Genomic DNA, 57,671 nt, shown 5'->3' with positions numbered 1-57,671 from the left:
AACAATTACAACGGCTATCTGTCCTATAATGATTTCCAGAATACCCTGCTCAATTACAGGGTTTCCCATAATGCGATAAAGAACAGCCTGTCCGGTGAGATTGATTTTTCCCAGACCCAGCAGCACACCTTAACAGAATTGTTATATATTTCCTTTATGGAACCTTCTGCCGAAAGGCTAAGCCTCGAATGGAATCTCCCGCTGGCTGAGGTGCAAAGCAGGTTATCGGGACTCACAACACATGTGTATCCGGAATTTCCTTTCCTGGGCAATCTGTACAACCGGAAAGACGTTGAAGCGCTGGCTCCTTTTCAGGGACTGGCGGTTTCCGATCATGTAAGGGAGCAGTCTCCGAATGAAGTCAATTATATCAACTGATTATGGTAAACAATAAAAAAATAATAGTTGTCCTTCCGGCTTACAATGCCGCAAAAACCATTGAACGCACCTACAGCGAAATCCCTTTTGATATCGTAGACGACATCATTTTAACAGACGATTTCAGTAAGGACGACACTATTGCCGTTGCCAAAAAGTTAGGAATACAGCACATTATTGCCCATGACCGCAACAAAGGATATGGTGCCAATCAGAAATCCTGCTATAAAAAAGCATTAGCCTTGCAGGCCGATATCATCATCATGCTGCATCCCGATTACCAGTACACGCCAAAACTGATCCCTTCGATGGTAAACATGGTCGTTACCGATCTGTATGATGTGGTACTGGGATCCCGTATTTTAGGCAAAGGTGCCTTAAAAAACGGCATGCCTTTTTATAAATACATAGCCAACCGGCTGCTCACCTTTTTTCAGAATCTGCTTATGAACCAGAAATTATCGGAATATCATACCGGATACCGCTGTTATAAAGCGTCGGTTTTACAGCAGATTGATTTTGAAAAGAACTCAGACGATTTTGTGTTTGACAATGAAATACTGGCGCAGTGCTGTTTTACCAATGCTCGGATTGGTGAAATTTCCTGCCCAACACATTATTTTGAAGATGCATCGTCCATTAATTTTAAGCGAAGCGTTATTTATGGCCTCGGTGTGCTGAGGGTTTCTTTTAGCTATGCCCTGCAAAAAACCGGTTTGTTTTCATTTTCAATTTTTAACCGGTCATGAAAGCACTAACAGGAAAATACTACGGTCTGTTGCCACTGCTATTGTTGTGCGGTTTTTATATTGTTAAAGCCACCGGTTTTTCGTTGCATGATTTCGGGAATTACTATTTCGGGGGCTATTTCTTTGCTCAGGGAACGTTTACTGCCGACATGTACTTTCCTTATATTTTTAACCGGGACATTGCCGCTTTAGGATATGAATCCCTTTTTTTAAGTTATGCGCCCAATACGCCGTTCCTGACTCTTCTCTTTTATCCGTTTCATTTTTTAGATCCTTTTACCGCCAAGCTCATATTCAACCTGCTCAGTACCTTTTTATTCCTGTACAGTACCAGCCGGCTTGTCGCTTTTTATAAGATCAAACCCGTTTATGCCGCTATCATACCGGTACTTTTCTTCCTTCCGGTTAAAAACAACCTGTTATTCGGTCAGTTATATTTTTTATTATTCTTTCTGTTAGCCGAAGGATGGCTCGCTTATGAAAAAAAACAGCTGTTCCGGATGAGTTTGTTTTGGAGCATGGCCGTTTTGATTAAGGTCTTCCCGGTAATGCTAATTGCTTTCCTGCTGTTTAAAAAAGCTTATAAACCGGCTGCATACCTTATTTTTTGCTGTGCCCTCTTAACAATAGGTTCCGTACTGTTAAACGGTGTTGAGGTCTGGTTTTTCTTTTTTGAAAAAGTACTTCCAAAAGCTTCGAACGGCGAAATAGCAACTGCTTTTGTAGACAATTACCAATCGGTTTATATGTTTCTGAAACGTATCTTTATTACCGACGCCATCGAAAATCCCTACCCGGCAGTCAATAACCCGTTTCTGTTTCACTTACTGTTAATGAGTTTTAAGCTTGGCCTGGTATTCACGGGGTACTACATAACCCAAATAAAAAAGAATACGCTTTTTGTTTTTTCCTATTGGATCATCATCATGCTGCTGCTTTCTCCCTATGGCAGCACCTATACGTTTATACTGCTGCTTTTTCCGTTTTTTAGTATTGTGAATACCAACAGCAGTCCTATCGTAAAATGCGGCTTTATACTATTGCTTTGCGGCAGCTGCAACTGGCCATTACAATTTTTCACAAACAGTGTCTTTCCGGTCAGCTACTGCCGTTTATTACTATTCCTGTTGTTTTTTATACTATACCTGCTTTCCGAAAAAAGTACCGTCAACTGGAAATGGAGTCCGCTCATTTTAGTACTGGCCGCCGGGATGAGCTATTACAGCATCCATACCATGCGCCCTGCAGACGCAACGGGGCTGCTACCTGCAAAAAGCCCGGTTCTTATTTATAAATATACCATTGCCGATAACCGGCTGACTTATTATTACTGGAATGAAAATGGTGAAAACCGGATGTCCATACCGTTAGCTGCATCAAAAACGGCTGAGGCAACGATCCGGAACAACCAGATTTACCACAATGGCAAACAGCTCACTTATGGCAACGACAATAAAACCAATGCCCTACTAGTCAATAACAAAACCCTGATCTATTTATCCGATTACAACCGAGGAATTGGTTTTTATACCTTACGGGTACTAAAAACAGAGTAACCTCAAGCAGCTTTTCACCCTAAAACAAAAACGGAATTGGCCACAAAAATAAACCCTAAGCTATTACATATATCCAGCAATACCATCCGGCAGCTGATCATCTCAGCTTTTGGCATGGCGGTTCCTTTCCTGGTTATTCATTTTTCGCAAAAAGAAATATGGGGTGCTTTTGTTTCCATACTGCTGTACACGCTGTTCACCGTCCAGATCATCAATTGGGGCAACAAAGAATATTTACTCCGGCTGTTCAGCCTGCTTCCGAATAAGATCAAAAAGAACTATTCCGGAATATTATACACCCGCCTGCCTTTTGTATTCCTGTTTTCGGCAGGCAGCATGTTTTTCTTTCCGCTGCCTTACACCTTCTATATTTTTATCTGGATACTCGGGCGTTACTTTAATCATTCCACAGAAGCACTGGTGGTGTATGAAAAGAAATTCAATGCTTCCATTAGTATTGAATGCATCGGCTTCCTGATTTTTCTTCTTCCTTTTTATGTTTTGAAAAACGATTTCGGAATCTATTCACTGCTGGTCAGCTATAGCTTTTATCAGTTTGTAAGAGGCCTGCTGTACTTTTTGTTATTCAAAAAATACCTTTCCGTGAAAAACATGAAAATGGATTTTTCCTATTTTAAAACAGCGCTGCCTTTTTTCCTGCTATCCGTTCTGGGTTTCTTTACTTCCAAAATAGATGTGTATTTAGTGGACTATTTCGAAAACAAAACCGTGATTGCCAATTACCAGATCATCAACAGTCTTCTGGTTTTTGCCATGTCGCTGGCCGCTTTTATCTATGCCCCTTTCACTAAAAACATTTACCGCAATAACGAAACGGTCATTTTAAAAATCCAGCGAAAACTCCAATTATTAGGGCTGCTGCTCGTTCCCTGCGCGCTGGCCGTTATTTACCTGATCGTACACTATTATCTCAGACTCAGGCTTTCCTTCTGGTTTTATGGTATTGCTTTTTTATACATTTATCCCTCTTTTAGCTATGGCATTAAAATTGTGGAACTCTTCAAAATATACAAAGAAAAAAGCGTTATAAAAATTTTACTGGTTGGTGCCGTTGTTAATGCGGTTGTATCGACAATATTGCTATATTTAAACCACGGAATGACCGGTGCGCTTTTGGGTGCCGCAATTGCGCAGATTATCATATTACTGATTACCGACAAAACAACACTATTCCGATAAGTTGAAAAAGAATAAAGTCATATTATTCAATCCGAGAAGTGCTAACGGAAAGCACCGCATTCCCAATTCTATATTACAGGTTGGTGCCTCCATTCATGGGCTTTATGATTATGTGTTTATAGACGGAAATCTGGAAAAAGACCCGTGGAAAACCATTGAAAACTATCTTAAAACCGGCGAATTCAAATACTTCGGAGCAACGGTCATGCCCGGTCCGCAATTGCGGCAGGCGATTCCGTTTACCAAAAAAATAAAAGAAACATTTCCGGATATCATAACCGTCTGGGGCGGCTATTTTGCTTCCAATCAATACAAAGTAGCGCTAAATTCCGGTTATGTGGATTATATTATTAACGGTCCCGGCGACAGAACTTTTCCCGAGCTGATTCAGGCAATCGAGAATGAAGCGACCGACCGTGTCGTACTCATCAAAAACCTTATCTATAAAAACCCGGAGAACAATATTACCAAAACGGCCGTTGAAGCCTTACTGGATCAGGACACACTGCCGAAGTTTCCGTATGAATACCTCAATACGTTTTATCCGGTCAGAAACTATCTGGCCAAGACATTCATGGGAAACAAAACCTTGTCCTACCATTCCAGCATGGGCTGTCCGTTTTCCTGTTCGTTCTGTGCCGTTGTCCCTATCTACAATGCCCGGTGGAAAGGCATGTCGGCTTCCCGTATTTATGAAGACGTACAGTATTTCAAGGAAAAATACAACATTGACGCCATCGAATTTCACGACAATAACTTTTTTACCTCTAAAAAGAGAGTACTCGAATTTTCCGAGCTCATTTTAAATGACAACATCAGCTATTGGGGCGAAGGAAGGATCGACACGATCAACATGTATTCGGACGATGAACTCCGGCTGATGCGTAAGGCAGGCTGCAAAATGATCTTTTTAGGTGCCGAAACCGGTAACGATGAGATACTCAAACAAATGAATAAAGGCGGTACCCAATCCGGAAAGATGATTAAGGATTTTGTATTGCGGATGAAAAATGTCGACATCGTACCGGAACTTTCCTTTGTACTGGGAATGCCCGCTGCAACAGAAAAACAGGTTTACGACCAGATTGTATGGGACATCAACTTTATACGGGAAATAAAAACCATTAACCCCAAAGCCGAAATCATAATTTACCTGTACAGCCCGGTTCCTACAGAAGGTTCTGAACTGTATCAGCAGATACTCGATGCCGGATTTTCCTTTCCGGAGCACCTGGAAGACTGGATCTCGCCAAGCTGGGAAAATTTCGACCTGCGCAAAAATCCGCTGACTCCATGGTTAAAACCATATATGATCGATACCATTAAAAACTTTGAAACGGTTTTAAACGGTTATTACCCCACCGCTTCCGATTTCAGGATCAGGGGCTTAAAAAAACAATTGCTGCAAACCATCGCCGGACTGCGGTACAAAACCGGATTTTACCAATATCCTTATGAAATCAAGGCTCTTCATAAAATATGGAAATACCGCCAACCGGAAATTGAAGGATTTTATTCGGAATAATGAGAAAGCTAATTCAAAAAATAGTCAGCCCTTTTCTGAAAAAAGCGAGTGCTTTATACCTTTCCAAACCCCGGAAATACCATTATAAAAATATCACTGTAAAGGTAGTACCAACAGTGTTCCCGCCTTTTATCACGATCAGTACCAAATTGCTGCTGCAATTTATCGAACCCCTGCCTTTAGCAAACAAAACCTTTCTGGAACTCGGCTGCGGCTGCGGCATTATTTCCATTTTAGCAGCAACAAAAGGAGCGGTTGTAACGGCAACCGATATCAATACCGCCGCACTTGAAGCCTTACGGCAAAACAGCTGCCGGAATGCCGTTTCGATAAACATACTGCATTCCGATTTATTTCAAAATCTGAAAGACCACGCTTTTGACTATATCGTCATCAATCCGCCATACTACCCGAAAACACCACAGAATATAGCTGAAAATGCCTGGTATTGCGGCGAGAATTTCGACTACTTCGAACAGCTTTTCGCCCAGTTAAAACCTTATTTAACTCCGGCAAACAAAACCTATATGATCCTGTCCGAAGATTGCGAACTGGATACCATCACTAAAATAGCGGCCGGAAACAGCCTCCGGATGCAGTGCATTCACACGGAAAAAGTCTTCAAAGAAGAAAACTATATTTTTGAAATTGACCGGCAATAATTTTTGACGTAACTTTCGGGTGTAATAAGAAACCCATTCCGAAAGCCCTTTTTTATGAAAAAAGCAATCGTATTTTTCCTTTTCCTGTTTTCAGTAACCGTTGTGGCACAGGAGAAAACACGCTTCAATAAAATTGACAGCCTGCTCACCTATCTTAATGATAACAACAGGTTTATGGGCGCTTTGACCATTCAGGAAAGCGGAAAAGTCGTTTTTGAGAAAAATTACGGATATGCCGATGCAGAATCTAAGACAGTGGCAAATCCGGACACCAGATACAAAATCGGTGCTATTACAAAAATGTTTACGGCAACGATCATCTTCCAGTTAATAGACGAAAAACGACTGACCTTAGATACCAAACTATCCAAATTCTATCCGGAAATACCCAATGCCGACAAGATCACTATCGGGCAGCTGCTGAACCACAAAAGCGGACTGTTCAATTATACTAACGATCCGGATTTTAAAACCTATTCCCAGACACCGCAGACAAAAAAACAAATGCTGAAACGGATCGCTTCCCGTGAGCCGGTTTTTGAACCGGATACCAGAGCAGAATACAGCAATTCCAACTACCTTTTGTTAGGTTATATTATCGAATCGCTGACCGGGAAAAGTTATGGCGACAATGTCGCTTTCCGTATAGCAAATAAAATAGGTTTAAAAAACACCTACTATCCTAAAAAGAACGGAACCGCAAAAGATGAAGCGTTCTCCTATACTTTTACCAACAATCAGTGGACCAGAACAGCCGCCTGGGATCCAAGTACTATTGGCGCCTCAGACGCTTTAATTTCCACACCTTCCGATTTAACGCAATTCATTAATGCCCTGTTTAACGGAACCCTGATAAAACCGGCTTCCCTTGCCCAGATGACCGAAATGGAGCATGGCTATGGAAAAGGAATACTGCAATTCCCTTTTGGCGATAAAAAATTCCTGGGACATAACGGAAGCATCGAAAGTTTCAAATCCAGCCTCGGGTATCACGCCAGTGAAAAGCTTGCCTTTTCGCTTATCATAAACGGAAACAACTATAACGAAAACGATATTACGATTGGTATATTGAGCATTTACTACAAACTGCCATACCGTTTCCCGAACTTAAAAACCGTGGCCGTAGCCGAAAAGACCTTAAAATCATACGAAGGAATTTACAGTTCAAAACAAATTCCGCTCAAACTGACCATCAAATTAGAAAACGGGCAGCTATCCGGACAGGCTACCGGGCAAAATCCGTTTCCGCTGAATGCGATCAGCAATACGGAATTTATTTTTGACCCTGCCGGAATAGAAATTCTTTTTAAAGAAAAAGGCTTACTTTTGAAACAGGGCGATGCGAAATACAATTTTATGAAAGAGTAATCCCAAAAAAACACACTTTTCTGCAGCTTTTAGCCCGATTCTTTTCCAAAAAAGATTTTATTTTAAAAATGCAGCTCCCAAATCATCGCAAATTCTGCAATAACACAACTGATTATCAATCAATAAAATATTATTAGACTAGCATTTGTATTTAAAATAATTTATTGTACTTTTGCAACCCCTTTATTGGGGATGGAATGTTTAATTAAAATAAATTATTGTGAACAATTTAAGCTACAAGACAGTATCAGCTAACAAAGCAACTGCTCAAAAAGAGTGGATCGTTGTGGATGCTGAAGGTCATAACTTAGGTCGTTTTGCTTCAAAAGTAGCAATGCTTTTAAGAGGTAAATACAAGCCAAGTTATACACCGCACGTGGACTGTGGAGATAACGTAATTGTTATCAACGCAGAAAAAATCAACCTAACAGGTAACAAACTTGAGGATAAAACATATATCCGTCACACAGGTTACCCAGGTGGTCAAAGAAGTTTATCTGCTAAAGTAATGCAACAAAAAAATCCTGCATTATTAGTAGAGAAAGCTGTAAAAGGAATGTTACCTAAAAACAAATTGGGTGCAGAATTATTCCGAAATTTAAATGTATATGTAGGTTCTGAGCACAAACATGATGCACAACAACCTAAAACCGTTAACTTAAACGATCTAAAGTAATGGGAGTTATTCACAAAATCGGTAGAAGAAAAACCGCTGTTGCTCGTGTATATGTTACAGAAGGAACTGGAAACATCACAGTAAACAAAAAAGAATTTACAACTTACTTCCCAACGGCTACATTACAGTACAAAGTTATGCAACCTCTAACATTAACAGAGAATGCTTCTAACTTTGACGTAAAAGTAAATGTATACGGTGGAGGAACAACTGGTCAGGCTGAAGCTGTACGTATGGCTATTGCAAGAGCAATGTGTGAAGTTGAAGCTGAAAACAGAGCTATCTTAAAACCAGAAGGATTACTAACAAGAGATCCTCGTATGGTTGAGCGTAAGAAATTCGGTCAGAAGAAAGCTCGTAAGAGATTCCAATTCTCTAAACGTTAATATTTATTTATTATTAAAAAAACTAAGTTTTTGTTGCTCTCCTATTGAGGTAGGAATTAGTTTAGCATCTAAATGGCTGAGACCTGAGCTTCAGCATCCCAAGGGACTGATGAAATCGCTACTCTACCATTGCTAATACAACAGAACGTAAACTATTACAAAATGGCAAACAAAGTAGAAGTTAAAGAATTACTAGAAGCAGGTGTTCACTTTGGACACATGACTAGAAAATGGGACCCAAACATGGCTCCTTACATCTATATGGAGCGTAATGGTATTCACATTATCAATCTATATAAAACTGCAGCTAAAATCGAAGAAGCGAATGAAGCTTTGAAAAAAATCGCTGCATCTGGTAGAAAAGTCCTTTTCGTTGCTACCAAAAAACAAGCAAAAGATATCGTTGCAGAAAAAGCTACGGCTGCTAACATGCCTTTCATCACAGAAAGATGGCCAGGTGGTATGTTAACCAACTTCGTTACTATCCGTAAAGCTGTTAAAAAAATGGCTTCTATCGATAAAATGAAGAAAGACGGTACTTTCATGACATTATCTAAAAAAGAACGTTTACAGGTAGATCGTCTTCGTGCAAAACTTGAGAAAAACTTAGGTTCTATTGCAGACATGACTAGATTACCAGCTGCGTTGTTTGTAGTGGATATCAAAGCGGAACACATCGCTGTAAAAGAAGCACAAAAATTAAACATTCCAGTTTTTGCTATGGTAGATACCAACTCTGACCCACGTCAGGTTGACTATGTTATCCCGGCTAACGATGATGCTTCAAAATCAATCGACAAAGTTTTATCTTTAGTAAGTGGTGCTATCATTGAAGGTCTTTCTGATAGAAAGTCTGACAAAGACGAGCAACCAGCTGGAGAAGTAGCAGCTGCTCAAACAGAAGCTACAACTACTGCAACTGAAGAATAAAAATAACATTATGATAAAGTCGTTGTGCTGGTGGTTGCTTACTTTTGGAGTTACTATCAACATAACGACTTCATTTTTTAACTTAAAATAATACATTCAAATGGCAAATATTACTGCTGCAGACGTAAATAAATTAAGACAAATTACCGGTGCTGGTATGATGGATTGTAAAAAAGCATTGGTTGAAGCTGATGGGGATTTCGATTTAGCTATCGAAAACTTACGTAAAAAAGGACAGAAAGTTGCAGCGAACCGTTCAGACAGAGAATCTACTGAAGGAGCTGTTATCGCTGTTGTAAATGCTGATAAAACTGCTGGTGTTGTAATCTCTCTTAACTGTGAGACTGACTTCGTAGGTAAAAACGAAGGTTTCGTTAAATTAGCTACTGATTTAGCAAACCAGGCATTAAACTATGCTACTAAAGAAGAATTTTTAGCTTCAGATTTCAACGGAATCACTGTTGCTGACAAATTAATCGAGCAAACAGGAGTTATCGGAGAGAAAATCGAAATCGGTTCTTTCGAGCGTTTAGAAGGAGCTTTCGTTGGATCTTACATCCACGCTGGTAACAAAATCGCTACTTTAGTTTCTTTATCTGCTAATGTTGCCGGAGCTGAAGAAGCTTCAAGAAACGTTGCAATGCAGGCTGCTGCAATGGCTCCAATCGCGTTAAACGAAGAAGGAGTTGATGCTGCTATCATTGAAAAAGAAATCGAAATCGCTAAAGATTTATTACGTCAGGAAGGAAAACCGGAAGCTATGTTGGAAAACATCGCTAAAGGTAAATTAGCACGTTTCTTCAAAGACAACACTTTAATCAACCAGGATTATATCAAAGAACCAAAAATGAGCGTTACAGAATACGTTAAATCTGTTGACGGTGCATTAACGGTAACTGGTTTCAGAAGAGCTGCTTTAGCATAATTTTAATTCGGAATCCGGTTCAGAATATAAAACCGTTTCCCGAATAACAATATTACCTTCGGGTAACCCAAAAAAACCTCAATCGAAAGATTGGGGTTTTTTATTTTTATAAAATATTAGCGTACTTTTGAAATAACAACAAGAACACCAATGTTTAAAACCAAAAAGGATCTCGTATACATTATACTTGCCGGAATTTTTATAACCAATGCCGTCGTTGCCGAATTAACAGGAGGAAAACTTATTCATATAGGCCCTTTCATCATGAGCATCGGGATTATTCCATGGCCGGTTGTATTCATCACCACCGACTTAATTAACGAACATTTCGGAAAAGACGGTGTCAAAAAACTATCATTCATCACTGCCGGGCTAATCGCCTACTGTCTGATCATTCTCTTTCTCGCCATCCATATTCCGGCGGCAAAAGGCATCAGCACCGTGACCGACGAGCAGTTTCAGGCTGTTTTCGGGCAGGGCGTCATGATTATGATTGCCAGCATCATCGCCTTCCTGGTATCGCAGTTAATTGACGTATCCATATTCTGGTTTTTACGCAATAAAACAGGCAAAAAAATGATCTGGCTGCGCAGCACCGGATCAACCGTAATATCGCAGTTATTCGACAGCTTTATCGTTTCCGGTATCGCCTTTTGGCTGACCGGGAAAATCACCACTGCCGAATACATCAATATGGCAGCAACCGGTTACACCTTTAAACTGATCATTGCGATTTGCCTGACGCCGATGATATACCTTGGACATTATATTATTGAAAAATATTTAGCAGAAGACCCGATAGCCGATGGAGACTAAAGAAAGATGCGGATGGTGCAAAAACGATGCACTTTACGAAAAATATCACGACGAAGAATGGGGCGTACCCGTTTATGAAGACCAGAAACTTTTTGAATTCCTGATCCTGGAAACCTTTCAGGCAGGCCTGAGCTGGATAACCATACTCCGCAAAAGGGAAAACTTCAAAAAAGCTTTCGACAATTTCGACTACAAAACCGTAGCCGCTTATCAGGAAGACAAAATCCAGGAACTACTGCTCGACAGCGGTATCATCCGGAACAAACTCAAAGTAAGAGCCGCTGTGACCAACGCACAGGCTTTTATGAAAGTGCAGCAGGAATTTGGCAGCTTTTCCAATTATATCTGGAAATTCACCGGCGGGAAACCCATTGTAAGCCACAGGGAAACCCTGAGGGACATTCCGGCAACTACACCGCTATCAGACGAGATCAGCAAAGACCTGAAAAAACGCGGGTTCAAATTTGTGGGCTCAACGGTAGTCTATGCACACATGCAGGCAACCGGTATGGTAGACGACCACATCAGCAGCTGCTGGAAACGGGCATGACTCCACACCCGAATGTTAAATCTTCCGATTTAGAATTCGACTTTTAAAATAATACTATACATTTGTTTCACTTTAGGGGTGTCTATTGAAAAGTAGGCTGAGATTTTACCCTTTGAACCTGATGCAGTTCATACTGCCGTAGGGAAAAGTGCAATGACTTCATTTTTATGTAGCCATTCCTAAAGTATATACCCATATAACAAACTTAAAGGAATGGAAATCAAAGTTAACAATCAAATTAAAGAATTTCCGTCTGGCGAATTAACCGTCCAGGCTTTACTCGATTTGGAAATTCCCAACAAGCAAAATGGCCTAGCCTTAGCCATAAACAATACCGTTATTCCAAAAACCGACTGGAGCACACACTACATCCACGACCGGGATGACATCCTTATTATTATTGCCACACAAGGCGGATAATCCCCTATTGCTTAACGACAAACAAACAAACAAACAAACATAAAAATGGAACAAAAAGAACAGCAGATTTCGAGAACACCCTTTCCGAATTCAAAAAAAGTATACATAGACGGTACTATTCACCCCATTAAAGTAGCCATGCGGGAAATAGCCCTGCACGACACCAAACTATCCAATGGAAAAACGGAACACAATCCGCCGGTAACCGTTTACGACACCAGTGGCCCGTATACCGACCCAAACATGGAAATTGACGTGCGCAAAGGACTGGACCGCATTCGCGAACAATGGATTTTAGACCGGAACGACGTAGAAGTGTTACCTTCCATAACGTCAGACTACGGCAAGGAACGCCTTAACGATTCCAGACTGGATCACCTGCGTTTTGAATACCAGCACAAACCCAAACGCGCCATTCAGGGTGCCAATGTTACCCAGCTGCATTACGCCAAAAAAGGCATTATCACTCCGGAGATGGAATACATCGCCATCCGCGAAAACCAACAAATCGAATTGCTGAACCAGCAAACCAAAGCCATGCAGCATCAGCATGCCGGAAACAGCTTTGGCGCCAATACACCTAAAAAATACATCACCGCCGAATTCGTCCGCAGTGAAGTTGCTGCCGGAAGAGCAATCATCCCGAACAACATCAACCACCCGGAAAGCGAACCGATGATTGTAGGCCGTAATTTCCTGGTAAAGATCAATGCCAATATCGGAAACAGTGCCGTTACCTCAAGCATCGAAGAAGAAGTTGAAAAAGCCGTATGGGCATGTCGTTGGGGCGCCGATACAATTATGGACCTCTCCACCGGAAAAAACATTCATGAAACCCGGGAATGGATCATCCGGAACTCCCCGGTACCCATCGGAACCGTACCGATCTACCAGGCATTGGAAAAAGTAAAAGGCATAGCCGAAGACCTGACCTGGGAAATCTTCCGGGACACCCTGATTGAACAGGCAGAACAAGGCGTTTCCTATTTTACAATACATGCCGGAGTTTTACTGCGTTACATCCACTTAACCGCAAACCGTGTTACCGGGATTGTTTCCCGCGGTGGTTCCATCATGGCAAAATGGTGTCTTTTCCATCACAAAGAAAATTTCCTTTACACCCACTTCGAAGAAATCTGCGAAATCATGAAAGCCTATGATGTAGCTTTCTCTTTAGGCGATGGCTTACGTCCGGGTTCGATTGCCGATGCGAACGATGCCGCACAATTTGCCGAATTGGAGACACTGGGCGAACTGACCAAAATTGCCTGGAAACACGATGTGCAGGTTTTTATTGAAGGCCCGGGACACGTACCGATGCACCTCATCAAAGAAAACATGGACAAACAGCTGGAACATTGTGCCGAAGCACCATTCTATACCTTAGGCCCGTTAACTACCGATATTGCTCCCGGTTATGACCATATCACCTCGGCCATTGGTGCCGCTATGATCGGTTGGTACGGAACCGCAATGCTGTGTTATGTCACTCCGAAAGAACACCTTGGCCTGCCAAATAAAAAAGATGTAAAAGACGGTGTGATTACCTATAAAATTGCCGCACACGCTGCCGATCTGGCCAAAGGTCATCCCGGCGCACAGTACCGCGACAATGCTTTGAGCAAGGCACGGTTTGAATTCCGCTGGGAAGATCAGTTCAACCTGGCACTCGATCCGGATACCGCCCGTGAATTCCATGACGAAACGCTTCCGGCAGACGGGGCAAAAGTGGCCCATTTCTGTTCGATGTGCGGACCGAAGTTCTGCTCGATGAAAATCTCACAGGAAATCAGGGACGTAGCCGAAAAAGGAATGCAGGAAAAATCGAATGAATTTGTGGAAAGCGGTAAAGAAATCTATTTGTAAACCATGATCGTAATAACCAGTCCGATGGCTATTGCCAATGAAACAGCCATTATCCATACCCTTTTTGAAGAAGGCTTAACCTGCCTGCATATCCGGAAACCGGATTTTTCAGAAACGGCTATGGCTGCGTTTTTGGCCGGAATAGCACCAACCTATAACCATCGCCTGGTTTTACACAGTCAGCATCAGCTGGCACCCACTTATGGAATACCGGGCATACACCTGACGGAGCGGGACCGGACCAGCCTGACGGACCGTTTCCCGCAAGCTGCCCGGTACACCACCGCCACCCATGCCATAGCAACATTCAACACCCTGCCGGAACTATTCGAATATGCCTTTCTAAGCCCTGTTTATCCCAGTATATCCAAACCGGGATATACTCCGGAACACGATTTGTTGAAAAGCATAGCAAACCGGACAAATTACCAGACGAAACTAATTGCTTTAGGCGGTATTACTGCTGCAAACATCAGGCATACCCTGGAAAGCGGTTTTGACGATATCGCCCTGTTAGGAACCCTCTGGAATAGTCCCACACCACTTGAAAATTTTAAAAAATGCCAGCAAATCGCCCTTTCATATTAACCATCGCCGGACTGGATCCAACAGCCGGTGCCGGTATCTTATCGGATATTAAAACCTTTGAAAATCACCGCACACAGGGTTTTGCCGTGAATACCGCAAACACCATACAAACGGAAAATGTGTTCTATGAGCTGCAGTGGAGCGACATTGATTTTGTTCTGCAAAGCCTTCAGATCCTTTTAGAAAATTATGAATTCAAAGCCGTCAAAATCGGCATTGTTCCTTCATTGGATTATCTCAGCAAAATTGTGGCTATGATCCGTAAACACGCACCGCTAACGGTCATTATCTGGGATACGGTTTTAAAATCTTCAACCGCTTTTAGCTTTCTGACCATTGAAAACCAAACGGCTTTGTTATCCATCCTGAAACAGCTGGACGTGATTACGCCCAATTATGACGAAATGCAGAAAATGCAGCCTTTTGAAAGCAATCCGGAAGCAACTGCCAAGGCACTTTCCAAATATTGCAGCGTCGTTTTAAAAGGCGGGCATAATCCCAACGGAAAGGGAACCGATTATCTGTATATGGAAAACAGCACGTTCGAATTCCCTCCGGAAAACAGCCTTGTATATCCAAAACACGGTTCCGGCTGCGTTTTTTCGGCCGCATTGGCAGCCAATATCGCTTTAGGACTGGATATCAAAACCGCTTGCCGCAAGGCTAAAGGTTATACCGAAAAATACCTTATTTCCAACAAGACCCTAATTGGCTACCATTATGTATAACAAACTGCAATATATTTCACAGGGAGCAACTCCGGACGAACAATGGTTCAACATCCAAATGGCACTGGACAACGGCTGCCAATGGATACAGCTGCGTTATAAAAACGGCACCAACATGGAATTATCCGCTCTGGCCGCAACCGTTAAAAAACACTGTGAGCAATTTGCCGCAACATTTATTATCAACGATAATCCTGAACTGGTAAAGCAAATCGATGCCGACGGAGTACATTTGGGTTTACAGGACATGTCCGTAACCGAAGCAAGGTCTTTATTGGGCGCAGCTAAAATCATTGGCGGTACTGCCAACACCTTTGAAGATATCGCACAACGTTTTAACGAACAATGCAATTATATCGGACTGGGTCCATACCGCTTTACAACGACCAAACAGCAATTAAGCCCGGTACTGGGAGCTGCCGGTTACCAATCCCTGTTGAGCCGGATGAAAACCCATAACATCAATATACCGGTATATGCTATTGGCGGAATCACAATGACGGATATCCCGGAATTAATGGCGACCGGTGTATACGGCATTGCCGTTTCCGGTTTAATAACACTACAGGACAACAAAAAAGAACTACTAACACAACTCAACCAACAATTATATGGCAGCTTTTAAAATCGCCGACAAGACATTTCAGTCCCGCCTGTTTTTAGGAACCGGCAAATTCGGCTCATCCCAGCAAATGGAAGCAGCAATTCTGGCTTCTGCAAGCGAACTGGTTACCGTCGCACTGAAAAGAGTGGACTTAGAAACCGAAACCGATGCTATTTTAGCCCATCTGAAACATCCGCATATCAATTTATTGCCCAATACTTCCGGTGCCCGTAATGCCAAAGAAGCCGTTTTTGCCGCACAGCTGGCAAGAGAAGCACTGGAAACCAACTGGCTGAAACTGGAAATCCATCCCGATCCGAAGTATTTGCTTCCGGATCCTATTGAAACGTTAAAGGCTACCGAAGAGCTGGCAAAACTCGGTTTTATCGTGTTACCCTACATTCACGCCGATCCTGTTTTATGTAAAAAACTGGAAGAAGCCGGAACAGCCGCTGTAATGCCTTTGGGCTCGCCCATTGGCAGCAATAAGGGCTTAAAAACAGTAGACTTCCTGGAAATCATCATCGAGCAAAGCAAAGTTCCCGTTATTGTCGATGCCGGAATCGGAGCTCCATCTGATGCTTCCAAAGCCATGGAATTAGGAGCCGATGCCGTTTTGGTCAATACCGCGATCGCAGTAGCCGGAAATCCGGCACTAATGGCGGAAGCTTTTAAAGAAGCGGTCATTGCCGGCAGAAAAGCCTATGAAGCCCGGTTAGCCCCGATGGCTTCCAATGCCGTTGCATCCAGTCCGCTAACCTCTTTTCTGTACGAATAACACTCCCGATTATGAACACTACTTTCCAAACGGTTTTTGAACATTACGATTGGGATACCGTACAGGCAAAAATATATGCCACAACACCCGAACAGGTGCTCCGTTCGTTAGCCACAAACAAACGCAGCCTGGAAGACTTCCTGCACCTGATCGCTCCGGCTGCCCAGCCCTATCTGGAACAAATGGCACAACAGAGTCATACTTTGACCACAAAACGGTTTGGAAAAACGATACAGATGTATGCCCCGATGTACCTGAGCAATGAATGCCAGAACATCTGCACCTATTGCGGTTTCAGCCTGGATAATAAACTGAAAAGAAAGACACTCTCAGCATCCGAAATCGCACAGGAAGTAACCGCGCTGAAAAAAGCGGGATTCGACCATGTGCTTTTGGTAACCGGAGAAGCCAATTATACCGTTAACATCCATTATTTCCTAAAGGTTATTGAGCAGATCAAAAATGACTTTGCCAATATTTCCGTAGAAGTACAGCCGCTTTCTGAAGAAGAGTATGTACAGTTGCATCAGGCTGGTGTTTACTCGGTGCTGGTTTATCAGGAAACCTACCACCGGGACGTTTACAAACAATACCACCCGAAAGGGAAAAAGTCCAATTTCGATTTCCGGCTGGAAACACCGGATCGTGTGGGAAGTGCCGGGATTCACAAAATCGGACTGGGTGTTTTGTTAGGATTGGAAGATTGGCGTACCGACAGTTTTTTCAATGCGCTGCACCTGGATTATCTGCAAAAAACCTACTGGCAAAGTAAATTCTCGGTTTCTTTTCCGCGGCTGCGTCCGGCAGAAGGAATCATCGAACCCAATTTTATAATGGACGACAAGGATTTGACGCAACTGATCTGTGCGTACCGTCTGTGGAATGAAGATCTGGAACTTTCCGTTTCCACGCGGGAAAATGAGAAATTCCGGGACAATATCATTCCGATTGGTGTAACCAGTATGAGTGCCGGTTCCAAAACCAATCCCGGCGGTTATGTTGTCGATCCGCAATCGCTGGAACAGTTTGAAACCAGCGATGAACGTTCTGCCTTGACCATAGCACGGATAATAACCCAAAAAGGCTACGAACCGGTCTGGAAAGACTGGGACAAAAGCTACAGCCAACACTGATTTTTATGATAAGCATTCAGGATTTTTTACGATACAACCGGCAAATGCTGCTGCCGGAAATAGGCGAAAGCGGTCAGCAGCGACTAAAGGATGCCCGCGTTCTGGTCATTGGTGCCGGCGGATTGGGCTGTCCCGTTTTACAATACCTTGCCACAGCAGGAGTGGGAACCCTCGGAATCATTGATTTTGACGTGGTGGAATTACACAACCTGCACCGTCAGATTTTATACAGGGAAGCCGATGTTAACCAGCCCAAAGCCCTTATTGCCGAATTGGCCCTGAAACAGCTGAATCCGGAAATCCGTACTATTGTTTTTAATGAAAAGCTTACTCCGGATAATGCCGCCGGGATTTTTCAGCATTTTGATATCGTTGTGGACGGCTGCGATAATTTTACCACCCGCTATCTGGTGAACGACACCTGCGTAAACTTAAATAAACCGCTCATTTACGGCAGTATTTTAAAATTTGAAGGACAGGTAGCTGTTTTCAATCATAACGGCAGCAAACAGCTCCGGAACCTGTTTCCGGAACCACCAAACCCGGAAGATGTACCGAATTGCAGCCTGAACGGCGTTTTGGGTACGTTACCCGGAATAATCGGTTCGATGATGGCACACGAAACCTTAAAGCTGATTACCGGTTTACCCGTTTTAACCAATGAGCTGCTGCTGCTAAACACGCTGGAATGGCAATTGACCAAACTACAGTTTTAAGCATTAAAAAAGGGAACCGTTTCAGTTCCCTTTTTTATAATGCAATACTTTCATAAAGTCTTCCCGGTTCACTTCAAAAGCGCCCAGACTTTCCAGGTGTTCATTATAGACCTGGCAGTCGAGCAATACGTAATTGTTGTTCCGAAGGTGTTCTACCAGAGTGATAAAAGCCACTTTGGAAGCATTGGAAACTTTGGAAAACATGCTTTCCCCGCAAAAAATATGACCGAGGTCAACACCATACAGGCCGCCAACCAATTCGCCATCCTGCCATACCTCAACAGATTGTGCATGTCCCTGCCGATGCAGTTCGCAATAGGCTTCAATCATGTCATCGGTAATCCAGGTTCCGTTTTGCCCTTCTCTTTTAATGGACTGGCAATTGGTAATGACTTCCCGGAAGTTTTGGTTGAATGTGACGGTGAAGATTTTCCGGTTCAGGATGTTCCGCATGCTTTTGGAAATCACCAGATAATCGAATACCAGCACCATTCTCGGATCCGGAGCCCACCAGGTAATCGGTTCCCCGTCTTCAAACCAGGGAAATATACCGGAACGGTAGGCCAGTAAAAGGCGTTCTACAGATAAGTCGCCGCCTACGGCTAATATCCCGGAATAATCGGTTTCGGTAACCGGGGGGAAATACAATTCTTTTGTTAGAAAATACATAGTCGTTTAAAAAATAAATCCTGAAAGTTTTGAAGCTTTCAGGATTCTAAGTTTTATTAGAACGGCAAATCGTCATGTTCTTCTTCATTGAAATTTGAAGCCGGTTCAAAGGCATCGGCAGCCGGCATTGGAGGTACCTGACCTGCTGGTGCTTCTGCTTGTAATTTTTCGATTCTCCAACCCTGGATAGAGTTGAAATATTTTGTTTCTCCCTGAGGATTAACCCATTCTCTACCTCTAAGATTAATAGAAACTTTCACAGGTTCTCCCACTTGGTAACTATCCAGTAAATCACATTTATCCTGAGTAAACTCAATCATAATATGTTGCGGATATTGTTCTTCGGTAGTGACAACTAACTCTCTCTTTTTAAAACTTGCGCTAATTTGCTGCGCTCCATTAATCACTTTAATTTTCCCTGTAACTTCCATAGTAAAAATATTAATTGTTTATAGTAAGGCTTATATAAAAATTCAATTCAAAAATACAAACCGCTAATTCTTATTGTCTTGACAAAAGTACTTTCCAGGCGGTCAGCACTTCATTATTGTCCAGATATTCTTTCGCTTTCTGATGTTTTTTAGTTTCATCATCGGCACTTAAAACTGCTTTAATGGCAAAATTTTCTTTTACAAATATAGCAATATCTTCATCCGTTGGCAATGCTTCCACATTTCCAAGCTTACCAAGGTCATTCCCGTCAAAAACCGGACTTTCTTTAATAAAATCAGGAACGGCATCAACACCAATTCCAAGTGTTGTCAGTGGTTTTTCCACTTCAAACAATCCCTGATTGGCACGGGAATACCAGTTTCCTCCCATTCTGGAAACCAGATCTATTTTATATTGATCAACTGCTCCGTTTTCATCCAGGATGGCTTCATCAATATGTATTTTAACAACTTCACAGATAATCAGGTTTCCGGCACCGCCTTCGGTTCCCAGTTCGATAATATCGTTTACCTTACATTCAAACTGCACCGGGCTTTCTCCAACGCGATATGGCTTTACCACATCGGAAGGAACCATTGTCAATCCGGATTTCACAAACTCGTTAACGCCGTCGCCATATTCCGTACTGGACAAAGAAGCCTGCTGTACGATCGCATAGTTTACAATGTTGATTACCACTTCGCGCGTTTGTTCCGCATTGATCAGCGTGTGTTTCACGGTATTGTTACGCACTCTTCTCGCCGGAGAGAAAATCAGTATCGGCGGATTAGAACTGAACACATTGAAAAAACTGAAAGGGGATAAATTCGGATTACCCTGTTCATCCATCGTACTTGCAAAAGCAATCGGTCTGGGACCAACGGCACCTTGTAAATAAGCTTGTAATTTCATCGGATTTAACTCCTTTGGATCGACACTAATCATAGCTGTAAAATTTCCACAAATATACTTTTTTTTAGCCCGAATGAAAATACAATTTTACATAGCTGTCCGTATTTATTTTGAAGTTCCCGATCGGGCAGCATGCATTTCCTGCTTATATTTTTGCTCCCTTATATCTTTTCCTTATTTTTAAACACAAATTACACAAAGCATGAACTTTTCGGAAAGAAGAAATTTAATTCGCTGGATAATTATTCTGGGATCCTTCAATATTTTAGTTTTGATTCTATGGAATACGTATACTTTTTTTCAGAAGTTCAAAGACGAAGAACGTCTTAAAATGGAGCTCTGGGCAACGGCAACCAAGACACTGAACAATGCCGATGAAAATACGGAAGTGGAACTTCCTTTCCAGATCCTGAGCAACAACACCACGATTCCGATTATACAGACGACCGACAAGGACAGCATTATCAACATGGTTAATGTGGATAAGGAGATTGTTGCCGATGCCGCCAAATCGAAAGTTTTCCTGAACAAGTTAAAATCCGAAAACCTCCCGATCATCATCGAGCTGGGCGGTTACAATCAATATCTCTATTATGGCAATTCATCGCTGCTGACCAAATTGAAATTTTACCCGGTGGCTTTAGTCCTTATCGGGCTTTTCTTTAGCGGTATGATCTTTAATTTTTACCGGGCCAGTAAAATGGCTACCCAAAACAGGCTTTGGGCCGGTATGGCCAAAGAGACCGCACACCAGATCGGCACGCCGCTTTCTTCTTTAATAGGCTGGCTGGAAATTATGAAAGCCGATAATGTGGATGAAACGACCATAGCCGAAATTGAAAAGGATATCAACCGGCTACAGACAATAACGGATCGTTTTTCCAAAATCGGTTCCGAACCGGTGCTTGGTGATTATGATCTGGTAAAAGAAACCGAACAGTCGTTCGAATATTTACAATCCCGTACTTCCAAACAGGTTGAATTTTCGTTCCTGGCTCCGGAATATCCCATCCATATCATGCTGAATCCTGTACTGCACAGCTGGACCATTGAAAACCTGGTAAAGAATGCTATTGATGCCATGAAAGGAAAAGGCAAACTGGCTATCGTTATTGAGGACACGGAGCGTTTTGTAAAAATCAAGGTTACCGATACCGGAAGCGGGATTCCGAAAAAACAGTTTAACAGTGTTTTCGAACCCGGTTTTACAACTAAAAAACGCGGTTGGGGATTAGGGCTTTCGCTGACAAAACGTATCGTGGAAGAGTACCATAACGGAAGGATTAAAGTAGCTCATTCCGAAATAGGAAAAGGAACGACCATGCAGGTCACGTTTAAAAAGGAGAAAGCTACTGCTTAATGATGCCTTCTTTCAGCTGGACTTTTTTTAGCAGGCTGGCTTTTTCGCCATCCCAGGAATAGGTTTCTTTCCACACCTTTTCCCGCATCATATAGTCCTCATTGTTTTCACTGTCTATTGCTTCGGCCTCTTCAATAATTTTGTAGATATAATCCGGTTTTCCTCCTGGTTCTTTCGGAAAAATAAAGTTCTCGCTGTGGTAGTAAACACCGGCATCGCCAACCTTCATTTTTTCCGGCAGCAGCAATAGTTTTTTTCCGGTCCACCCGAAATAGAAAAAGTAGGTCGGTATACCGCAGGCTTCCCCGCTAAAACTGATCCGGTATAGTTCCTGAATATTTTTAAGTCCCTGGTTCCCCAGAAGACTTTGCTGGTAATAATAGCTTTCGCTAATCGGTTTTTTAATTTCTTTACTATCCAGCACCAGATTGTTTTCATCCAGGACCTTAACGGCAATAACGTGTTCCTGGGAAACATAATCTTCTTCTTTTTTAGCATTGATCCGTTCCAGAACGGTCAGGAATTTCAGTCCGTTTGTTTCTTTATAGTCTAATGCTAAAAATCCGAGCCAGAGATAGCCCTTCCGGATATCGCGATTGGGTAACTGGTATTGAATTTCAACCCAATTCATATCGATACCTTTTAGTTTCTGTGTTTTTTCGGTTTTGGATAAAACCGTTATTTTTTTTCCCAATTGCAGGGAATCAATCAGTTTTCCCGCTGTGGAAGGCATATCCCTCACATAGCAGTTTTTGACACCTATAATTCCTTCTACATTGATCTGATTGGTTTCGGAATATCCTGCGTTTTTGCCGGACAGCCACAAATAGCTATCCTGTCCCTGGGCAAAAACCGAAACAGACAGCCAAAAGAAAAACAGCAGGAAGGTATATTTTTTCATGTTTACATATTGCCGGCAATAGCCTGGGCAAGTTCTTCAAACTGTAATGGTGTAAGGCTTGTTTTACGTTGAAAACGCATATCATCCATGTCCTGTAAAGGAATTAAGTGAACGTGTACATGCGGCACTTCCAGCCCCACTACAGCTACTCCGATCCGTTTGCAGGCCACTGTTTTTTCTAAAGCTTTGGCAACTTTTCTGGAAAAACGCATCAATTCCAGATAGTGCTCTTCTTCCATATCAAAAATCTTGTTGATTTCTTTTTTAGGCACACAAAGGGTATGTCCTTTTGCATTGGGATTCACATCTAAAAAAGCGATAAAATTTTCGTCTTCCGCTACTTTATAACTCGGAATTTCCCCGTTTATGATTTTTGTAAAAACTGAACTCATTGCCAAATAGGATTTAATTAATTAGTCTCTGGAAATTTCTAATACTTCAAATTTCAAAATACCGTTCGGTACCTGAATTTCTGCAATTTCACCTACGGATTTCCCTAACAATCCTTTACCAATTGGTGAGGTAACGGAGATTTTTCCGGTTTTTAAATCGGCTTCACTTTCTGCCACCAACGTATATTTCAATTCCATTCCGTTGGTTTGATTTTTTATTTTAACAGTAGACAGTACCAATACTTTTGATACATCCAATTGCGATTCATCAATTAAACGGGCATTGGCAACTACGTCTTCCATTTTAGAAATTTTAAGTTCCAAAAGTCCCTGAGCTTCTTTAGCCGCATCATATTCTGCATTTTCAGATAAGTCACCTTTGTCCCTTGCTTCTGCAATTGCCTGCGATGCACGAGGACGTTCGATGCTTTTTAACTGATCCAACTCATCTCTTAATTTTTTCAATCCTTCAGCCGTATAATAAGATACTTTACTCATAATTTCGTCGTTTATATAAATAGAAAAAATCCCATCGAAACGGGATTTATTTCTACAAAGATATTGTTTTTTATTTATTTCAATTTTTAATACGCTTTATAGCATTAGTCAAAGTTAATTAAATTAAATTTGTTTTTCAATTGTTTTACGATAATTTATATGAAAAAGTACATCTTTTTATTGTTTTTAATCCCCCTGATTGGCGGCTGCAGCAAAGACAGCGTTGTTAACAACAATAATCCTTATCTGCCTAACTATCAGGTTTTGATTACCATCGACACGAACCTTCCTTCATACAGTCCTTTAAAATTCACAAACGGATCAGCTTATATTGCCGGCCCGACAGCCGGAATCAGAGGAATCATCCTTTTTAATACCGGAACCGGCATTACGGCATTTGACCGCGCCTGTCCGAATCAGTCACTGAGCGAATGCTCCACTATGGATGTAGACGGTATTTTTGCCGTGTGTTCCTGTGACAATAAAAAGTACAGCCTGTTCACCGGAATAGGCGACGGACAATATCCGATGAAGCAATACCGTACAGAACAGATGGGAACACTTATACGGGTATTCAATTAAAAAAAAAATCCTGATGACAACATCAGGATTTTTTTTTAGAACTTCAGCGTTAGGCCGGCCATAAAATTAATTCTTGCCTGCGGATAATATCCCGTTCCTTCAATGGTGGTAACCGTATCCGGACTGGACCAGTCATCATCATAAGTATAGAAGAATCCGTTGGACTGGTATTTGGTATTAAAGATATTGTTCACCAAACCGGAAATCACGATGGATTTAAAAATTCGTTTCGGTTTAATTTCATAGACAATATTAAAATCGGAAACCGAGTAGGCTTTCAAAACAGATTTCTCCGAATCGATATTACCCATATACTGGTTTCCTACAAATTTTGACAACAAAGTCAGCTGCAGGTTTTTTAACGGCAAAAACGTTACCGCATTACCGGCAATAAAATCGGGTGAAAAAGCGATATTGGTTTTTCCGAAATTGTGCATTTCCCCATCTTTACCGGCTACAAAGTCGACAATTTTATTCTGACTCACCGTAACATTTTGTCTCAATACCCATTTGTCAGAAACAAAAATACTGGCATCTACTTCAAGTCCTAAACGATAGCTGTTATCCACATTGATCCGTTTTGATTCTCCCACATCGTTTAACGCACCGGTTAACACTAACTGGTCTTTGTATTTCATATAATAGGCATTAACATTCAGTCTGGCTACAGCCGAAGCATGCCGCCATCCCAACTCGTAATCGTCCATTTTTTCCGGTTTCGGAACATTTCCTTCATAATCGTTTCTGTTTGGTTCACGGCTTGCTTTTGCATACGAGAAATACAGGTTGTTCTGTTTGTTTATCGCATAGTTCAACCCTCCTTTTGGATTGAAAAATTTAAATGTATCGTCAACAAGTCCCGTTTTTACAGCATTCGCTTTGTAATTTACCGTACGGTATTGCAAATCCCCGAACAGGCTTAACTGACTGGTAATATCATAGGTTGCTTTTGCAAATACATTCACATCTGTTTTGGTCGCAAAATCATCATAGAAAAGCTGCTCATAGTTATAGACCGCCTTTTCTTTTACCCAAAGCAGTTTGCCAAAATGCGCGCCTTCATATTTATTCGCACCACCACCCAAAATCAGGTCCAGTTTGTCTTTTTTGTAGTTTGTCGAAAACGTCACTCCGTAAAAGTCATTATCCAGCCATTTCTGGTTGATCAAATCAGATTTTTTTATTGTAACCCCGTTTTCTTCAAAAGGCGTCAGTCCGAATTCACTGAACTTCCCACCTCTTTTATAGCTTTCATAATACCCTTTTCCTTTGGTATAATGCAGTGCCACATTGGTAGACCAGTTATCGGTCCATTTCTCATTCCAGTGCAGCTGATAATGATCCTGTCTGAAATTATCCGTTTGATTATCGTAAAATTTCACATTGCCGTTTTCATCAAAATACAAACCGGAAATATTGAATTTCGGATTGTTATCCAGCATGTGCTCATCCAGTCCCAGGTCTTTCAGCTCCATACCGTCCAGCCCGTTCCATGACTGGTATGTTTTTTCGGAACCGCCGAAAACCAGAGCTTTTATCAATGTTGATTTCCCTACATAAGTTCCCTGTAAAAAATAGGATTCCAGGTTGGAAGAAGCCCTGTCAATATATCCGTCGGAATTGATCTTTGACAAACGTCCGGCTATTTCGAATTTATTATCCATCAAACCGGTACTGAATTTCACAGTATGTTTTCGCGTGTTAAAGCTTCCGAAAGAGTTGGCAATTTCACCGTATCCTTTTTCGGAATACGTATCGGTTAACATGTTTAAACTTGCTCCGAAAGCGCCGGCTCCGTTTGTAGACGTTCCGACACCTCTTTGCAGCTGAAGGCTTTCTACAGACGATACAAAATCGGGCATGTTTACCCAGAAAGTCCCCTGTGATTCAGAATCATTATACGGAATTCCGTTGATGGTAACATTCACACGGGTGGCATCGCTACCACGCACCCTGATTCCGGTATAACCTACTCCGTTTCCGGCATCGGTTGTGGCCACTACCGATGGCAGGTAATTCATCAGCACCGGTATGTCCTGACCTAAGTTTCGTTCTGATAATTGTTTTTTACCAAGATTACTGAAGGTAACCGGTGTTTTGGAAGTAACCCGTACTGCCGACACCAAAACCTCATCCATCTGTTTGGGTTTAACGGTGTCCTGAGTTGTTTTTTCCTGCGAGAAAAGCACAAAAGGCTGCAGGCAAAATGCAATAACGACTGATTGTAATAACGTTTTCATTCGTAAAAGTTTACGAATAAAAGGGGTAATTATTCTTTGTTTTAAATTAAAATGATGTTTCAATGACGCGGAACAATTGCCTCATTCCGTTTGTCATTTCTCCCTAAACAGCATTACCTGTTCCAGGTTCATTGGGTATGATCTCAGCTCGATTGTCCGGAAAAACCGGATATAAGCACCCCTTTGAGACAGCGCAAAAGTATAAAAAGAAAACACACAAAATCAAATAATACCAATAAAAACGCAATAATTACCTGTAATTCCTTAGCATTATTACATTTTACACAAATCAGCACCGGAAGTTAGTCCAATTTCGGTTTTTTGCGGAAGTCTTTTTTCTGGGATAAATTCCGTTTGCTCTGAATACGTTTTTTAATTACCGAATGCGGAATTTTAGTTGCTTTCCGTTCTTTATCAACCCATAACGATTCCTGAATGAGTGACAGAAAGCGCCTGGTAACTATTTCTTTATTTTTTAACTGGCTCCGGTTTTCATCACAATTCAGTAACAAAACCCCTTCTTTCGTCAGCCGGGCTGTCAGTTTTTCCAGCACTTTACTTTTCTCCTCATCCGTAAGTGCTGTCGAATTGGAAACATCAAACGTGAGCTGGATTTTCGAAGAAACCTTGTTTACATTCTGTCCTCCGGCACCACTGCTTCTCACAGCTTTATAACGCAACTCGGCAATTAGCTTTTCTTTTTCCATTATCTGGGCTGATGTGCCGGTTTTAGCAGGTCGTTAATATTTTTTACCGGATTGAAGGTTAAAAGCGGCACTTCAACAAAAACGGTAATCCAGTTTGCCATAGCACCATTCCATAATCCGGGTAGTTCGTAGGCCTTAATATCGTGACAGCCTTTTGTTTTCTGAACGATAAAGCCTGCGTTATGGTCTACAAAATTTTCCAGTTCAAACTTTTCTCCTTTGTAGTTTTTAAGTCCGCACACCAAATCCACCGGGTTAAAATGTGTTGCACTATTCAGGATCTGCCACTGTTTTTTATTTTGCAGATCAATTTGTGACGATTCGACGATCTGCAAGGACAGACCACCTTCTTCACCGGTAACCCAAAACGGTCCTCCGCCCGGTTCGCCTTCGTTTTTTACCATCCCGCAAACCCGGACAGGCCTGTTTAACAACTGAAACAATAAGTTTTTCTGGTTTTCAAAAGTGTATTTTGAAAAATTCTTCGGCAATACGATATTCAGCTGACTGGTTGCAAAATCTATTATTTTTTGCAGGCCTTCCTCGTTTACCGGGCTTTCCAGAGCATGAAGATATCCGAACGTTTCTTTTTGCAGTTGCATCAAAAGTCCGCCCAGTAGTTTTTTATAACGTACAATTCCTTCAAAATGGTTGTAACAGACATTGTCAATGTTTTTTACAAAGACAATATCACTCGTTAGCCGGTTCAGGTTCTGTATCAGCGCACCATGTCCGCCGGGACGAAAGAACAAACGGTCATTATCCAGTCTAAACGGAGTATTATCCATCGCTACCGCTAAGGTGTCGGTCGATTTATCCTGAAAAGAATAGAACACCGCAGCATTCACATTGCTTTGTGAAACAGATTGTTCAAAACTGTCTTTATGTTCTTCCGATACCGTGAAATGGATTTTCGGTTTCCCGTCCACATTTGTATATACCAGTGCTTCTTTTAAATGTTTATCGATAGGAGTAGTAATAAAATCTCCTTCCTGATGAAACGGCAGGATTCCTTTTGGTTTATTCAGGAAGTCAAATTTTTCCGTAGCCAGCATTGCCGTAATAAAATGGTAATACTTTTCATCCTGTGTAAAATCGTCATAGCCTTTGTGTATCCTTCTCACTTCATACAGCACACTTTCATAAAAAGGAAATTTCTCAATTCCTACCAGAAACACTGATAGCTCTGCCTCTTTTTTTCTGTTTATATAGGCATTGATACTTTCTTTATGCAGTTTGAATTCGTTTAGGAAATCTACCAGAAATTTAAACATCCTGCTGGCAGCCCCGGATGCCGGAACGAATTTCTCAATTGAAAATGCGGCTTTACTGGCATCAAAGTAGTCCACCAACTGCTGGATCTGCTCTTCTTTAAAAGCTGTGATACCATCGTTTACCGTTGCAATTTTTGCGAGGTTAATTTTTGCGATTCCTTCATTAAAGAAACCCAATTGTCTCGCAATGCTGTCGATATTGGTTCCCTGTTCCCACATTTGCACAAAATCAGCAGCCGTGAATCCAATGGATCTGGCAGTGATTAGTCCGTTAACGGCTTTTACCGCTTTTTCGAAACGCGCTTCCTGGTTTCCGGAAAGCACTATATAGGGTTTATTGTTTTCGTCCAAGGCTTTTTTAAAGCGTTCAAACGTTTCTTTTCTGTTTTCCGGCCGGTCTCTTAAGTCATCTTTTTCCCAGGGCACATCTACATCCGTCAGAAAGAAAAGGTCGTATTCGTGTTCGCGTGCGGCTTCGTCTAAAGCCTCATCACAAAATCCGTAGTAAATTTCAGAAAACACTTTGGTCACCATTAAGTTGGTGTCACAAAACAGGAGTTTGTTAGCCGATAAAACAGCTTCATTTTCCAGTTTTATCTGTCCAACGGCAATAGGAAGCATGTCGTTGGCATCGCAGATCTCTTTTTTTAAATCCCATTTTTCCTGCAGATAATCGCGGGCAAACTCCGGTATCCAAATCGTATTGAAATGTGCAGCCAGCTGTTTTGACAAGGTTGTTTTACCGGTACTTTCAGGACCGTACATGGTTATCTTTATCGTTTCTGAATATCGTTGTTTAAGATCTTTCTCCATTCTAAATAGGCAGAGATTGCCAAAATTGTAAATATTAAATATTGTAGCGACAACATCCCCAAACCTCTATAGGCATAAAGAGGCACTGCAATTATGTCGCCTATTATCCAAAGCGTCCAGTTTTCTATTTTTTTATTGGCCATATACCACATTCCTGTAAAAAACAGTCCTGATGCCAATATATCGATATAATTTTCGTGCTTAATTTCGTAATCCACGGCATTATAGATCGCGAAAATTATAACAATTGTCGTTAAAAACAATGCCATACCGATAATTTTTTCCCGAAGGCTTGTCCTGGAGATAAGCAGACTATCTTCTTCATTCCGCTTTCTTGACCAGTTGTACCAGCCGTAAACACTCATGATCGAGAAATAAATATTGATGATCATGTCCCCTAAATAGCCTGCCTGAAAAAGCAGATAAACCGTGATTGTCGTTGCTATTAATCCTGTAGGATAGACCAGAATGTTTTCTTTTTTAGCATACCATACGCTGGCGATTCCAAATACAAATGCCAGAAATTCCAGAATGATCTGCAGTAGCGGTGCGTTCTTATAGGCGTTCAGAAAAAATTCGATCATACTTGTGCTTCCCTAAAAAAGTTAGTATCTTTTTCAAAAGCCGTCCCGATAACCAGCATGGTGGCACCTGCCTGATAGAGGGCTTCCATTGTTTTTTGCGAACGGATACCACCGCCCACAATCAGCGGAATATCAATATTATCTGAAACGTCTTTTACCATGGCTAACGGCACATGATTTTCGGCGCCGCTTCCCGCTTCCAGGTAAATGAGCTTATTCCCCAGCATTTCTCCCGCCATAGCCGTTGCCACAGCAATTTCGGGTTTATCTTTAGGAATAGGTGTTGTACCGCTCATGTAGGAAACGGTGGTTTGCCTGCCGCTTTCCACCAGCAAATAGCCGGTTGCCATTACTTCCAGCTGTGTTTGTTTTAGCAAAGGAGCCACCTGGACATGCTGCCCGATCAAATACTCCGGGTTGCGGCCGGAGAGCAGCGACAGGAATAAAATCCCGTCGGCTAAATTGGTAATATGGGAAGCATTGCTTGGAAAAAGCAAAACCGGAACAGTTAATGCTGCTTTCAGTTCCCGGATGATCTCCTCCTGCGTGTCTGAAAAAAGCAGGCTTCCTCCGATAAAAACATGGGTCGCCGGAGCGTTTTTAATTTTTGTAATGAGATCCGCTAAATGTGCTAATTGTATCTTATCCGGATCCAGTAAAATTGCCAGTAGTTTTCTGCCTTCTCTTTTTGCTGCAACTATTTCGGCGTAAATTTTGTTCATGCTATTTTCTTTTATCTTGTTCTAAAGCATAAACCAGCGTAAAATCTTCAATTTCTTCAAAGTAAAACTGGAAATCTTTTTTAAAATCTTCTTTTCGAACGGTAGCCAATCCTTTTTTATCTGCTAACAGAAAAGGATGTACGGTCATATTATCTTTAAAACTAAGGCTTTTCGAGTTACACATTTTGTATTTTGCTTCTTTCGCGCCCCATATAACGGTTAGTTTACGGATATAGTCATCTGCTGTTTTATCTAAAAACGAGAATTCCGTATCCATAAATTTATCGGCTATTTTACTTATTTTATCCCTGCGCAGTTCCATATCGATGCCCACATTGTCATAACCCACAATTATTGCCGCAAAACTATAGGAATGAGTTATCGAAATATGTTTACCGTCTTTTAAATGTGGTTTTCCAAATTCATCATAATACAAATCAAAATCGTCATACCCCAATGCTTCCAACAGGTTCCGCACACTTAAAAATCCTCTTTGATGCTGCTCAGATTTCATCCCTTCCACCCGGGTCAGACTGGAATCTTTTAAAGGTTTGTTCCGGAACAGTTCTTCCAAAGTTTCGGTAATTTCCCATACCAGAACCTTTGTATTACTATCTATTTCTATCGTTTTATACAGCGGCATCAGAGCGTATTTGATTTTAAGTTTACAACTTGTTAATTTATTTTTCTGAAAGTTAACACTTTAGCATCTTTAAACAAATGCTAATTATCAATCAATCCTATATATTTTAAAAAGTAATTCCGTAAATTTGCACTAAATTTTTTGTAAATACAAATATAGAGTAGATGAGCACAAAAACATTGCCTTTCGTGGCTTACAAAGTAAAAGATATTTCCCTTGCAGCCTGGGGAAGAAAAGAAATTGAATTAGCAGAAGCAGAGATGCCGGGATTAATGGCTCTTCGTGCTGAATATAAAGAGGAGCAACCTCTTAAAGGTGCTCGTATCGCAGGTTGTCTTCACATGACTATCCAGACTGCCGTTTTAATTGAAACTTTAATTGCTTTAGGAGCTGAAGTTACCTGGAGTTCTTGTAATATTTTCTCCACTCAGGATCAGGCAGCAGCAGCAATTGCAGCAGCAGGTATTCAGGTTTATGCCTGGAAAGGATTAAACGAAGAGGATTTTGACTGGTGTATTGAGCAGACTTTATTCTTCGGAGAAGACAGACAGCCTTTAAACATGATTTTAGATGACGGTGGTGATTTAACGAATATGGTTATTGACCGTTACCCGGAATTAATCCCTGGAATCAAAGGTTTATCGGAAGAGACTACAACCGGAGTTCACCGTTTATACGAAAGAGTTAAAAACGGAACGTTACCAATGCCGGCTATTAACGTAAACGATTCTGTTACAAAATCTAAATTTGACAACAAATACGGATGTAAAGAAAGTGCTGTAGATGCAATTCGTCGTGCAACAGACTTAATGTTAGCCGGAAAAAGAGTTGTTGTTTGCGGATATGGTGATGTTGGAAAAGGAACTGCCGCTTCTTTCCGTGGAGCAGGTTCTATTGTTACCGTAACGGAAATTGATCCGATCTGTGCTTTACAAGCTGCTATGGACGGGTATGAAGTTAAAAAATTAGACACTGTAGTAGGAAATGCTGATATCATCATCACGACTACAGGAAATAAAGATATCGTTGTTGGAAGACATTTCGAGCAAATGAAAGATAAAACTATCGTTTGTAACATTGGTCACTTTGACAATGAAATCGACATGGCATGGTTAAACAAAAACCACGGTGCTTCTAAAATCGAAATCAAACCTCAGGTTGACAAATACACCATTAACGGAGTGGATATCATTATCCTTGCTGAAGGTCGTTTAGTAAACTTAGGTTGTGCTACAGGTCACCCAAGTTTCGTGATGAGTAACTCTTTCACCAACCAGACGTTGGCACAAATTGAGTTATGGAACCACAGCGATAAATATGAAAACCAGGTTTATATGCTACCAAAACACCTGGATGAAAAAGTAGCCGCTTTACACCTTGCAAAATTAGGTGTTGAGTTAGAAACATTAAACACAGAGCAGGCAGCTTATATTGGTGTTGAGGTACAAGGCCCATTCAAACCGGAATACTACAGATACTAAGCCGTATCGTTATAATAAACAAAACCCCTTACAGCTTGTAAGGGGTTTTTATTTACCTGTTTCTCAATATTCCGCATAAAAAAAAGCCCGTTTCTAAGAAACGGGCTTTTTAATATTTTCTCTTGTAAGATATAAATTCTTATGCTTCGAATGGAATTACAGAAACGAAAGATTTGTTATCTCCTTTTTTCTGAAATTTCACAACTCCATCAACTTTTGCATGTAAAGTATGATCTTTACCCATGTAAACGTTTTCACCTGGATTGTGCTTAGAACCTCTTTGTCTTACGATAATGTTTCCAGCAATTGCAGCTTGACCACCAAAAATCTTAACACCTAAACGTTTCGATTCTGATTCTCTACCATTCTTGGAACTACCGACACCTTTCTTGTGAGCCATGACGTATTAGTTTTTAATGTTAATTATTCTTCTGTAGCTTCCGCTTTTTTAGTCGCTTTTTTCTTTGGAGCTCCACCTGCAACGATTCCCTCGATTACAATTTGAGTTAAAGATTGTCTGTGACCGTTTTTCTTTTTGTAACCTTTTCTTCTTTTCTTTTTGAAAACGATTACTTTATCACCTTTTAAGTGTTGTAACACTTTAGCTTCTACTGAAGCACCTTCTACAGCTGGGGCGCCTAAAGTTACATTCCCTTTGTCATCCAATAAAAGAACTTTGTCAAAAGTAACTTTTGCTCCTTCTTCAGATGCTAAACGGTGAACATAAACCTTTTGGTCTTTGCTTACTTTGAATTGTTGCCCTGCTATCTCTACGATTGCGTACATAACAATAATGTTTAATTAATTTTTTAAGAGTGCAAATATACAACTAATTCTTTATGATACAACCCTATATGCACAAATTTCACAATCCCGCAACAGGAAAGTAACTTAATTCTCAAAATTACGGGAAATCATCACTTTTAAATGTAACAATTTGCCGAAATTGCACACCTATACGAATATCCAAAATAAATTATTAATTTTTATGAAAAAATCTTTGATGGCTTTGAGTTCCCTTCTGATGCTTGGCGGCGTAGCTTCGGCGCAGAAAGTAGCGTTTGAAGAATACAATTTAGACAACGGACTGCATGTGATTTTACACAAAGACCCTTCCGCTCCGGTAGTGGTTACTTCGGTAATGTATCACGTTGGTGCAAAAGACGAAAACCCGGACAGAACTGGTTTTGCACACTTTTTTGAACACCTTTTATTTGAAGGTACTAAAAATATCGCAAGAGGAGAATGGTTTAAAATTGTAACGGCTAATGGCGGTAACAATAATGCCAACACTTCTGACGACAGAACGTATTACTACGAGGTTTTCCCTTCCAACAATCTGGAGTTAGCCTTATGGATGGAATCGGAAAGACTAATGCATCCGGTAATCAATCAAATTGGTGTTGACACTCAGAACGAAGTTGTTAAAGAAGAAAAAAGATTACGTGTTGACAACCAGCCTTACGGAAACTTATTCACTGAGGTTAAGAAAAACATCTTCACAAAACACCCTTACCGTTGGGCACCTATCGGTTCTATGGAGCATTTAGATGCTGCAACACTTCAGGAATTCCAGGCTTTCAACAAAAAGTTCTACATTCCTAACAATGCGGTTCTGGTTGTAGCCGGAGATTTTGATAGCGCTCAGGCAAAACAATGGATCCAGAACTATTTCGGACCAATCCAAAAAGGTACGCCTATCACGCGTCAGAAAATTGAAGAGACTCCGATAACACAAACAATCCACGCAACATACCAGGATCCGAACATCCAGATCCCAATGGCTGTTACGGCTTACAGAACACCGTCTATGAAAACACATGACGCCAGAGTACTGGACATGATTTCTTCTATTCTTTCTGACGGAAAAAGTTCAAGATTATACAAAAAGTTAGTTGACGATAAGAAAATGGCGCTTCAAATTGGTGCTTTCAACTACAGCCAGGAAGATTATGGTGTGTATTTTATCTACGGATTACCACAAAGCCCGACAACTCCTGCTGAATTAATTAAAGGTATGGACGAGGAAATCGTTAAGCTTCAAACGGAATTGATTTCTGAAAAAGATTTTCAGAAATTACAAAACAAGTTTGAAAACCAATACGTAAACAGCAATTCAAACTTAGAAGGTGTTGCAGAGAACCTGGCTTCTTTCTACTTACTTTATGGCGATGTGAACCTAGTAAATACTGAAATCGACATTTACCGTTCCATCACCCGTGAAGAAATCAGAGATGTTGCTAAAAAGTATTTAAATCCAAACCAACGTTTGATTTTAGATTATGTTCCAGCAAAAGATAAAGCACAAAACTAAGCAGCCAATAATCATGAAGAAAATAATATATATAGCAGCGAGCTTGTTTTTAACGATTACTATGCAAGCACAAGACAGACCTCAACCAAAACCGGGACCGGCTCCAACAATCAATGTTAAAAAACCGGAAACCTTCACTTTAAAGAATGGTTTAAAAGTAATGGTAGTAGAAAACCATAAACTACCGAGAGTTACTTATTCCTTAACACTGGACAACCCTCCGTATGCGGAAGGTGACAAAAAAGGTGTAGCCGATTTAACCAGCAGCATGATTGGTAAAGGTACCCGAAAAATATCTAAAGACGCTTTTAACGAAGAAATCGATTTCTTAGGCGCAAACATCAACTTCTCTTCCGGCGGAGCTTCTGCCAGCGGATTGTCTAAATATTCCGGAAAAATCCTGGAATTAATGGCTGATGGTGCTTTAAATCCTGTTTTCACTCAGGAAGAGTTCGACAAGGAAAAAGCAAAATTACTGGAAGGAATAAAATCGCAGGAAAAAAGTGTTACGGCTGTTGCCGGACGTGTTGAAAACGTTCTGGCTTTCGGAAAAACACATCCAAGCGGAGAATATTTAAGCGAAGAAACGATCAACAAAGTAACGTTAAACGATGTGGTTTTAAACTACAACACATATTTTGTTCCGGGTAATGCTTATCTGGTAATTATTGGTGATGTGAACACAAAAGACACCAAGAAAATGGTTGAAAAACTTTTCGGTTCATGGAAAAAAGCGATTGCACCGCAGTTGGTTTATTCCGATCCAAAAAACGTACAGTACACTCAAATCAATTTTGTAGACATGCCAAATGCGGTACAGTCGGAAATTGCTTTAGTAAATACGGTTAACATCAAAATGACGGATAAAGAATATTTCGCTTCTCTTTTAGCCAACCAGATCCTTGGTGGTGGTGGTGAAGGAAGATTATTCTTAAACCTTCGTGAAAAACACGGATGGACTTATGGTGCTTATTCTTCTATCGGATCCGGAAAATACGTTACGAAATTCCGTTCTTCTGCTTCTGTTAGAAATGCAGTTACCGACAGTGCTGTAGTAGAGTTCTTCAACGAATTAAAAAGAATCAAAACAGACCTTGTTTCTGCTGAAGATTTAAAAAATGCAAAAGCAAAATACATCGGAAACTTTGTAATGCAAATTGAAAAACCGGCTACAATTGCCCGTTATGCTTTAAACACTGCAACACAAAACTTACCGGAAGATTTCTACGAGAACTACATTAAAAACATTAATGCCGTTACTCCGGAAGATATTAAAAATGCCGCTAACAAATTCTTTTTATCAGACAACACCAGAGTTGTGGTTGTCGGTAAAGCTGCAGATGTATTGTCAGGATTAGAGTCTTTAAAAATTCCTATTTTCTATTTCGACAAATTCGGTAATGCTACAGAAAAACCAGTGGTAAACAAACCAATTCCTGCCGGTGTTACTGCAAAAACAGTATTTGACAACTACATCAAAGCTATTGGTGGTGAAAAAGCCGTTGCCAGCATTAAATCTATCGCTACTACAGCTACAGCTACAATCCAGGGACAAGCTTTGGAAATGACTTCCAAACACACTTCAGACAACAAGTCATTGTTTGAAATGAAAGTTGCCGGAATGACAATGTCCAAACAAGTTGTAAACGACAAAGCGGCTTATGCTATTCAACAAGGTCAGCGAAAAGATTTCACTGCAGAAGAATTCAAAGAGAAAAAAGAAAGTGCTGCTGCATTCCCGGAATTGGCTTTAGCGAAAAAAGCAGATTTAAAAATCAAAGCTATCGAAAGCATTAATGGTAAAGATGCTTATGCTATCGAAAACGGAAAAAGCACCTTATACTATGATGTAAAAACCGGTTTAAAAGTAGCGGAAGCAAAAACACTTGAAAGAGCTGGTCAGAAAATGACACAAATGATTACTTACGGAGATTACAAAGATGTAAAAGGAATTAAAGTTCCTTACAAAATGGTAATGAACGTTGGAATGGATTTAGACTTTACAACTTCTGATGTAAAAATCAACGAAGGTGTAACACCAGCTGATTTCCAATAATCACAAAATACAATATCATAAAAAAGACCGCCTTCCGGCGGTCTTTTTCTTTATTTCCTGCTGGAGAAATACACTCCGACTAAAATTATCAGGGCGCCTACAATCTGGAAGAATTCCATTTTTTCATGATCCAATATACCCCACACAAAAGCGACCACCGGAATTAAATAGGTAACGGAAGACGCAAAAATGGGCGATGAGATCTGTATTAACCGGAAAAAGACAATGTTTGCGATTCCGGTTCCTACAATACCCAGAATAGCAATATACATCGCCGACTCCTGAACTTCCGGCTTACCGGCAACCTGAAAGAAATCGGTACAGGACAGCACTATCAATGCCGGAATGGTCAGCACAACAAAGTTCCCGGTAGTAATACTCAGCGTATTCAGATCGGAAAGGTATTTTTTAATCAGATTGACATTCATTGCATAGCAGATTGCCGCCACGACCACAAACAAGGTATAATAGTAATTCTGATTGGGATTGCTCTGCGCTCCGGAATAAATGAGCAGCACACAGCCTATCAGCCCTATCAGTACCCCAAAGAATTGTCTTCGCTGAAATTCCAGCCCGAAAACAAAAGCACCGAGCAATAAGGTATTGAGCGGTGTTAACGAATTCAGAATCGCACTGGTTGAGCTGCTGATTTCCGTTTGAGCAATAGAAAAAAGAAACACCGGCATAAATGTTCCCACAAAAGCCGTCAGCGCGATATATTTCCATTTTCCCAGCGGAATTTTCGGCAGGCTTCTAAATCCTATCAGCAGCAAAAAGGCAGCAGCAAACAATATCCGTAAAGCTCCCAGCTGAAAAGGCGATAATCCGACCAATCCTCTTTTGATTAAAATAAAAGAACTCCCCCATATCAGGGAAAGCCCTATCAGTAAAACCCACTTTAGCTGTTTTGTCATTTTCTATCAATTTTAAGGTGTAAAATTCTAATATTAAAACGAAAAAACGCCTGTTTTTTTATAATTTTGTAACTCTTTACAAAAGAGCTTTTTAATCTTAAAAAAACACCATCATGAATTTCACAAAAAAAATAGCTGTATTTGCTTTAACCGCTTTTGTATTGGTTAGTTGTAAAAAAGAAGATAAAAACACTACTGCAGCAACCGCAACAGAAGCGTCAAAAGACGTAGCAGCAAAAATGGAAACAGCCAGCATGAACATTGAAGGAATGACCTGCGCTATGGGCTGTGCAGCCACCATTGAAAATAAATTATCCCACCTGGAAGGTGTTACTTCTGCCAAAGTTGATTTTGAAACCAAAACAGCTACTGTAGAATTTGATGCAAACAAACAGTCAACTATTTCCCTGACACAAACTGTTGAAGGTGTTGCCGACGGAAAAACATACAAAGTTACCAGCGTAAAATCATCTGGTGACAAAGCAATGGTTATGGATCAGGAACCGAAAAAAGCAGAAGGTAAAAAATGCTGTTCGGCTGATGCTAAAAAATCATGTGCCGATAAAAAAGGAGATGCACCTAAAAGCTATGCCACAGATGCTAAAAAAGACACTGACGTTAAAAAGGCATAACCGGACACATAGTATAAAAAAAAGCGAACTGAATAGTTCGCTTTTTTTTATTTCCATCGTATGCTTTGCATGATTTCCCGCATGTCGTTTTTAATATAACTTGCCGCCGGCATAATGGAATCAAAATTTGGTTTTGCATAAAAATAAACCGATCCCACAATAAAATGCTTCGTACTGTCCGTTACATAAAACTGTGCATTCGTAGCCGCATCGCCGCCCACCTGGTAAAACATTCCGTAAACTTTATCTTTACGGTTCACAAACGGCTGTTCCTGTATGTCGTCCGCTTTAATAACGTGCTCATACGTTAGTTTCTGCGCATCTCTTAACAGGACATCAATATTATTATTTACCGGCTTATAATCGATGTAAATGGTCCCTTTCATTTTCGGATACACAATATTAAAGCCACAGGCTCCTTTTTCGGTTATCTTCGTCAGCGTATTCACATCAAAAGTAAAAGCGCAGCCATCCGTAAACATTCTGTATTCCGGCATAGGGTATTCCAATCGCAGGTGTGCTTTTGGCTTTGGCACTACATCACCTTTGCAGGCTGTAAACAAGAAGCCTATTCCCATTAGCAGCAGTAATCCGGTATTTCTTAATTTTCTATTCATTTTTTAAAGCAGTGTAACTTTAATTTGTTTCACACGGCGTTTATCGACCGATTCGACGGTAAATATACAATCTGCAAAATTTATTTTCTGGTGCTTTTTTGGAAAATTTCCGGAAATCTCTAAAATAAATCCGGCCAAAGTTTCCGATTCCCCTTTATTGGCTTCAAAAACCTCTTCATCGACCGGGACGATCCTGTAAAAATCTTTCAGGCTTATCTTCCCTTCAAACAGGAAGTTTTTGGCATCAATCTGCGAAAAGACAATATCTTCATCATCAAACTCATCACTGATATCTCCCACAATTTCTTCCAGTATGTCTTCCAGCGATATCAGGCCGGAGGTTCCGCCATATTCATCAACTACTATTGCCAGATGGTTTTTCATACCCTGAAATTCCTTTAGCAGGTTATCGAGTTTTTTATTTTCGGGAACAAAAAACGGACTCCTTAATAAGGCCTGCCATTCAAAATCGGTTTTATCAATATGCGGGATCAGGTCTTTTACAAACAAAACGCCTTCAATATGATCGATATCTTCTTTATAAACCGGTATTCTCGAATAGCCTTTATCTACGATCTTAGCAAAAATCTCTTCAAATGTTTCTTCAATATTTAAGGCAAAAACATCAATACGGGGACTCATAACCTGGCGCACTTCCGTATTACCGAAGGTTACTATGCCTTCCAGTATTTTCTGTTCTTCTTTGGTTGCATCGCCATAGTCGGTCATTTCCAATGCCTGCGACAGCTGATCTACCGAAAAGTTTTCTTTTTCTTTCCCTATTTTTTTATGCAGATACAGGATGATCTGCCGAAGCGGAACACTTACCGGCGTTAGCAGTCCGGTTAAAAAAACCACAAACGTGCTGACCCCTTTGGCAAATTTTACATTATTCCGGGTGGCATACATTTTAGGCAGTACTTCCCCAAAAAACAGGATCAATACCGCCACTATAGCAATTTCAAGGATTACTTTCGTGCTCAGCGCCATTCCTTCGGAAAAAACGCGGTTTCCAAAATAGGAAAAAAGCACCACAATTGTAATGTTCAGAAAGTTATTGGCGACCAGAAAAGTCATGGACAGCTTTTTGGGTGTTTCCAAAAGCCTGCTGATTTGTTTTCCTTTATTCGTATTGGCCGATATCAAATCGTCAATTTCTTTTCTGTTCAGGGAAAAAATAGCGACTTCTGCACCGGAAACCAATGCAGAACAAAACAACAGGAAAAGTATTCCTATTATTAAAAAAATAAGGTTAAAATCTATTATACTTATTAAACTGACGGGGCCTGGGTCCAAATCAAATCAATTTAGTTAAACAATTAAAACGGCATGTCATCATTCTGACCTGACGTATTTGGCCCGTCAAAAGAAGGCTTCGAAGGATCTGATGACGAAGAGAATCCCTGTTTATTGTTTTCAATTTCCTTTTTAGTTGTTAAAAAAGTAAATTCCGTAACCTGGATTTCTGTTGTATATTTTGTAGTTCCGTCTTCCGCCTGCCATTGTCTGGACTTGATACGCCCTTCTACATAAATCTTATCTCCTTTAGAAAGATATTTTTCACATATTTCAGCCGCTTTATTTCTGACCACAAGATTGTGCCATTCCGTAGAAGTGATTCTCTCGTTAGTGGATTTGTTAATATAGACCTCATTAGTAGCCAAAGGGAAACGTCCTATACAATTTCCGCCTTCGAAATAATGCATTTTTACATCATCTCCCAAATGTCCTATTAACATAACTTTATTTACCGTTCCGTTCATGGCTGATACCTGTTTTATTCACTCAAATATACTAATTTCTATTCACTTTGCTCTATACTCTTCAATAAAATTATAGATCACTATCGGGAAGGGCAGCTTTTCAATCTCCGGAAAAGACATTCCGCCAACCAGTGGCTTGTCTGTTTTCAGCTCCCAAAAATGGATGTGCAGGTGTTGGTGCGAAAGTTTATGGATTATTTTTTTAGTATTCAGCAACCTCAGATCCGATGTTTCAATTCCCTCCCTGCTCCAATCCTGCCCGCTGTTTTGCAGCAACCCCGCCATTTCCTCCTGCCCTATATCCTGACTGGTTTCAAACAGCGGAAATTCATACAATCCATGCCAGATCCCTTTTGCTTCCCTTTTCGCAACCAGCGATCTTTCATTGGCATCCTTTAAAATAAGGTAATTAAAATAGCGGTTAACAACTTTTGTCTTTTTTAATTTCACCGGCAGGCTGTCTACTTTTTTCTTTTGCAATGCCGCACAACTGTCATTAAAAACGCAGCTTCCGCAATCCGGATTCCTCGGCACACATTGCAAAGCACCAAATTCCATCATCGCCTGATTAAACAAGGACGCCTGTTCTTTGGGCAACAAAGCTGCCGCCAGCTCTTTAAATTCTTTTTTAGCCGCCGGAGAGGCAATATCCGTTTCCACATCAAAATAGCGGGACAACACCCGGAACACATTACCGTCTACCACCGGAACGGGCTCACCATAAGCAATGGAAGCGATTGCGGCAGCTGTATATTCACCCACTCCTTTTAATGTTAGCAACTCCTTATAAGTACCGGGAAATACACCACCCATTTCATACGCAACCTGTTTGGCCGTAGCATGAAGGTTACGGGCACGGGAATAATATCCCAAACCCTGCCAGAGTTTTAACACTTGTTCCTCTTCGGCATCTGCCAGATCACGAACCGTTGGAAAAGCCTCCGTAAAAGACAAAAAATAGGGCAAACCCTGCGCAACTCGCGTTTGTTGCAACATGATTTCTGACAGCCAAATAGGATACGGATTCGTTGTTTTTCTCCAGGGTAAATCACGTTTATTTTGTAAATACCATTGAATTAACAAGTTAGTAAAATGCATTCTAAAAAATTAGTCAACAAAAATAAAACTTTATGTAATTAAATTTTAATCAATTAAGGTTGAAATATTGTATTTTTAATTGCTATATTTGCAAACTCAAAAAATTACACATCAATATAAATCGAAAGAAAATGACGAAAGCAGACATCGTAGCGAAAATTTCCGAAAAATTGGGTCTAGAAAAAGGAGATGTACAAGCAACAGTTGAGTCTTTTATGGACGAAGTAAAAAACTCATTAGAAACTGGTGACAATGTATACTTAAGAGGTTTTGGTAGCTTTATCATCAAAACAAGAGCAGAAAAAACAGGTAGAAATATCTCTAAAAACACTACAATAAAGATTCCTGCCCACAACATTCCAGCTTTCAAACCAGCAAAAATTTTTGTTGATGGCGTGAAAACGAATACTGAAGTAAAAGTTAACTAATTTATTAATCACTAAACACTACAATTTATGCCAAGTGGTAAAAAAAGAAAAAGACATAAGGTAGCGACTCACAAACGTAAAAAAAGAGCGAGAGCTAACCGTCACAAGAAGAAAAAGTAGTTTAAAACTACTTTTTTCTTTTTAAAGTTTAAAGTTCATTGAAATTGAAATTATCGTATTTGACTCAAAAAAGAGCGATTTATATTACAAATCGGTTTTTTAGCACCTCAAATCTTTAATTTCGCGGGTTTAACCTGTAAATTAATGTTTAATCCATCTATACGTTTAGTTGCTGTTTTGCCTTGCAAAACACAATGGTCATGTATGGATAAAAATGTACCATGTGAACAAGGAATTAATTATCCGATCTGGTTCAGATGCTGTAGATTTTGCCTTATTAAAAGATGGAAAACTAATTGAATTACACAAAGAAGAGGGCGACAAAAACGGCAACGGCTTTCAGGTGGGCGATATTTTTATTGCCAAAATCAGGAAACCGGTTGCGGGACTAAACGCTGCTTTTGTAAATGTAGGCTTTGAAAAAGATGCCTTTTTACATTATCACGATTTAGGACCAAACCTATCTTCTTTAATAAAATTCATAAAACTTGTAAGCGCAGGTAAAATAAAAGATTTCTCCCTAAAAAACTTTCCTTTTGAACCTGAAATCAACAAAGATGGCGCCATCTCTGATGTATTAAGCGCCAACCAGTCGATTTTAGTTCAAGTAGTTAAAGAACCCATATCCACAAAAGGCCCGAGAATAAGCTCTGAGCTTTCTTTAGCCGGCAGGTATGTTGTTTTAGTTCCTTTTTCGGACCGGATTTCGATTTCTCAAAAAATCGAATCCAAAGAAGAAAAAGACCGCTTAAAACGTTTGGTTCAATCTATCAAACCAAAAGGATTTGGTGTTATTGTCAGAACAGTAGCAGAAGGCAAAAAAGTAGCTGAACTTGACAAAGACTTACAAAATTTACTGGACAAATGGACAGCAATGTGTAAGCGAATCCCTACAGCTCATCATCCTTCAAAAGTATTAGGTGAACTCAACAGAGCCTCCTCAATATTGAGAGATGTATTTAATGATACCTTTACCGGTATTCACATAGATGATGAGGATCTGTATTATCAAACAAAGGAGTATTTGCAAGAAATAGCTCCTTCAAAAGTATCTATTGTTAAGCATTATCAATCGAAAGAGTTACCTCTTTTTGAGAAATACAATATAGAGCGACAAATTAAAACGTCATTTGGAAGAACGGTTTCTATGAGTAAAGGAGCTTACTTAATCATAGAACACACTGAAGCATTACACGTCATTGACGTTAACAGCGGTAATCGTTCCAACAAAGCGCAAAATCAGGAAGACACTGCTCTTGAAGTTAATCTGATAGCTGCTGCAGAAATTGCAAGACAGCTGCGATTAAGAGATATGGGTGGTATTATTGTAGTCGATTTTATCGATATGTCCAATCCTGACAACCGCAAAGTACTCTATGATTTCTTAAAAGAAGAAATGAGCGATGACAAAGCAAAACATAAAATCTTGCCTCCTAGTAAATTTGGATTAATTCAAATCACTAGACAAAGAGTCAGACCTGAAGTTAATATCAAAACAAGAGAAGAAAACCCGAATAATGAAAACGGGGAAATCGAAGCTCCAATCTTGATTGTTGATAAGATATCAGCTGATCTAGAAAGAATTTTAAAGGATCACAGCAAAGTGGTTCTGAATGCGCATCCATTCGTGGCTGCATACCTTACAAAAGGTTTTCCATCATTACGTTCAAAATGGTTTTTTGAACATAAAAAATGGGTGAAAATTATACCTCGTGATGCTTACACGTATTTAGAATACCATTTCTTTGACAAACAGGGAAATGAAATTAAATAAACTAAAAAACCGCTATTCTTAACTGATTAGCGGTTTTTTTTATATGTGTATATTATCGTTTTTTCTTAAAGAACTCCTTCATTAAAGCAGCACATTCATTTTCCATAACCCCGCCGGTAACAAGCGTTTTGGGATGCAGCTGTGTTCCCATTTTCTGAAATCCGCGCTGTTCATCGCGGGCACCGAATACGATTTTAGAAATCTGGCTCCAGTATAACGCCCCCGCACACATCTGGCAGGGCTCCAGCGTTACATAAAGCGTACAGTCTTTCAGGTATTTCCCGCCTAAAAAATTAGCCGATGCAGTAATTGCCTGCATTTCGGCATGTGCCGTAACATCGTTTAACAACTCCGTCAGGTTATGGCTTCTGGCAATAACCCGATTGTCTATAACCACTATGGCGCCTACAGGAATCTCCCCTTTTTCAAAGGCAATTTCGGCCTCCTGCAAAGCCTTTTTCATAAAATAATCGTCGGTGAAAATATTTTCCATAAAAACAAAAATACAATTTCAAATTGTACCTTTGCTGCATGTCCGAAAAACTCTTACCAAATATTCAATCTCCAGTCGATTTACGGCAGCTTCCGGCTGAACAACTTCCGGTTTTAGCACAGGAATTACGCGACTTTATAATTGATATTGTTGCTGTCAAAGAAGGCCATTTAGGCGCAAGCCTTGGAGTAGTCGAACTTACGATAGCGCTTCATTATATTTTCAATACCCCTGAAGATTTATTGGTCTGGGATGTAGGTCACCAGGCTTACGGACATAAAATACTGACTGAAAGAGCCGAAATATTTCATACGAACCGCCAGCTGAACGGCATATCCGGTTTCCCGAAACGCAGCGAAAGCATTTACGATACTTTTGGTGTCGGGCATTCCTCCACGGCAATATCGGCCGCACTTGGAATGGCCATTGCGTCCAACCTGAAAGGAGAAACAGAAAAACAGCACATCGCCGTAATTGGTGATGCTTCCATAGCTTCCGGAATGGCTTTTGAAGGACTGAATCACGCCGGGGTAACCGATGCCAATTTACTGGTTATCCTGAATGACAACGCCATTGGGATAGATCCCAGCGTAGGCGCTCTTAAAGATTACCTGACTTCGGTAAAAGCCGGAAAGAATCCGAAAGAGAACAACATGATCAGTTCCCTGAATTTTGATTATTCCGGTCCTATTGACGGTCATGACATCCCTCTTTTGTTAAGTGAGCTGAACCGTCTTAAAAATAAAAAAGGCCCTAAATTCCTTCATATTATCACCACAAAAGGAAAAGGACTGGAACAGGCCGAAAAAGATCAGGTGAAATACCATGCGCCGGGAAAATTCGACAAAGTAACCGGTGAGATAATCCCCAAATCTGAAGATCATCTGCCGCCAAAATTCCAGGATGTTTTTGGACTGACCTTAGTGCAACTGGCCCGACAGAATGAAAAAATAATCGGCATCACACCCGCTATGCCAACCGGTTCTTCCATGAAATTCATGATGGAGGAAATCCCGTCGCGTGCCTTTGACGTGGGCATAGCCGAACAGCATGCCGTAACACTGGCCGCCGGAATGGCAACACAGGGAATGGTTGTTTTTTGCAACATTTATTCTACCTTTTTACAACGGGCTTACGACCAGGTTATCCACGATGTGGCACTACAGGATCTTCCGGTAATTTTTTGCCTGGACCGTGCAGGGCTTGTCGGCGAAGACGGCGCAACCCACCAGGGTGTATTTGACATTGCCTACCTGAGCTGTATTCCGAACCTTATCCTGTTTGCTCCGCTTAATGAGATCGAACTGAGAAACGGGATGTACACCGCACAGACAGGACTGGAACATCCCATTGCGATACGCTATCCGAGAGGAAGAGGCTATATCCGCAACTGGCAGCTGCCTTTTGAAAAAATTGAGATCGGCAAAGCCAGACCATTGCAAAAAGGTACCCAAACAGCCATACTATCTACCGGCACAATTGGCAATAATATCACTGCGGCTTTAAACGAAATACAGGATGCGGCTTTATTTTCGCATTATCATTTTCCTTTTATAAAACCACTGGATGAACAAAGCCTGCATGAAATCTGCAACACACACACCACCATCATAACCATTGAGGATGGCAGCATCATCGGCGGCTTCGGCAGTCTTGTTACTGCTTTTATAACCGATAATAATTACCCTGTAAGTGTTAAAAAACTGGGGGTACCGGATTTTTTCATTGAACACGGCACAGTTATTGAGCAACAACAAAGTTGCAAAATTGACGTTATCAGTTTGAAGAATTTTTTATCAAGCCTCTGAATGTAAGCACTTTTGCCTATTACAAAATTAAAAACTCTATTTGATCATGAAAATTACTCCGTATCTAATCGGATTACTTTTTATTTTAGCTATTTCAAAAAGTAATGCACAAGACGTTGTAAGAACAACAATCCCCGACACCACCACCTACTGGCACAAAAAGAACGTCATCGGCCTCGATTTCAGCCAGATTGCCTTTATCAATTGGAGCGTCGGAGGAAACAACTCCATTTCCGGCCTTTTAAAGGGTGCTTTCCTAAGAAACTACACCAAAGGTAATCTTAGATGGAAAAACGAATTAATCGTGCGCTATGGCGTAAATAAGCAGGAAGAAAGGGAATTACGGAAAACGGATGATGCGGTACAGCTTAATTCCACCATCGGATACCGTCATGATAGTATTTCAAACTGGTACCACAGTGCAAAATTAAATTTCAACACGCAGTTCACAAGCGGTTATGCTTATCCTAATACGGATCTGGCAATTTCGAAGGCTTTTGCCCCGGCTTACTGGTTTCTGGGTGTAGGAGCAGAATATTCCAATAAAGAAAAAAAGCTGAATGCCTATTTTTCACCGCTGACACAAAAAACCACTTTAGTACTGGATCAGCGTTTAGCCGACCAGGGGGCTTTCGGGGTTGACAAAGCGGTTTATGACGCAGATGGCAATCTGATCAGGCATGGTAAAAAGTCCCGGACAGAAGTGGGAATTTTAGTCACCAACCAATGGAAGAATGAAATCTATAAAAATATTTTCCTGGATCATCGATTAAGCCTTTATACCGATTACCTGAATAATTTTGGCAATGTCGATGTAGACTGGCAGGTACAGCTTGATCTGGTCGTAAATCAATATGTAAAAGCCAATATCGGTACCAATCTCGTTTATGACGATGACATCAAATCGAAAAAGGAGATAGACGGCGTACAGGTTACACAAGGTCCTAAAATCCAGTTTAAACAATTACTCGGTGTAGGATTGAGCTATACTTTTTAAAAACAAAAAAGGTTCCTTTCGGAACCTTTTTTATTAGAATTAATTTAATATAACCTTCTTCGTATAACTTAGATTATCTCCGTCAATCTTAAGAATATACATTCCTGATTGTAATCCTTTCAGATTTATTGTTTTTTCGATATTGAAGTCGTCAACTTTTTGGTTGTACACTTTTCTTCCGTTTATATCAAATACTTCAAGTGTCACTTTTCCGCTGTAGTTTCCAATAAACACATTGAACGTTCCGTTTGAAGGGTTAGGATATACCTTGATCATATCTTCATTCTGGAAGTAGTCTACTGCTAACGTACAGTTAGGTCCCTGTGGTGGTGTTGTAAAGTCTTCCACCTGGTCGTTAATACCGGCAATACCGGAATTGGTTCCAGCCGAAGCATTAACACCCAATCCTCTTCTTGCAAATACATCCCAGATCATACAGAAATCCTGTCCGCCTGTCGTTGCCTGATCTGCTGCAATAATAGCATTTCTACCGGAAACGAATGAAGGGTTACAAGGCTGTAATTTTAAAGCGTCAATAACCAGTCTTAAAACTTTGTTATTTCCACCGGTACCAGTGTACATATTCGCATCGTATCCGTATTTGTTAACATAAGCCCAGGCTAAATCCCATAATACACTAGCCCAAACCGTTCCTACAGCGTGAACATCAATTCTTGTTGTTCCGTTAGCATCTACATACGTTAAACCATTTGTATCTCCGTAAGTAAGCGGGTTAATAGCTAAATCCGTTGAATATTTAAAAGCACGGATTCCTCTTCCGTCTGTAGGCTGATTGGCTAAGAAAGTAGCAATACCTTTACCAACAACCGGAGAATCACCAGCTTTCATCTGCAACATATAAGCAAAGAAATCTGACCATCCTTCTCCCATTTGCTCTGAACTTGTTAAACAAGCCGCATTAGCCGGTCCGCCGGTTAAACGGGAAGAAACACCATGTCCGTATTCGTGTGTAATAACACCATTATCAAAATCGCCATCAGAATTCACAAAGTTAACCGGCTGAATAGCGATCGTTAAATTAAGTGTTCCGTTTTGCATGGCTGCGATCATAGCATTTCCAACAGAAGGTCTGATGGAAATAGCAGGGATTGTTATCGCTGCATTATCACCACCCATCACAATATCTTCCTCTAAATTGTTTACCACGATAACTGCAAGTGCTCCTGCATTCTGAGCAAACATAACTTTTTCAACAAAAGAACAGGTTCCTCTTTTGATCATTACGATCTTACCGTTCAATTCTGCACCGTTTATAGCTGCTGTACAAGCATCTGCATTATCCGGAACACCGTCATTGAACAGGGCCACATTAGCCGTAATTCCTGCAGGCTGCACCGGCAATGCCACGTGACCGTTAGTAAAGTTATTGTCAACCGCTACATAGCTACCCGCTAAAGAAGCCGGGGAATGGATCTCGAAAAATTTAGGTCTTGGTCCAACATCCCATAAATACATCTGCATTCTCGGGCGCTGTCCGTCAACCGGTGTGGAAAAGTTTGCGTTATTTGTTCCGCTTCCATCCTGTGCATCAGCTAAAACAGCATCACCCTGAAGGGTAACTGTTCCTCCTTTTCCATAATTATTCTGCTGAAAGTTACCGTTAACTTCATTAAAACCATACTGATACATAATATCGTGCATGATATTATTCATGTAGAACAGGTTTGTCGTTGCAGCATTCGTATAAGTAGACGCTGCTACTCCGGTTCCGCCGTAAGGATAGTCAAAAACCAATCCTGCACCTCCGTCCGGACTTGCTCCGTTTCCGTTTGTTCCGGCAATATCTTCTTTTGCCCAAACGTTATTTCCTCTTGTAATGGTAAATTCCGCGCCGGCTGTTCCGTTAATATCATGCCATCCGTAAGGAGAGGCAAGCGCATTATCCGGAGAAACCAACAACTCTCTGTTACCGTGATTAGGACTTTCCACATTGAATGGGTACACGCGGTAAGATCCCGACTGTACCTGCGCAAAAGAATTTGCTTCTTTAAACGCTTTATTGCCGAAGTTCATGGAGTGGTTGTGCTCTTTGTGATTCGCATCACCAAAATTACAGCTTAAAACCAAGTCAAAATTTTCCAGAAGCTTACCGTTTACAGCATCGATTCTAACACTCCATAAATGTTTGTAATCGGAAGTATAAAAAGTATAATCCCAGGCCAGACGCAACGATTCGTCTTCCATTTGCTGGAACACCAATTCTGCACTTACCGGATCATCCTGTAACGTTCCGTTAGACAACTTAAATTCTTTATTGCTGATTGTAGTAACAACCTGGCTGCTGAACGTTTGTACTTTCAACAGGCTTAACGCTTTCTGGAAGCCGTCAAGCACTGATAAAACAGGAGTAACCGTATTGATCTTTGCCGATATTCCCGGAACAAACCGATTTCCAACATTAATAACCTCTCCGTTTTTAACAGAAAAATTGGTTATTGCATTAAAAATTTCGATTCCTTTATACCGCTGCTTAACATAATAGTTATTGATTTTTGTAGTGGAAGAACTCGCTTCACTTTCAACAAACCAGTCCTCAACATCTTGCTTCGTTAATCCAAGTTTTTGATGATTATTAGCCAGATATCGCTGAATCTGCTCATTTTGGGATTGGGCAAATCCTACGCCACTTGCTAACATTAGCATCAATAGGGTAGTTTTTTTCATAATTTGTAGTTAGCTTTTTTAATTTAAGTATCACAAAATTAAACTTTTATTCCACTTAACAAAAAAATAGCGTTAATTTATCAGTAAGAATTAAATCCCGGCTTTTATAATATTAAAGATTTGTAAAGCTTTACCGTCAGTTAACATCGAAACGAAATGACAGATATGCATCAGCCGTTCATAAAGTTTCATTTTTTCGGTTATAAATTTCTCCGGCAATAATTTTAAGATCAGGATATCATAATTAGTTGCCTTGCCTTCAAATTTATTATTGTATGCCGTACAGAATTTATCCAGCAACGTATTGATAATCTGGTAACCCATGATTTCTTTTTCAATTACCTCACGGCTCTGATAGATATTCTTAATACTAATCTTGATAATGTCGTCCATCTGGGCTTTGTACTGGCTTTTATCCATCAGGGCTACATGAAAGTTCCCCTGAAGAATTGCTTCTTCATTTTCAAGGAAGACCTTTACGGCATCCCCTATCAAGCTGCTGATCGCCAAAGCGCGCAGGTAGCTGATACGGTCTTCTTTTGTGGTAAGGGTATTGTATTTTTTGTTATCGATCGTATGCCTTACTAAATTAATAAGGTATTCCAGAGCAAAGTCCTCCTCTACCAGCCCCAGATTAATACCGTCTTCAAAATCGATTATGGTATAGCAAATATCGTCTGCCGCTTCAACCAGAAATGCCAGCGGATGTCTTTCGAACCCGATATCTTCCGTTTTTTTATTGGACAGCATTCCCAGTTCTGCCGCTACATCTTTAAAAAATTCTTTATCGGTCTGGAAAAAGCCGAATTTCTTATCGGCTATATTAGCCGTAGGTTTTTTAGGAAGGCTTTCTTTCGGATATTTCATAAAGGCACCTAAGGTGGCATAGGAAATCCGAAGCCCGCCTTCATTACCCGGACGGGAACCGGTCAGGACCGAAAAACCGTTGGCATTTCCTTCAAAGTCCACCAGATCCTGCCATTCTTTAGGTTCCAGTTGCGCCTGATACTGCAAGCCGTTTCCGGTTTTAAAATATTCCCCTATCGCCTTTTCGCCGGAATGCCCGAACGGCGGATTTCCGATATCGTGTGCCAAAGCAGCTGCCGCTACAATCGTTCCGAAATCGTTCATGTGGAAACCGTGTATTTCTTTTAAATGAGGGTATTTTTCTAAGATTTTCTTTCCAACCAAACGGCCTAAAGAACGTCCCACAACCGATACTTCCAGACTGTGCGTTAACCGCGTATGTACGAAATCGGTTTTCGAAAGCGGAATAACCTGCGTTTTATCCTGTAAGCTTCGAAAGGCAGATGAAAAGATGATCCTGTCGTAATCAACTTCAAAACCCAGCCGGGTATCATCCTGTTCTTTTCTTAAACGTTTGCTTGTATCGCCTTGTCTTTTTAAGGACAAGAGCTGTTCCCAGTTCATCATTGGATTCCTTATATTATATATTCTGAATTGTTCTGATTCAAAATAGGATTAATTATTTTGTTGTTTGGCTATCTCTGCCTGAATAATATTGTTTTTCACTTCTTTAAAAACATGGTTTTTTGCTTCTGCAAATGAAATATCATAGATGCGTTCCAGTTTTTGGAATGGTACCGGATATTTAGACAATAAATGGGTGTAATATTTATCCAGCACCTCTTTGGAAGGCAAGGTAAATTCCAGCTTTAATTCAAACCGGCGCACCAAAGCTTCATCAATCATCTGTATCTGGTTGGTTGCCGCAATTAGAATGGATTTTTTCGGGAAGTTATCAATCAGCTGTAAAATGGCATTGACAACCCTTTTCATCTCGCTACTGTCTTTGTTATCATAATCCCGGATTTGCCCCAACGAATCAAATTCATCAAAGAACAATACGGCGCTTTCATACAATACTTCTTTAAACAGTCCTTCAATATTCTTTGCTGTTTCGCCCAGTTTGGACGACACGATACTCGCCAGATTTACAATGATGATTTTCTTATCGAGCCGTTTTGCTATGGCTTTTGCCGTCATTGTTTTCCCGCAGCCGGTTTTTCCGTAAAGCAGCATTTTGTTGACTACCGGCAGTTCATACTGTTCCAAAATTTCCCGATACTGGTATTCCTTTAAAAACTGATTGATCTGTCCGGATACCGCTTCGTTAAAAACAACATCTTCCAGGTTGACATTACTCCTGTCTGTAAAATATAAAGTACTCAAAATTATTCCGGTTTTATACGTTAGGACTTATTCACAAATGTACAAATACAATTTCTTTAAAAACAAAACAGCTGTCAAATGACAACTGTTCTTTATATATTCTTTCTTTCTACTATTTTCTACAGTAAAAAAACAGCTACCTTTTCAAGTAGCTGCCTGTTATTCTTATAGTTTTATTCCAGAATTATGAACCACACATTTCGCAATCGTCCGGTTCTGCATTTTTAGAACGTTCCAACATGGCGCGGAATTCGTCAACTGCAATTTCATCTTCTTTTACGGATGGTGTTTCTTCTTTTTTATCATTATTCAATGTGAACTTGATCGCGTCAACCGCACTCTTCGTTCTTAAATAGTACATTCCTGTTTTTAATCCGGATTGCCACGCATAGAAATGCATTGATGTTAGTTTTGCAAAAGTAGCTCCTTCCATAAACAGGTTTAACGACTGGGACTGATCGATAAAATATCCTCTGTGACGTGACATATCGATAATATCTTTCATACTCATTTCCCAAACGGTTTTGTACAATTCTTTAATATCCTGAGGAATCGCATCGATATCCTGGATAGAACCGTTTGCACGCATGATTTCCTGTTTCAGGCTTTCATTCCACAATCCTAAGTTTACCAAATCATGTAATAAATGCTTGTTTACTACAATAAATTCACCAGACAATACCCGTCTTGTATAAATATTGGATGTATATGGTTCAAAAGCTTCATTGTTTCCTAAAATCTGAGATGTGGAAGCTGTTGGCATCGGCGCCATCAACAAAGAGTTACGCACTCCGTGTTCCATTACTTCTTTACGCAGTGATTTCCAATCCCAACGACCGCTTAATTCTTCATCGCTTAATCCCCAAAGATTATACTGGAATTCTCCCTGAGAGATCGGTGATCCCTGGAAAGTGGAATATGGCCCTTCTTCTTTTGCCATTTCCATTGAAGCAGTAACTGCAGCAAAGTACATGGTTTCAAAGATTTCCTGGTTCAGTTTTTTAGCTTCATCGCTGGTAAAAGGCAAACGCAGTAAGATAAAAGCATCCGCCAGACCTTGCACTCCCAATCCAACCGGACGGTGACGCATGTTTGAGTTTTCCGCTTCCTGAACAGGATAGTAGTTTCTGTCGATTACTTTATTCAGGTTGCGTGTTACACGTTTCGTTACATCAAAAAGCAATTCATGGTTAAACGCCCCGTTTTCTACAAACATCGGTAACGAAATGGAAGCCAGGTTACAAACAGCAATTTCATCTGCCGATGTGTATTCCATGATTTCCGTACACAGGTTGGAAGAACGGATTGTTCCTAAATTCTTTTGATTTGATTTTCGGTTTGCCGCATCTTTATACAGCATATAAGGTGTTCCTGTTTCAATTTGAGATTCCAGGATTTTTTCCCATAGTTCACGGGCTTTTATTGTTTTTCTGCCTTTTCCAGCATTTTCATAGGCAATGTACATCGCATCAAACTCATCGCCGTAAACATTATATAATCCCGGACATTCGTTCGGACACATTAAAGTCCATGAAGCGTCTTCCTGAACTCTTTTCATGAAAAGGTCATTCATCCACATTGCATAAAAAAGGTCACGGGCACGCATTTCTTCTTTACCGTGATTTTTTCTCAAATCAAGGAAATCAAAAATATCCGCATGCCACGGCTCTACATAAACAGCAAAGCTACCTTTACGTTTTCCACCACCCTGGTCTACATAACGGGCCGTATCGTTAAACACACGAAGCATCGGTACGATTCCGTTTGATGTTCCGTTTGTTCCACGAATATACGAACCGGTTGCACGAACGTTGTGGATCGATAATCCGATTCCGCCGGCAGACTGGGAAATTTTAGCCGTTTGTTTTAATGTATCGTAAATACCGTCAATACTGTCATCCTGCATGGCTAACAGGAAGCATGAAGACATTTGCGGTTTTGGTGTTCCGGCATTGAATAACGTTGGCGTTGCATGTGTAAAGAATTTTTTAGACATTAACTCATACGTTTCGATAGCCGATTCAATATCGTTAAGGTGAATTCCAACGGAAACACGCATTAACATGTGCTGCGGACGCTCTACAATCTGCCCGTTGATACGCAGCAAATAAGAACGCTCCAGGGTTTTAAATCCGAAATAATCGTAATTAAAATCCCTGTTATAGATAATTGTAGAATCCAATCGTTCGGCATTTGCCATAATCACTTCGTGAACCTCATCGGAGATTAACGGTGAATCCTGATTGGTTCTCGGATTAACATACTGATACATGTCAGTCATGGTTTCCGAGAATGATTTTTTAGTATTCTTGTGCAGGTTGGATACCGCAATTCGCGCTGCCAACTGTGCATAATCCGGATGCGAAACGGTCATTGACGCTGCCGTTTCGGCAGCTAAATTATCCAATTCGGATGTTGTTACTCCATCATACAAACCTTCAATAACACGCATGGCTACTTTTACAGGATCAACCAGGTCGTTTAATCCGTAGCATAGAATTCTAACTCTATCTGTAATCTTATCAAACATTACAGGTTCTCTTCGTCCGTCTCTTTTTACTACATACATATTATTGAAAAATTTATGAGTGATTAATTAAAAATTGTGAGAAAACCTTTTTTGTTTTCTGCTTAAACTTTCCCAAAAAGGGAATACATGTCGATTAAAAATCAGCGTCGAAGCTAATTTTCTGCGAATCGGTATCTTTATTCATAACGCCCGCTTTCTGATATTCGGAAACTCGTTTTTCAAAGAAATTTGTTTTTCCCTGTAACGAAATCATGTCCATAAAATCAAACGGGTTTGTTGCATTATATACTTTTTCGCACTGCAATTCCACCAACAATCTGTCGGCAACAAATTCCAGATACTGAATCATCAATACAGAGTTCATCCCGATCAAACTCGCCGGTAACGATTCTGTAATAAATTCTCTTTCGATATTCAGTGCATCTGTAATGATCTCTTTAATTCTGTTTTTCGATACTTTATTAACCAAATGGTGGTTGTGTAAATGCACTGCAAAATCACAATGCACTCCTTCATCACGGGAAATCAGTTCGTTCGAAAATGTCAGTCCCGGCATTAATCCGCGTTTTTTCAACCAGAAAATAGAACAGAAAGCTCCTGAGAAGAAGATTCCTTCAACCGCTGCAAAAGCAATTAACCTCTCTGCAAACGAATCGGACTCAATCCATTTCAAAGCCCACTCCGCTTTTTTCTTAATTGCCGGAAACACTTCAATAGCGTGGAACAACTGGTTCTTTTCCGCTTCGTCTTTTACATACGTATCAATTAAAAGCGAATAGGTTTCACTGTGGATATTTTCCATCATGATCTGGAAACCGTAAAAGAATTTCGCCTCGGCATACTGCACTTCATTCACGAAGTTTTCAGCCAGGTTTTCATTTACAATACCATCAGAAGCCGCAAAAAATGCCAGAATATGTTTGATAAAATATTTCTCATCCTCATTTAACTTGGTATTCCAGTCGGTTAAATCCTGATGAAGATCAATTTCTTCCGCCGTCCAAAAGCTAGCTTCCATCTTTTTGTACCATTCCCAGATATCATGGTGTTTGATAGGAAAAATCACAAAACGATCTTTGTTTTCTTGTAAAATTGGTTCGACTGCTGACATAGTATGTTGACTTTTATAGAATTATAATTTTAAAGATTCCCGGAAAGAATCCCTACAAAGGTTGTCATTTGAAATGTAAAAAGAAAGTCAAACCCAGCCAAACTTATTCACAATTGGAACGAGTTTTTAACAACCGAAGAAAATTCTTTCAAGGTCATTATTAAAGTCTAAATTTTTGAATTTCAACAATTTACAAAAAATCAAAAAACAACGAAAACCTGCCCGAAAAGCAGTAAATACATTGGCTTAAAGCCTAAAGGAAACGATTCTTTTTTGAAGCTTTACGCTTTGAGTTCTTCGGCTACTTTTTCAAGCTCATCATACCAGTCTTGTCCAAATTTCCGAACCAAAGCTTCTTTTACAAATTTATACACCGGCACTTCCAATTCCTTTCCCAACGAACAGGCATCATCACAAATATGCCACTTGTGATAGTTAACAGCTGCAAATTCTGAAAAGTCTTTAACGCGAATTGGATACAGGTGGCAGGAAACCGGTTTTTTCCAGTCTACCAATCCCTGATTATACGCCTGCTCTATACCGCAAAGCGCGGTTTTTCCATCGAAAATAACGTAAGCACAGTCGGCTCCGTTAATTAAAGGTGTTTCTAATTCTCCGTCTTCCCCAACAACAGAAGTTCCCTGCGCTTCAATAGCAGCAATACCTTCCGGACGAAGAAACGGCTTTACAATAGGATATATTTCCGCTAAAATTTTAGTTTCGTTTTCATCAAGCGGCGCACCGGCATCCCCGTCCACACAACAGGCTCCTTTACAAGCCGACAAATTACATACAAACTCTTTTTCAAGAATTTCCTCAGACACAATGGTTTTACCTAATTGAAACATTTTTACTTCCGATTCTAAATTTATCCGGCAAAGGTACAAAGTTTAAAGCATTAATGCGAATCAAAAACCATCTCACTCCAAACAGCTTTATTGCAGTATAAACAAAAAAAGCAGCCTTAAATACAGATATTTTATTTTTTTGTTAAAAATTAACTTGTTTTTATATAATTTTGTTAGAATAATATATAATTTTGCACCCTCAAAAAAACAAGTCATGGGATTCGATTGGAAAGAAATTTTTACGGTAGGAATGGTATTATTTGCGGTTATCGATATTTTCGGAAGCATTCCTATTATCGTAGATTTACGCAACAAGGTAGGACATATTCAGTCTGAAAAAGCGTCGATTGTTGCCGCGGTGATCATGATTTCCTTCCTGTTTGTAGGTGATGAAATCCTGAAATTAATCGGTATTGACGTGAATTCGTTTGCCGTAGCCGGTTCCTTTGTATTGTTTTTCCTGGCTTTGGAAATGATTCTTGGCATCACGTTATATAAAGACGATGCTCCCAATACGGCTTCCATT

The 57,671-nt window shown here is 40.5% G+C and carries 58 protein-coding genes and 1 riboswitch (2 of these 59 cut by a window edge); of the genes, 32 read left to right on the top strand and 26 right to left on the bottom strand.

The window, feature by feature from the left end; genetic code table 11:
* The 21 genes from BGO42_RS04910 to BGO42_RS04810 form a co-directional block, all read left to right on the top strand.
* Positions 1 to 378 carry the end of a hypothetical protein gene (locus BGO42_RS04910; protein WP_273246477.1) on the top strand. It extends 741 nt beyond the left edge of the window, so only the last 378 of its 1,119 coding nucleotides appear in the window; the start codon falls outside the window, past its left edge; the stop codon is at positions 376 to 378.
* A gap of 2 nt (positions 379 to 380) precedes the next feature.
* Positions 381 to 1,127, top strand: a complete 747-nt coding sequence (locus BGO42_RS04905) for a glycosyltransferase family 2 protein (protein ID WP_273246478.1) — start codon at positions 381 to 383, stop codon at positions 1,125 to 1,127.
* Complete coding sequence (locus BGO42_RS04900) at positions 1,124 to 2,683, top strand: glycosyltransferase family 87 protein (RefSeq protein WP_273246479.1); 1,560 nt, start codon at positions 1,124 to 1,126, stop codon at positions 2,681 to 2,683. Before BGO42_RS04905 ends, BGO42_RS04900 begins: the two co-directional genes overlap by 4 nt.
* A gap of 36 nt (positions 2,684 to 2,719) precedes the next feature.
* On the top strand, positions 2,720 to 3,883 hold the full coding sequence (locus tag BGO42_RS04895) for an MATE family efflux transporter (RefSeq protein WP_177731534.1): 1,164 nt from the start codon (positions 2,720 to 2,722) through the stop codon (positions 3,881 to 3,883).
* A gap of 1 nt (position 3,884) precedes the next feature.
* The gene (locus tag BGO42_RS04890; protein ID WP_273246480.1) at positions 3,885 to 5,408 is read left to right on the top strand and encodes a B12-binding domain-containing radical SAM protein; all 1,524 of its coding nucleotides are present in this window, start codon (positions 3,885 to 3,887) and stop codon (positions 5,406 to 5,408) included.
* Positions 5,408 to 6,070 carry a methyltransferase gene (locus tag BGO42_RS04885; RefSeq protein ID WP_273246481.1) on the top strand — a complete coding sequence of 221 codons (663 nt, stop codon included), beginning with the start codon at positions 5,408 to 5,410 and terminating at the stop codon, positions 6,068 to 6,070. Before BGO42_RS04890 ends, BGO42_RS04885 begins: the two co-directional genes overlap by 1 nt.
* A 54-nt stretch (positions 6,071 to 6,124) precedes the next feature.
* A complete protein-coding gene (locus BGO42_RS04880) occupies positions 6,125 to 7,438 on the top strand; it encodes a serine hydrolase domain-containing protein (RefSeq protein ID WP_273246482.1) in 1,314 nt (437 codons plus the stop codon).
* A gap of 220 nt (positions 7,439 to 7,658) precedes the next feature.
* Complete coding sequence (rplM, locus tag BGO42_RS04875; protein WP_177731522.1) at positions 7,659 to 8,114, top strand: 50S ribosomal protein L13; 456 nt, start codon at positions 7,659 to 7,661, stop codon at positions 8,112 to 8,114.
* Positions 8,114 to 8,500, top strand: a complete 387-nt coding sequence (rpsI, locus tag BGO42_RS04870; protein ID WP_177731520.1) for a 30S ribosomal protein S9 — start codon at positions 8,114 to 8,116, stop codon at positions 8,498 to 8,500. The genes rplM and rpsI overlap by 1 nt, the downstream gene beginning before the upstream one ends.
* Positions 8,501 to 8,662: 162 nt before the next feature.
* The gene (gene rpsB, locus BGO42_RS04865; RefSeq protein WP_177731517.1) at positions 8,663 to 9,430 is read left to right on the top strand and encodes a 30S ribosomal protein S2; all 768 of its coding nucleotides are present in this window, start codon (positions 8,663 to 8,665) and stop codon (positions 9,428 to 9,430) included.
* A 100-nt stretch (positions 9,431 to 9,530) separates the two neighbouring features.
* On the top strand, positions 9,531 to 10,355 hold the full coding sequence (gene tsf / locus BGO42_RS04860) for a translation elongation factor Ts (protein ID WP_177731513.1): 825 nt from the start codon (positions 9,531 to 9,533) through the stop codon (positions 10,353 to 10,355).
* A 150-nt stretch (positions 10,356 to 10,505) separates the two neighbouring features.
* The gene (locus tag BGO42_RS04855) at positions 10,506 to 11,171 is read left to right on the top strand and encodes a queuosine precursor transporter (protein ID WP_177731510.1); all 666 of its coding nucleotides are present in this window, start codon (positions 10,506 to 10,508) and stop codon (positions 11,169 to 11,171) included.
* Positions 11,161 to 11,721: a DNA-3-methyladenine glycosylase I gene (locus BGO42_RS04850; protein WP_273246483.1), complete on the top strand. Its 561-nt coding sequence runs from the start codon at positions 11,161 to 11,163 to the stop codon at positions 11,719 to 11,721. The genes BGO42_RS04855 and BGO42_RS04850 overlap by 11 nt, the downstream gene beginning before the upstream one ends.
* 64 nt (positions 11,722 to 11,785) lie before the next feature.
* Positions 11,786 to 11,883: riboswitch (TPP riboswitch) on the top strand.
* Positions 11,884 to 11,934: 51 nt separating this feature from the next.
* Complete coding sequence (gene thiS / locus BGO42_RS04845) at positions 11,935 to 12,141, top strand: sulfur carrier protein ThiS (RefSeq protein WP_177731504.1); 207 nt, start codon at positions 11,935 to 11,937, stop codon at positions 12,139 to 12,141.
* Positions 12,142 to 12,186: 45 nt separating this feature from the next.
* On the top strand, positions 12,187 to 14,007 hold the full coding sequence (gene thiC / locus BGO42_RS04840; RefSeq protein ID WP_177731501.1) for a phosphomethylpyrimidine synthase ThiC: 1,821 nt from the start codon (positions 12,187 to 12,189) through the stop codon (positions 14,005 to 14,007).
* A gap of 3 nt (positions 14,008 to 14,010) precedes the next feature.
* Complete coding sequence (locus BGO42_RS04835) at positions 14,011 to 14,595, top strand: thiamine phosphate synthase (RefSeq protein ID WP_273246484.1); 585 nt, start codon at positions 14,011 to 14,013, stop codon at positions 14,593 to 14,595.
* Positions 14,568 to 15,323: a hydroxymethylpyrimidine/phosphomethylpyrimidine kinase gene (locus BGO42_RS04830; protein ID WP_273246485.1), complete on the top strand. Its 756-nt coding sequence runs from the start codon at positions 14,568 to 14,570 to the stop codon at positions 15,321 to 15,323. Before BGO42_RS04835 ends, BGO42_RS04830 begins: the two co-directional genes overlap by 28 nt.
* A complete protein-coding gene (locus tag BGO42_RS04825; RefSeq protein WP_273246486.1) occupies positions 15,316 to 15,948 on the top strand; it encodes a thiamine phosphate synthase in 633 nt (210 codons plus the stop codon). The genes BGO42_RS04830 and BGO42_RS04825 overlap by 8 nt, the downstream gene beginning before the upstream one ends.
* A complete protein-coding gene (locus BGO42_RS04820; RefSeq protein WP_273246487.1) occupies positions 15,935 to 16,705 on the top strand; it encodes a thiazole synthase in 771 nt (256 codons plus the stop codon). The genes BGO42_RS04825 and BGO42_RS04820 overlap by 14 nt, the downstream gene beginning before the upstream one ends.
* Positions 16,706 to 16,716: 11 nt before the next feature.
* A complete protein-coding gene (thiH, locus tag BGO42_RS04815) occupies positions 16,717 to 17,838 on the top strand; it encodes a 2-iminoacetate synthase ThiH (RefSeq protein ID WP_273246488.1) in 1,122 nt (373 codons plus the stop codon).
* Positions 17,839 to 17,843: 5 nt separating this feature from the next.
* Positions 17,844 to 18,554: a HesA/MoeB/ThiF family protein gene (locus tag BGO42_RS04810; RefSeq protein ID WP_273246489.1), complete on the top strand. Its 711-nt coding sequence runs from the start codon at positions 17,844 to 17,846 to the stop codon at positions 18,552 to 18,554.
* 21 nt (positions 18,555 to 18,575) lie between these two features.
* On the opposite strand, the gene aat is transcribed toward BGO42_RS04810, so the two are convergent.
* The 3 genes from aat to BGO42_RS04795 form a co-directional block, all read right to left on the bottom strand.
* A complete protein-coding gene (aat, locus tag BGO42_RS04805; RefSeq protein ID WP_177731479.1) occupies positions 18,576 to 19,223 on the bottom strand; it encodes a leucyl/phenylalanyl-tRNA--protein transferase in 648 nt (215 codons plus the stop codon).
* A 56-nt stretch (positions 19,224 to 19,279) separates the two neighbouring features.
* Positions 19,280 to 19,654: a DUF3127 domain-containing protein gene (locus BGO42_RS04800; RefSeq protein ID WP_177731476.1), complete on the bottom strand. Its 375-nt coding sequence runs from the start codon at positions 19,652 to 19,654 to the stop codon at positions 19,280 to 19,282.
* A gap of 70 nt (positions 19,655 to 19,724) precedes the next feature.
* Entirely contained in the window at positions 19,725 to 20,600 is an 876-nt protein-coding gene (locus BGO42_RS04795) for a flavin reductase family protein (protein ID WP_177731473.1), read from the bottom strand.
* Between the two features lie 169 nt (positions 20,601 to 20,769).
* Between BGO42_RS04795 and BGO42_RS04790 the strand changes: the two genes are divergently transcribed.
* The gene (locus BGO42_RS04790) at positions 20,770 to 21,927 is read left to right on the top strand and encodes a sensor histidine kinase (protein WP_177731470.1); all 1,158 of its coding nucleotides are present in this window, start codon (positions 20,770 to 20,772) and stop codon (positions 21,925 to 21,927) included.
* Here BGO42_RS04790 and BGO42_RS04785 read toward each other — a convergent pair.
* Genes BGO42_RS04785 through greA form a run of 3 tightly spaced genes read right to left on the bottom strand, consistent with a single transcriptional unit; the run spans position 21,917 to position 23,718 of the window.
* On the bottom strand, positions 21,917 to 22,828 hold the full coding sequence (locus tag BGO42_RS04785) for a hypothetical protein (RefSeq protein ID WP_273246490.1): 912 nt from the start codon (positions 22,826 to 22,828) through the stop codon (positions 21,917 to 21,919). The genes BGO42_RS04790 and BGO42_RS04785 overlap by 11 nt on opposite strands.
* 2 nt (positions 22,829 to 22,830) lie before the next feature.
* The gene (locus tag BGO42_RS04780) at positions 22,831 to 23,220 is read right to left on the bottom strand and encodes an HIT family protein (RefSeq protein WP_177731464.1); all 390 of its coding nucleotides are present in this window, start codon (positions 23,218 to 23,220) and stop codon (positions 22,831 to 22,833) included.
* Between the two features lie 21 nt (positions 23,221 to 23,241).
* Positions 23,242 to 23,718, bottom strand: a complete 477-nt coding sequence (gene greA / locus BGO42_RS04775) for a transcription elongation factor GreA (protein ID WP_177731461.1) — start codon at positions 23,716 to 23,718, stop codon at positions 23,242 to 23,244.
* Positions 23,719 to 23,877: 159 nt separating this feature from the next.
* Here greA and BGO42_RS04770 point away from each other — a divergent pair, with 159 nt between their 5' ends.
* A complete protein-coding gene (locus tag BGO42_RS04770) occupies positions 23,878 to 24,300 on the top strand; it encodes a Rieske (2Fe-2S) protein (protein ID WP_177731459.1) in 423 nt (140 codons plus the stop codon).
* Positions 24,301 to 24,335: 35 nt separating this feature from the next.
* Here BGO42_RS04770 and BGO42_RS04765 read toward each other — a convergent pair whose 3' ends face one another.
* From BGO42_RS04765 to BGO42_RS04740, 6 genes are all read right to left on the bottom strand, one after another.
* Positions 24,336 to 26,540 carry a TonB-dependent receptor gene (locus tag BGO42_RS04765; RefSeq protein ID WP_273246491.1) on the bottom strand — a complete coding sequence of 735 codons (2,205 nt, stop codon included), beginning with the start codon at positions 26,538 to 26,540 and terminating at the stop codon, positions 24,336 to 24,338.
* Between the two features lie 302 nt (positions 26,541 to 26,842).
* Positions 26,843 to 27,247, bottom strand: a complete 405-nt coding sequence (gene arfB, locus BGO42_RS04760) for an alternative ribosome rescue aminoacyl-tRNA hydrolase ArfB (protein WP_273246492.1) — start codon at positions 27,245 to 27,247, stop codon at positions 26,843 to 26,845.
* Positions 27,247 to 29,334, bottom strand: coding sequence for a DUF4301 family protein (locus BGO42_RS04755; RefSeq protein WP_273246493.1), 2,088 nt, complete (start codon positions 29,332 to 29,334; stop codon positions 27,247 to 27,249). Before BGO42_RS04755 ends, arfB begins: the two co-directional genes overlap by 1 nt.
* Positions 29,295 to 29,918: a nicotinamide riboside transporter PnuC gene (gene pnuC / locus BGO42_RS04750; RefSeq protein WP_177731447.1), complete on the bottom strand. Its 624-nt coding sequence runs from the start codon at positions 29,916 to 29,918 to the stop codon at positions 29,295 to 29,297. The genes BGO42_RS04755 and pnuC overlap by 40 nt, the downstream gene beginning before the upstream one ends.
* Positions 29,915 to 30,640, bottom strand: coding sequence for a phosphoglycerol geranylgeranyltransferase (locus BGO42_RS04745; protein WP_273246494.1), 726 nt, complete (start codon positions 30,638 to 30,640; stop codon positions 29,915 to 29,917). The genes pnuC and BGO42_RS04745 overlap by 4 nt, the downstream gene beginning before the upstream one ends.
* Before the next feature lies 1 nt (position 30,641).
* Positions 30,642 to 31,283, bottom strand: coding sequence for a 4'-phosphopantetheinyl transferase family protein (locus tag BGO42_RS04740; protein ID WP_273246495.1), 642 nt, complete (start codon positions 31,281 to 31,283; stop codon positions 30,642 to 30,644).
* Positions 31,284 to 31,447: 164 nt separating this feature from the next.
* Here BGO42_RS04740 and ahcY point away from each other — a divergent pair, with 164 nt between their 5' ends.
* The gene (gene ahcY / locus BGO42_RS04735; RefSeq protein WP_177731440.1) at positions 31,448 to 32,764 is read left to right on the top strand and encodes an adenosylhomocysteinase; all 1,317 of its coding nucleotides are present in this window, start codon (positions 31,448 to 31,450) and stop codon (positions 32,762 to 32,764) included.
* A 139-nt stretch (positions 32,765 to 32,903) separates the two neighbouring features.
* On the opposite strand, the gene rpmA is transcribed toward ahcY, so the two are convergent.
* Together rpmA and rplU are read right to left on the bottom strand one after the other, a co-directional pair.
* Positions 32,904 to 33,164 (bottom strand): 50S ribosomal protein L27, encoded by a 261-nt coding sequence (gene rpmA, locus BGO42_RS04730; RefSeq protein ID WP_136403778.1) that lies wholly within the window; start codon positions 33,162 to 33,164, stop codon positions 32,904 to 32,906.
* 23 nt (positions 33,165 to 33,187) lie between these two features.
* Complete coding sequence (gene rplU, locus BGO42_RS04725) at positions 33,188 to 33,550, bottom strand: 50S ribosomal protein L21 (RefSeq protein WP_177731438.1); 363 nt, start codon at positions 33,548 to 33,550, stop codon at positions 33,188 to 33,190.
* 202 nt (positions 33,551 to 33,752) lie between these two features.
* On the opposite strand from rplU, the gene BGO42_RS04720 reads away from it, so the two are divergent.
* Positions 33,753 to 35,078: a M16 family metallopeptidase gene (locus BGO42_RS04720; RefSeq protein ID WP_177731436.1), complete on the top strand. Its 1,326-nt coding sequence runs from the start codon at positions 33,753 to 33,755 to the stop codon at positions 35,076 to 35,078.
* Positions 35,079 to 35,091: 13 nt separating this feature from the next.
* A complete protein-coding gene (locus BGO42_RS04715; RefSeq protein WP_273246496.1) occupies positions 35,092 to 37,134 on the top strand; it encodes a M16 family metallopeptidase in 2,043 nt (680 codons plus the stop codon).
* Positions 37,135 to 37,184: 50 nt separating this feature from the next.
* Here the strand turns inward: BGO42_RS04715 and BGO42_RS04710 are convergent, their stop codons facing one another.
* Positions 37,185 to 38,048, bottom strand: coding sequence for a DMT family transporter (locus tag BGO42_RS04710; protein WP_177731432.1), 864 nt, complete (start codon positions 38,046 to 38,048; stop codon positions 37,185 to 37,187).
* A 113-nt stretch (positions 38,049 to 38,161) separates the two neighbouring features.
* Between BGO42_RS04710 and BGO42_RS04705 the strand changes: the two genes are divergently transcribed.
* Entirely contained in the window at positions 38,162 to 38,680 is a 519-nt protein-coding gene (locus BGO42_RS04705) for a cation transporter (protein ID WP_273246497.1), read from the top strand.
* A 47-nt stretch (positions 38,681 to 38,727) separates the two neighbouring features.
* Here the strand turns inward: BGO42_RS04705 and gldD are convergent, their stop codons facing one another.
* From gldD to mutY, 4 genes are read right to left on the bottom strand one after another with little or no spacing between them, the layout of a single operon-like run.
* On the bottom strand, positions 38,728 to 39,297 hold the full coding sequence (gldD, locus tag BGO42_RS04700; protein ID WP_414654264.1) for a gliding motility lipoprotein GldD: 570 nt from the start codon (positions 39,295 to 39,297) through the stop codon (positions 38,728 to 38,730).
* 3 nt (positions 39,298 to 39,300) lie between these two features.
* On the bottom strand, positions 39,301 to 40,593 hold the full coding sequence (gene gldE / locus BGO42_RS04695) for a gliding motility-associated protein GldE (RefSeq protein ID WP_273246498.1): 1,293 nt from the start codon (positions 40,591 to 40,593) through the stop codon (positions 39,301 to 39,303).
* Positions 40,594 to 40,616: 23 nt separating this feature from the next.
* Entirely contained in the window at positions 40,617 to 41,060 is a 444-nt protein-coding gene (locus tag BGO42_RS04690) for a single-stranded DNA-binding protein (RefSeq protein ID WP_177731424.1), read from the bottom strand.
* A gap of 42 nt (positions 41,061 to 41,102) precedes the next feature.
* On the bottom strand, positions 41,103 to 42,158 hold the full coding sequence (gene mutY / locus BGO42_RS04685) for an A/G-specific adenine glycosylase (RefSeq protein ID WP_273246499.1): 1,056 nt from the start codon (positions 42,156 to 42,158) through the stop codon (positions 41,103 to 41,105).
* A gap of 116 nt (positions 42,159 to 42,274) precedes the next feature.
* Between mutY and BGO42_RS04680 the strand changes: the two genes are divergently transcribed.
* Positions 42,275 to 42,586, top strand: a complete 312-nt coding sequence (locus tag BGO42_RS04680) for an HU family DNA-binding protein (RefSeq protein ID WP_262888439.1) — start codon at positions 42,275 to 42,277, stop codon at positions 42,584 to 42,586.
* Between the two features lie 334 nt (positions 42,587 to 42,920).
* Positions 42,921 to 44,480 carry an Rne/Rng family ribonuclease gene (locus BGO42_RS04675; RefSeq protein ID WP_177731415.1) on the top strand — a complete coding sequence of 520 codons (1,560 nt, stop codon included), beginning with the start codon at positions 42,921 to 42,923 and terminating at the stop codon, positions 44,478 to 44,480.
* Positions 44,481 to 44,532: 52 nt separating this feature from the next.
* Here BGO42_RS04675 and BGO42_RS04670 read toward each other — a convergent pair whose 3' ends face one another.
* Positions 44,533 to 44,973, bottom strand: a complete 441-nt coding sequence (locus BGO42_RS04670) for a nucleoside deaminase (RefSeq protein ID WP_177731413.1) — start codon at positions 44,971 to 44,973, stop codon at positions 44,533 to 44,535.
* 38 nt (positions 44,974 to 45,011) lie between these two features.
* On the opposite strand from BGO42_RS04670, the gene BGO42_RS04665 reads away from it, so the two are divergent.
* Both BGO42_RS04665 and BGO42_RS04660 read left to right on the top strand, forming a co-directional pair.
* Positions 45,012 to 46,781 carry a 1-deoxy-D-xylulose-5-phosphate synthase gene (locus tag BGO42_RS04665; protein WP_273246500.1) on the top strand — a complete coding sequence of 590 codons (1,770 nt, stop codon included), beginning with the start codon at positions 45,012 to 45,014 and terminating at the stop codon, positions 46,779 to 46,781.
* A gap of 46 nt (positions 46,782 to 46,827) precedes the next feature.
* Complete coding sequence (locus BGO42_RS04660; protein WP_273246501.1) at positions 46,828 to 47,778, top strand: DUF3078 domain-containing protein; 951 nt, start codon at positions 46,828 to 46,830, stop codon at positions 47,776 to 47,778.
* 39 nt (positions 47,779 to 47,817) lie between these two features.
* Here the strand turns inward: BGO42_RS04660 and BGO42_RS04655 are convergent, their stop codons facing one another.
* The 6 genes from BGO42_RS04655 to BGO42_RS04630 all read right to left on the bottom strand — a co-directional run bounded on the left by BGO42_RS04655 (position 47,818) and on the right by BGO42_RS04630 (position 57,145).
* Positions 47,818 to 50,463 (bottom strand): T9SS-dependent M36 family metallopeptidase, encoded by a 2,646-nt coding sequence (locus BGO42_RS04655; protein ID WP_177731408.1) that lies wholly within the window; start codon positions 50,461 to 50,463, stop codon positions 47,818 to 47,820.
* A gap of 90 nt (positions 50,464 to 50,553) precedes the next feature.
* Positions 50,554 to 51,894 (bottom strand): dGTP triphosphohydrolase, encoded by a 1,341-nt coding sequence (gene dgt / locus BGO42_RS04650; RefSeq protein ID WP_273246540.1) that lies wholly within the window; start codon positions 51,892 to 51,894, stop codon positions 50,554 to 50,556.
* A gap of 51 nt (positions 51,895 to 51,945) precedes the next feature.
* Positions 51,946 to 52,656: an AAA family ATPase gene (locus BGO42_RS04645; protein ID WP_273246502.1), complete on the bottom strand. Its 711-nt coding sequence runs from the start codon at positions 52,654 to 52,656 to the stop codon at positions 51,946 to 51,948.
* 184 nt (positions 52,657 to 52,840) lie between these two features.
* Positions 52,841 to 55,225, bottom strand: a complete 2,385-nt coding sequence (locus BGO42_RS04640) for a ribonucleoside-diphosphate reductase subunit alpha (protein ID WP_273246503.1) — start codon at positions 55,223 to 55,225, stop codon at positions 52,841 to 52,843.
* A 94-nt stretch (positions 55,226 to 55,319) separates the two neighbouring features.
* Positions 55,320 to 56,297, bottom strand: a complete 978-nt coding sequence (locus tag BGO42_RS04635; protein WP_177731402.1) for a ribonucleotide-diphosphate reductase subunit beta — start codon at positions 56,295 to 56,297, stop codon at positions 55,320 to 55,322.
* A gap of 281 nt (positions 56,298 to 56,578) precedes the next feature.
* Positions 56,579 to 57,145 (bottom strand): DUF3109 family protein, encoded by a 567-nt coding sequence (locus BGO42_RS04630; RefSeq protein ID WP_273246504.1) that lies wholly within the window; start codon positions 57,143 to 57,145, stop codon positions 56,579 to 56,581.
* A 214-nt stretch (positions 57,146 to 57,359) separates the two neighbouring features.
* On the opposite strand from BGO42_RS04630, the gene BGO42_RS04625 reads away from it, so the two are divergent.
* Positions 57,360 to 57,671: the 5' portion of a MarC family protein gene (locus tag BGO42_RS04625; protein ID WP_177731398.1), read on the top strand. Its footprint extends 264 nt past the window's final position; only the first 312 of its 576 coding nucleotides appear in the window; it begins with the start codon at positions 57,360 to 57,362; its stop codon lies beyond the right edge, outside the window.

Origin of the sequence: Flavobacterium sp. 40-81 (assembly GCF_001898245.1) — a bacterium.
Taxonomy (GTDB): domain Bacteria; phylum Bacteroidota; class Bacteroidia; order Flavobacteriales; family Flavobacteriaceae; genus Flavobacterium; species Flavobacterium inviolabile.
The sequence above is the reverse complement of the archived record's forward strand: the minus strand, read 5'-3'. Positions and strand labels throughout refer to the sequence as shown.

Excerpts from the sequence above, each read along its gene's own strand:
- BGO42_RS04830 (WP_273246485.1), top strand. The coding sequence starts at position 14,568 with ATGCCAGCAAATCGCCCTTTCATATTAACCATCGCCGGACTGGATCCA.
- BGO42_RS04635 (WP_177731402.1), bottom strand. The coding sequence starts at position 56,297 with ATGTCAGCAGTCGAACCAATTTTACAAGAAAACAAAGATCGTTTTGTG.
- BGO42_RS04765 (WP_273246491.1), bottom strand. The coding sequence starts at position 26,540 with ATGAAAACGTTATTACAATCAGTCGTTATTGCATTTTGCCTGCAGCCT.
- BGO42_RS04810 (WP_273246489.1), top strand. The coding sequence starts at position 17,844 with ATGATAAGCATTCAGGATTTTTTACGATACAACCGGCAAATGCTGCTG.
- BGO42_RS04820 (WP_273246487.1), top strand. The coding sequence starts at position 15,935 with ATGGCAGCTTTTAAAATCGCCGACAAGACATTTCAGTCCCGCCTGTTT.
- ahcY (WP_177731440.1), top strand. The coding sequence starts at position 31,448 with ATGAGCACAAAAACATTGCCTTTCGTGGCTTACAAAGTAAAAGATATT.
- greA (WP_177731461.1), bottom strand. The coding sequence starts at position 23,718 with ATGAGTAAAGTATCTTATTATACGGCTGAAGGATTGAAAAAATTAAGA.
- BGO42_RS04790 (WP_177731470.1), top strand. The coding sequence starts at position 20,770 with ATGAACTTTTCGGAAAGAAGAAATTTAATTCGCTGGATAATTATTCTG.
- BGO42_RS04660 (WP_273246501.1), top strand. The coding sequence starts at position 46,828 with ATGAAAATTACTCCGTATCTAATCGGATTACTTTTTATTTTAGCTATT.
- BGO42_RS04900 (WP_273246479.1), top strand. The coding sequence starts at position 1,124 with ATGAAAGCACTAACAGGAAAATACTACGGTCTGTTGCCACTGCTATTG.
- thiH (WP_273246488.1), top strand. The coding sequence starts at position 16,717 with ATGAACACTACTTTCCAAACGGTTTTTGAACATTACGATTGGGATACC.
- gldD (WP_414654264.1), bottom strand. The coding sequence starts at position 39,297 with ATGAATAGAAAATTAAGAAATACCGGATTACTGCTGCTAATGGGAATA.
- BGO42_RS04825 (WP_273246486.1), top strand. The coding sequence starts at position 15,316 with ATGTATAACAAACTGCAATATATTTCACAGGGAGCAACTCCGGACGAA.
- BGO42_RS04710 (WP_177731432.1), bottom strand. The coding sequence starts at position 38,048 with ATGACAAAACAGCTAAAGTGGGTTTTACTGATAGGGCTTTCCCTGATA.
- thiS (WP_177731504.1), top strand. The coding sequence starts at position 11,935 with ATGGAAATCAAAGTTAACAATCAAATTAAAGAATTTCCGTCTGGCGAA.
- BGO42_RS04785 (WP_273246490.1), bottom strand. The coding sequence starts at position 22,828 with ATGAAAAAATATACCTTCCTGCTGTTTTTCTTTTGGCTGTCTGTTTCG.
- pnuC (WP_177731447.1), bottom strand. The coding sequence starts at position 29,918 with ATGATCGAATTTTTTCTGAACGCCTATAAGAACGCACCGCTACTGCAG.
- BGO42_RS04655 (WP_177731408.1), bottom strand. The coding sequence starts at position 50,463 with ATGAAAAAAACTACCCTATTGATGCTAATGTTAGCAAGTGGCGTAGGA.
- aat (WP_177731479.1), bottom strand. The coding sequence starts at position 19,223 with ATGTATTTTCTAACAAAAGAATTGTATTTCCCCCCGGTTACCGAAACC.
- BGO42_RS04630 (WP_273246504.1), bottom strand. The coding sequence starts at position 57,145 with ATGTTTCAATTAGGTAAAACCATTGTGTCTGAGGAAATTCTTGAAAAA.
- rplU (WP_177731438.1), bottom strand. The coding sequence starts at position 33,550 with ATGTACGCAATCGTAGAGATAGCAGGGCAACAATTCAAAGTAAGCAAA.
- BGO42_RS04800 (WP_177731476.1), bottom strand. The coding sequence starts at position 19,654 with ATGGAAGTTACAGGGAAAATTAAAGTGATTAATGGAGCGCAGCAAATT.
- BGO42_RS04770 (WP_177731459.1), top strand. The coding sequence starts at position 23,878 with ATGAAAAAGTACATCTTTTTATTGTTTTTAATCCCCCTGATTGGCGGC.
- rpmA (WP_136403778.1), bottom strand. The coding sequence starts at position 33,164 with ATGGCTCACAAGAAAGGTGTCGGTAGTTCCAAGAATGGTAGAGAATCA.
- BGO42_RS04755 (WP_273246493.1), bottom strand. The coding sequence starts at position 29,334 with ATGGAGAAAGATCTTAAACAACGATATTCAGAAACGATAAAGATAACC.
- BGO42_RS04885 (WP_273246481.1), top strand. The coding sequence starts at position 5,408 with ATGAGAAAGCTAATTCAAAAAATAGTCAGCCCTTTTCTGAAAAAAGCG.
- mutY (WP_273246499.1), bottom strand. The coding sequence starts at position 42,158 with ATGCATTTTACTAACTTGTTAATTCAATGGTATTTACAAAATAAACGT.
- rpsB (WP_177731517.1), top strand. The coding sequence starts at position 8,663 with ATGGCAAACAAAGTAGAAGTTAAAGAATTACTAGAAGCAGGTGTTCAC.
- rpsI (WP_177731520.1), top strand. The coding sequence starts at position 8,114 with ATGGGAGTTATTCACAAAATCGGTAGAAGAAAAACCGCTGTTGCTCGT.
- BGO42_RS04740 (WP_273246495.1), bottom strand. The coding sequence starts at position 31,283 with ATGCCGCTGTATAAAACGATAGAAATAGATAGTAATACAAAGGTTCTG.
- BGO42_RS04690 (WP_177731424.1), bottom strand. The coding sequence starts at position 41,060 with ATGAACGGAACGGTAAATAAAGTTATGTTAATAGGACATTTGGGAGAT.
- BGO42_RS04670 (WP_177731413.1), bottom strand. The coding sequence starts at position 44,973 with ATGGAAAATATTTTCACCGACGATTATTTTATGAAAAAGGCTTTGCAG.
- arfB (WP_273246492.1), bottom strand. The coding sequence starts at position 27,247 with ATGGAAAAAGAAAAGCTAATTGCCGAGTTGCGTTATAAAGCTGTGAGA.
- BGO42_RS04745 (WP_273246494.1), bottom strand. The coding sequence starts at position 30,640 with ATGAACAAAATTTACGCCGAAATAGTTGCAGCAAAAAGAGAAGGCAGA.
- BGO42_RS04715 (WP_273246496.1), top strand. The coding sequence starts at position 35,092 with ATGAAGAAAATAATATATATAGCAGCGAGCTTGTTTTTAACGATTACT.
- BGO42_RS04720 (WP_177731436.1), top strand. The coding sequence starts at position 33,753 with ATGAAAAAATCTTTGATGGCTTTGAGTTCCCTTCTGATGCTTGGCGGC.
- BGO42_RS04880 (WP_273246482.1), top strand. The coding sequence starts at position 6,125 with ATGAAAAAAGCAATCGTATTTTTCCTTTTCCTGTTTTCAGTAACCGTT.
- dgt (WP_273246540.1), bottom strand. The coding sequence starts at position 51,894 with ATGAACTGGGAACAGCTCTTGTCCTTAAAAAGACAAGGCGATACAAGC.
- thiC (WP_177731501.1), top strand. The coding sequence starts at position 12,187 with ATGGAACAAAAAGAACAGCAGATTTCGAGAACACCCTTTCCGAATTCA.
- BGO42_RS04640 (WP_273246503.1), bottom strand. The coding sequence starts at position 55,225 with ATGTATGTAGTAAAAAGAGACGGACGAAGAGAACCTGTAATGTTTGAT.
- BGO42_RS04675 (WP_177731415.1), top strand. The coding sequence starts at position 42,921 with ATGTACCATGTGAACAAGGAATTAATTATCCGATCTGGTTCAGATGCT.
- BGO42_RS04855 (WP_177731510.1), top strand. The coding sequence starts at position 10,506 with ATGTTTAAAACCAAAAAGGATCTCGTATACATTATACTTGCCGGAATT.
- BGO42_RS04905 (WP_273246478.1), top strand. The coding sequence starts at position 381 with ATGGTAAACAATAAAAAAATAATAGTTGTCCTTCCGGCTTACAATGCC.
- BGO42_RS04850 (WP_273246483.1), top strand. The coding sequence starts at position 11,161 with ATGGAGACTAAAGAAAGATGCGGATGGTGCAAAAACGATGCACTTTAC.
- BGO42_RS04705 (WP_273246497.1), top strand. The coding sequence starts at position 38,162 with ATGAATTTCACAAAAAAAATAGCTGTATTTGCTTTAACCGCTTTTGTA.
- BGO42_RS04665 (WP_273246500.1), top strand. The coding sequence starts at position 45,012 with ATGTCCGAAAAACTCTTACCAAATATTCAATCTCCAGTCGATTTACGG.
- tsf (WP_177731513.1), top strand. The coding sequence starts at position 9,531 with ATGGCAAATATTACTGCTGCAGACGTAAATAAATTAAGACAAATTACC.
- BGO42_RS04835 (WP_273246484.1), top strand. The coding sequence starts at position 14,011 with ATGATCGTAATAACCAGTCCGATGGCTATTGCCAATGAAACAGCCATT.
- BGO42_RS04780 (WP_177731464.1), bottom strand. The coding sequence starts at position 23,220 with ATGAGTTCAGTTTTTACAAAAATCATAAACGGGGAAATTCCGAGTTAT.
- BGO42_RS04795 (WP_177731473.1), bottom strand. The coding sequence starts at position 20,600 with ATGATTAGTGTCGATCCAAAGGAGTTAAATCCGATGAAATTACAAGCT.